The 57,185-nt window shown below is 67.1% G+C and carries 48 protein-coding genes, 1 tRNA gene, 1 rRNA gene, 2 pseudogenes and 2 riboswitches (1 of these 54 running past the window's edge); of the genes and pseudogenes, 31 read left to right on the forward strand and 21 right to left on the reverse strand.

Annotated elements, in window-relative coordinates; translation table 11 throughout:
- Positions 1-18 precede the first annotated feature (18 nt).
- A 5S ribosomal RNA gene (gene rrf / locus BLP88_RS00005) occupies positions 19-135 on the forward strand.
- Between the two features lie 115 nt (positions 136-250).
- On the opposite strand, the gene BLP88_RS00010 is transcribed toward rrf, so the two are convergent.
- Positions 251-1,276, reverse strand: coding sequence for a peptidoglycan-binding protein (locus tag BLP88_RS00010; RefSeq protein WP_074585963.1), 1,026 nt, complete (start codon positions 1,274-1,276; stop codon positions 251-253).
- Positions 1,277-1,486: 210 nt separating this feature from the next.
- On the opposite strand from BLP88_RS00010, the gene BLP88_RS00015 reads away from it, so the two are divergent.
- Both BLP88_RS00015 and BLP88_RS00020 read left to right on the forward strand, forming a co-directional pair.
- Entirely contained in the window at positions 1,487-1,972 is a 486-nt protein-coding gene (locus tag BLP88_RS00015; RefSeq protein ID WP_074585964.1) for an SRPBCC domain-containing protein, read from the forward strand.
- Positions 1,965-2,522, forward strand: coding sequence for a GNAT family N-acetyltransferase (locus BLP88_RS00020; RefSeq protein WP_245679713.1), 558 nt, complete (start codon positions 1,965-1,967; stop codon positions 2,520-2,522). The genes BLP88_RS00015 and BLP88_RS00020 overlap by 8 nt, the downstream gene beginning before the upstream one ends.
- Here BLP88_RS00020 and BLP88_RS00025 read toward each other — a convergent pair.
- Both BLP88_RS00025 and BLP88_RS00030 read right to left on the reverse strand, forming a co-directional pair.
- The gene (locus tag BLP88_RS00025; protein ID WP_281186743.1) at positions 2,519-3,562 is read right to left on the reverse strand and encodes a LacI family DNA-binding transcriptional regulator; all 1,044 of its coding nucleotides are present in this window, start codon (positions 3,560-3,562) and stop codon (positions 2,519-2,521) included. The genes BLP88_RS00020 and BLP88_RS00025 overlap by 4 nt on opposite strands.
- Before the next feature lie 32 nt (positions 3,563-3,594).
- Positions 3,595-5,337: a glycoside hydrolase family 13 protein gene (locus BLP88_RS00030; RefSeq protein ID WP_084110654.1), complete on the reverse strand. Its 1,743-nt coding sequence runs from the start codon at positions 5,335-5,337 to the stop codon at positions 3,595-3,597.
- A 252-nt stretch (positions 5,338-5,589) separates the two neighbouring features.
- Between BLP88_RS00030 and BLP88_RS00035 the strand changes: the two genes are divergently transcribed.
- From BLP88_RS00035 to BLP88_RS00060, 6 genes are all read left to right on the forward strand, one after another.
- Positions 5,590-6,888, forward strand: a complete 1,299-nt coding sequence (locus BLP88_RS00035) for a sugar ABC transporter substrate-binding protein (RefSeq protein WP_074585965.1) — start codon at positions 5,590-5,592, stop codon at positions 6,886-6,888.
- A 169-nt stretch (positions 6,889-7,057) separates the two neighbouring features.
- Positions 7,058-8,698 (forward strand): ABC transporter permease subunit, encoded by a 1,641-nt coding sequence (locus BLP88_RS00040; RefSeq protein ID WP_139163251.1) that lies wholly within the window; start codon positions 7,058-7,060, stop codon positions 8,696-8,698.
- A gap of 1 nt (position 8,699) precedes the next feature.
- Complete coding sequence (locus tag BLP88_RS00045) at positions 8,700-9,584, forward strand: sugar ABC transporter permease (RefSeq protein ID WP_074585966.1); 885 nt, start codon at positions 8,700-8,702, stop codon at positions 9,582-9,584.
- A gap of 14 nt (positions 9,585-9,598) precedes the next feature.
- Positions 9,599-11,476, forward strand: coding sequence for a glycoside hydrolase family 13 protein (locus tag BLP88_RS00050; protein ID WP_245679714.1), 1,878 nt, complete (start codon positions 9,599-9,601; stop codon positions 11,474-11,476).
- Positions 11,477-11,666: 190 nt separating this feature from the next.
- Complete coding sequence (locus BLP88_RS00055; RefSeq protein ID WP_074586551.1) at positions 11,667-13,025, forward strand: FAD-binding oxidoreductase; 1,359 nt, start codon at positions 11,667-11,669, stop codon at positions 13,023-13,025.
- Positions 13,026-13,145: 120 nt separating this feature from the next.
- A complete protein-coding gene (locus tag BLP88_RS00060; RefSeq protein ID WP_245679715.1) occupies positions 13,146-14,420 on the forward strand; it encodes an MFS transporter in 1,275 nt (424 codons plus the stop codon).
- 85 nt (positions 14,421-14,505) lie between these two features.
- Here the strand turns inward: BLP88_RS00060 and BLP88_RS00065 are convergent, their stop codons facing one another.
- The 6 genes from BLP88_RS00065 to BLP88_RS00090 form a co-directional block, all read right to left on the reverse strand.
- On the reverse strand, positions 14,506-15,741 hold the full coding sequence (locus BLP88_RS00065; RefSeq protein WP_074585967.1) for an amidohydrolase family protein: 1,236 nt from the start codon (positions 15,739-15,741) through the stop codon (positions 14,506-14,508).
- 24 nt (positions 15,742-15,765) lie between these two features.
- Positions 15,766-16,788, reverse strand: a complete 1,023-nt coding sequence (locus tag BLP88_RS00070; protein ID WP_074585968.1) for an ABC transporter ATP-binding protein — start codon at positions 16,786-16,788, stop codon at positions 15,766-15,768.
- 7 nt (positions 16,789-16,795) lie between these two features.
- The gene (locus tag BLP88_RS00075) at positions 16,796-17,893 is read right to left on the reverse strand and encodes an ABC transporter ATP-binding protein (RefSeq protein WP_084110655.1); all 1,098 of its coding nucleotides are present in this window, start codon (positions 17,891-17,893) and stop codon (positions 16,796-16,798) included.
- The gene (locus BLP88_RS00080; protein ID WP_074585969.1) at positions 17,890-18,891 is read right to left on the reverse strand and encodes an ABC transporter permease; all 1,002 of its coding nucleotides are present in this window, start codon (positions 18,889-18,891) and stop codon (positions 17,890-17,892) included. Before BLP88_RS00080 ends, BLP88_RS00075 begins: the two co-directional genes overlap by 4 nt.
- 63 nt (positions 18,892-18,954) lie before the next feature.
- Positions 18,955-20,679 carry an ABC transporter substrate-binding protein gene (locus BLP88_RS00085; protein ID WP_074585970.1) on the reverse strand — a complete coding sequence of 575 codons (1,725 nt, stop codon included), beginning with the start codon at positions 20,677-20,679 and terminating at the stop codon, positions 18,955-18,957.
- Positions 20,680-20,745: 66 nt separating this feature from the next.
- Complete coding sequence (locus BLP88_RS00090; RefSeq protein ID WP_074585971.1) at positions 20,746-21,762, reverse strand: ABC transporter permease; 1,017 nt, start codon at positions 21,760-21,762, stop codon at positions 20,746-20,748.
- A gap of 283 nt (positions 21,763-22,045) precedes the next feature.
- On the opposite strand from BLP88_RS00090, the gene BLP88_RS00095 reads away from it, so the two are divergent.
- Positions 22,046-22,798 (forward strand): GntR family transcriptional regulator, encoded by a 753-nt coding sequence (locus tag BLP88_RS00095; RefSeq protein WP_139163252.1) that lies wholly within the window; start codon positions 22,046-22,048, stop codon positions 22,796-22,798.
- Positions 22,799-22,857: 59 nt separating this feature from the next.
- Here BLP88_RS00095 and BLP88_RS00100 read toward each other — a convergent pair whose 3' ends face one another.
- The 4 genes from BLP88_RS00100 to BLP88_RS00115 form a co-directional block, all read right to left on the reverse strand.
- Positions 22,858-24,270: a DUF4032 domain-containing protein gene (locus BLP88_RS00100; RefSeq protein WP_074585972.1), complete on the reverse strand. Its 1,413-nt coding sequence runs from the start codon at positions 24,268-24,270 to the stop codon at positions 22,858-22,860.
- A gap of 86 nt (positions 24,271-24,356) precedes the next feature.
- On the reverse strand, positions 24,357-25,439 hold the full coding sequence (locus BLP88_RS00105) for an ABC transporter ATP-binding protein (RefSeq protein ID WP_074585973.1): 1,083 nt from the start codon (positions 25,437-25,439) through the stop codon (positions 24,357-24,359).
- Between the two features lie 200 nt (positions 25,440-25,639).
- Complete coding sequence (otsB, locus tag BLP88_RS00110; protein ID WP_074585974.1) at positions 25,640-26,458, reverse strand: trehalose-phosphatase; 819 nt, start codon at positions 26,456-26,458, stop codon at positions 25,640-25,642.
- A complete protein-coding gene (locus BLP88_RS00115; protein ID WP_074585975.1) occupies positions 26,448-27,938 on the reverse strand; it encodes an alpha,alpha-trehalose-phosphate synthase (UDP-forming) in 1,491 nt (496 codons plus the stop codon). The genes otsB and BLP88_RS00115 overlap by 11 nt, the downstream gene beginning before the upstream one ends.
- Before the next feature lie 176 nt (positions 27,939-28,114).
- Between BLP88_RS00115 and BLP88_RS00120 the strand changes: the two genes are divergently transcribed.
- The 3 genes and pseudogenes from BLP88_RS00120 to BLP88_RS00130 all read left to right on the forward strand — a co-directional run.
- Positions 28,115-28,999 (forward strand): DsbA family protein, encoded by an 885-nt coding sequence (locus tag BLP88_RS00120; protein ID WP_074586561.1) that lies wholly within the window; start codon positions 28,115-28,117, stop codon positions 28,997-28,999.
- A 143-nt stretch (positions 29,000-29,142) separates the two neighbouring features.
- Positions 29,143-29,219: transfer RNA gene (locus BLP88_RS00125), tRNA-Thr, on the forward strand.
- A 312-nt stretch (positions 29,220-29,531) separates the two neighbouring features.
- A pseudogene (locus tag BLP88_RS00130) lies at positions 29,532-29,833 on the forward strand (aldehyde dehydrogenase family protein); the annotation flags it as partial.
- Positions 29,834-30,021: 188 nt separating this feature from the next.
- On the opposite strand, the gene BLP88_RS00140 reads toward BLP88_RS00130, so the two are convergent.
- On the reverse strand, positions 30,022-30,792 hold the full coding sequence (locus BLP88_RS00140) for a PilZ domain-containing protein (protein WP_074585977.1): 771 nt from the start codon (positions 30,790-30,792) through the stop codon (positions 30,022-30,024).
- 352 nt (positions 30,793-31,144) lie between these two features.
- Between BLP88_RS00140 and BLP88_RS00145 the strand changes: the two genes are divergently transcribed.
- The 4 genes from BLP88_RS00145 to BLP88_RS00165 all read left to right on the forward strand — a co-directional run bounded on the left by BLP88_RS00145 (position 31,145) and on the right by BLP88_RS00165 (position 34,822).
- Entirely contained in the window at positions 31,145-31,333 is a 189-nt protein-coding gene (locus BLP88_RS00145) for a hypothetical protein (protein ID WP_074585978.1), read from the forward strand.
- 100 nt (positions 31,334-31,433) lie between these two features.
- The gene (locus BLP88_RS00150) at positions 31,434-31,790 is read left to right on the forward strand and encodes a hypothetical protein (protein WP_139163253.1); all 357 of its coding nucleotides are present in this window, start codon (positions 31,434-31,436) and stop codon (positions 31,788-31,790) included.
- A 403-nt stretch (positions 31,791-32,193) separates the two neighbouring features.
- Positions 32,194-33,636: an MFS transporter gene (locus BLP88_RS00160; protein WP_074585981.1), complete on the forward strand. Its 1,443-nt coding sequence runs from the start codon at positions 32,194-32,196 to the stop codon at positions 33,634-33,636.
- The gene (locus BLP88_RS00165; protein WP_074585982.1) at positions 33,626-34,822 is read left to right on the forward strand and encodes a metal-dependent hydrolase family protein; all 1,197 of its coding nucleotides are present in this window, start codon (positions 33,626-33,628) and stop codon (positions 34,820-34,822) included. Before BLP88_RS00160 ends, BLP88_RS00165 begins: the two co-directional genes overlap by 11 nt.
- On the opposite strand, the gene BLP88_RS00170 is transcribed toward BLP88_RS00165, so the two are convergent.
- Positions 34,791-35,276 carry a hypothetical protein gene (locus tag BLP88_RS00170; protein ID WP_074585983.1) on the reverse strand — a complete coding sequence of 162 codons (486 nt, stop codon included), beginning with the start codon at positions 35,274-35,276 and terminating at the stop codon, positions 34,791-34,793. The two genes, BLP88_RS00165 and BLP88_RS00170, sit on opposite strands and share 32 nt — an antisense overlap.
- 338 nt (positions 35,277-35,614) lie before the next feature.
- Here BLP88_RS00170 and BLP88_RS00175 point away from each other — a divergent pair, with 338 nt between their 5' ends.
- From BLP88_RS00175 to BLP88_RS00195, 5 genes are all read left to right on the forward strand, one after another.
- Positions 35,615-35,950 carry a hypothetical protein gene (locus BLP88_RS00175; RefSeq protein WP_139163254.1) on the forward strand — a complete coding sequence of 112 codons (336 nt, stop codon included), beginning with the start codon at positions 35,615-35,617 and terminating at the stop codon, positions 35,948-35,950.
- 227 nt (positions 35,951-36,177) lie between these two features.
- Positions 36,178-36,480 carry a DUF4193 domain-containing protein gene (locus BLP88_RS00180; protein WP_074585985.1) on the forward strand — a complete coding sequence of 101 codons (303 nt, stop codon included), beginning with the start codon at positions 36,178-36,180 and terminating at the stop codon, positions 36,478-36,480.
- Between the two features lie 166 nt (positions 36,481-36,646).
- The gene (locus tag BLP88_RS18860) at positions 36,647-37,609 is read left to right on the forward strand and encodes a hypothetical protein (protein WP_245679717.1); all 963 of its coding nucleotides are present in this window, start codon (positions 36,647-36,649) and stop codon (positions 37,607-37,609) included.
- 91 nt (positions 37,610-37,700) lie between these two features.
- Positions 37,701-38,837, forward strand: coding sequence for a hypothetical protein (locus BLP88_RS00190; protein WP_074585987.1), 1,137 nt, complete (start codon positions 37,701-37,703; stop codon positions 38,835-38,837).
- A gap of 339 nt (positions 38,838-39,176) precedes the next feature.
- The gene (locus BLP88_RS00195; RefSeq protein ID WP_074585988.1) at positions 39,177-39,722 is read left to right on the forward strand and encodes an AMIN-like domain-containing (lipo)protein; all 546 of its coding nucleotides are present in this window, start codon (positions 39,177-39,179) and stop codon (positions 39,720-39,722) included.
- A 136-nt stretch (positions 39,723-39,858) separates the two neighbouring features.
- Here the strand turns inward: BLP88_RS00195 and BLP88_RS00200 are convergent, their stop codons facing one another.
- From BLP88_RS00200 to trxB, 6 genes and pseudogenes are all read right to left on the reverse strand, one after another.
- Complete coding sequence (locus tag BLP88_RS00200) at positions 39,859-41,397, reverse strand: APC family permease (protein ID WP_074585989.1); 1,539 nt, start codon at positions 41,395-41,397, stop codon at positions 39,859-39,861.
- Positions 41,398-41,592: 195 nt separating this feature from the next.
- Positions 41,593-42,204: a TOBE domain-containing protein gene (locus BLP88_RS19285; RefSeq protein WP_425388841.1), complete on the reverse strand. Its 612-nt coding sequence runs from the start codon at positions 42,202-42,204 to the stop codon at positions 41,593-41,595.
- Positions 42,196-42,642 (reverse strand): annotated as a pseudogene (locus BLP88_RS19290) (ABC transporter ATP-binding protein); the annotation flags it as partial. The gene BLP88_RS19285 and the pseudogene BLP88_RS19290, both read right to left, overlap by 9 nt.
- Before the next feature lie 122 nt (positions 42,643-42,764).
- Positions 42,765-44,357, reverse strand: a complete 1,593-nt coding sequence (locus tag BLP88_RS00210; protein WP_084110657.1) for an ABC transporter permease — start codon at positions 44,355-44,357, stop codon at positions 42,765-42,767.
- Positions 44,358-44,361: 4 nt separating this feature from the next.
- A complete protein-coding gene (locus tag BLP88_RS00215; RefSeq protein ID WP_074585990.1) occupies positions 44,362-45,402 on the reverse strand; it encodes an iron ABC transporter substrate-binding protein in 1,041 nt (346 codons plus the stop codon).
- 166 nt (positions 45,403-45,568) lie between these two features.
- Positions 45,569-46,546, reverse strand: a complete 978-nt coding sequence (trxB, locus tag BLP88_RS00220) for a thioredoxin-disulfide reductase (protein WP_074585991.1) — start codon at positions 46,544-46,546, stop codon at positions 45,569-45,571.
- A gap of 59 nt (positions 46,547-46,605) precedes the next feature.
- Here trxB and BLP88_RS00225 point away from each other — a divergent pair, with 59 nt between their 5' ends.
- From BLP88_RS00225 to BLP88_RS00265, 9 genes are all read left to right on the forward strand, one after another.
- Complete coding sequence (locus tag BLP88_RS00225) at positions 46,606-47,148, forward strand: TetR/AcrR family transcriptional regulator (protein WP_074586567.1); 543 nt, start codon at positions 46,606-46,608, stop codon at positions 47,146-47,148.
- Between the two features lie 137 nt (positions 47,149-47,285).
- A riboswitch (glycine riboswitch) is annotated at positions 47,286-47,384 on the forward strand.
- 1 nt (position 47,385) lies between these two features.
- A riboswitch (glycine riboswitch) is annotated at positions 47,386-47,489 on the forward strand.
- A 52-nt stretch (positions 47,490-47,541) separates the two neighbouring features.
- On the forward strand, positions 47,542-50,397 hold the full coding sequence (gene gcvP / locus BLP88_RS00230; RefSeq protein ID WP_074585992.1) for an aminomethyl-transferring glycine dehydrogenase: 2,856 nt from the start codon (positions 47,542-47,544) through the stop codon (positions 50,395-50,397).
- A 25-nt stretch (positions 50,398-50,422) separates the two neighbouring features.
- The gene (gcvT, locus tag BLP88_RS00235) at positions 50,423-51,541 is read left to right on the forward strand and encodes a glycine cleavage system aminomethyltransferase GcvT (protein WP_074585993.1); all 1,119 of its coding nucleotides are present in this window, start codon (positions 50,423-50,425) and stop codon (positions 51,539-51,541) included.
- Positions 51,542-51,585: 44 nt separating this feature from the next.
- Positions 51,586-51,969 (forward strand): glycine cleavage system protein GcvH, encoded by a 384-nt coding sequence (gene gcvH, locus BLP88_RS00240; RefSeq protein WP_074585994.1) that lies wholly within the window; start codon positions 51,586-51,588, stop codon positions 51,967-51,969.
- Positions 51,966-53,288, forward strand: a complete 1,323-nt coding sequence (gene glyA / locus BLP88_RS00245; RefSeq protein ID WP_074585995.1) for a serine hydroxymethyltransferase — start codon at positions 51,966-51,968, stop codon at positions 53,286-53,288. The genes gcvH and glyA overlap by 4 nt, the downstream gene beginning before the upstream one ends.
- Positions 53,289-53,480: 192 nt before the next feature.
- On the forward strand, positions 53,481-54,896 hold the full coding sequence (locus tag BLP88_RS00250) for an L-serine ammonia-lyase (protein ID WP_074585996.1): 1,416 nt from the start codon (positions 53,481-53,483) through the stop codon (positions 54,894-54,896).
- 56 nt (positions 54,897-54,952) lie between these two features.
- Entirely contained in the window at positions 54,953-55,774 is an 822-nt protein-coding gene (locus tag BLP88_RS00255) for a DNA/RNA non-specific endonuclease (protein ID WP_074585997.1), read from the forward strand.
- Positions 55,775-55,852: 78 nt separating this feature from the next.
- The gene (locus tag BLP88_RS00260; RefSeq protein WP_175453456.1) at positions 55,853-56,935 is read left to right on the forward strand and encodes a lipid II:glycine glycyltransferase FemX; all 1,083 of its coding nucleotides are present in this window, start codon (positions 55,853-55,855) and stop codon (positions 56,933-56,935) included.
- A 65-nt stretch (positions 56,936-57,000) separates the two neighbouring features.
- On the forward strand, positions 57,001-57,185 hold the 5' end (the start) of the coding sequence (locus BLP88_RS00265; protein ID WP_074585998.1) for a threonine/serine exporter family protein. The gene runs 1,315 nt beyond the window's last position; the window shows 185 of its 1,500 coding nt (coding positions 1-185); its start codon is at positions 57,001-57,003; its stop codon lies off the right edge, out of view.

Genomic DNA, 57,185 nt, shown 5'->3' on the forward strand with positions numbered 1-57,185 from the left:
CGGAACGGGTAACAAGGTTACGGCGGTCATAGCGTGGGGGAAACGCCCGGTCCCATTCCGAACCCGGAAGCTAAGACCCACAGCGCCGATGGTACTGCACCCGGGAGGGTGTGGGAGAGTAGGACACCGCCGGACATAATTTGGAAGCTCAGGCCCTGACCATGCCGGTCAGGGCCTGAGCTGTTTTAACACACCTTTGCTCACGCGGCAGTGGCTGCGTCAGGCAACAAGCGGTCAGGCTAACGCGCCGTTAGGCAACGAGCGCAGCCCACGTGCGCGGACCCACCACGCCGTCGGCAACCAGCCCGCGCGAACGCTGGAACGAAACGATGGCCGTCTTGGTCTTGGGCCCGAACAGTCCGTCCTGCGCGGTCCGGAAACCCTTGACGCTGGCGCAATGCTGCAATCCGAAGACCGCCTGGCCCTTGCCGCCGTCCCTGCGCGTGACCTGCAGTGCGGTCCAGGTCTTTACGCCAACGACGCCATCGGCAGCCAAACCGCGGGACTTCTGGAATGCGACCACCTGGGCCTCGGTACCGGAACCGAAAACACCGTCGATCGTGAGCGGACGGCCGTGCTGCCGGAGCAGGCGTTGCAACGCGGTCACGTAATAGCCCTGCTTGCCTCGGCGGACCACCCGCCAGGTGGGCCCGCTGGGAGCCGGCGGGGGAGTGGAGGAACCTCCGCCAAGCTTGCGGGCCAAGGCAGCGACCGCCGGATCGCCGGGGCCCCTGACCAGTTCAAAGTGCATTTCGTCCTTGCGGTTGCTGTAGTCGCCGCCCCAGCGGACTACGCCGTCGCAGGCCGAAAGGATGGAACGGATCGCACGGACCTGGGCCGCGCTGAACGTGCCGGAGGCGCCAAGAAAGTGTTCCGGCGCGTTGACGTCGATGGCGGTGCCGCTTGCGTGGTTTGAATAGGAGGTGCTGCCGCTGATCTTCCGGAAGTTGTAGCCCCAGCACTCCCCCTTGCGGAGTGCCTCGACCTCGCTGTTGAAGCGCCGCGCAACGTAGCCGAGGATCGTGTGCGGTGCACCGCTGCGCACGCCCTGCGGGAATGTCACGGCTCCCACGGTCAGTGTGCTCAAGGGAAGGCTGGTGGAGGCCGGCCAGCCGTTCTGCGAGGTGGCCGCCGCAGCCGGCCCGGCGCCCAGCAGGCTTAATCCGCCCACTGCGGCCGCCACAGCGCCGCCGAGAACGAGCCTGCGGTTGACGGGGCTGCCCGGCGCGGCGGAGGTAGCGCCTGGAGTCCCGATACCTGCGTGGTCATTGCACATGTGTTTCTCCTGTTCAGTAGGAACCCGGTTTCGGCGGACTGTCCCGGTCCCGGATTTGCCGGCGAAGCCCGGCGGGTAGTTCGCCGCAAGTGGGGCTTCACTCTTGTTTGTGAGTCTGGCAGCGGCGCCGAGGTGTGCCAATGGTGAGCACTGCCCATCCCCGATTCCAGCCATCTTCACTGCGCTGCCTGCCCGGTAGAGTTGATGCCCATGGACAGCCTTTTCAGCCACCCGGAACCGGGACCGGACCGCCCTTCCTCCGACCTGGAACCCCTCGTCTTCACCGTTGTTGTTCCGGCGCCGGTGGCCCACGCCTTCATGGGGTTCACGGACCACCCGCACCTGTGGTGGCCGCTGGAGGAGCACAGCGTGTTCGGGGCCGGCTCGCACGTGGAGTTCGAAGAGAACCTGATCCTGGAAACCGCGGAGGATGGCCGGACCAGCGTGTGGGGCACAATTGACGACTGGCAGCCCCCGCTGTCTTTCCACGCCAGCTGGTACCCGGCAAGCACGGCGCTCTGGTCCACCGAACTGCGGCTGGCCTTCAGGGCCGTCGACGGCGGCACGGAAGTCCGTCTGGTCCACGAAGGCTGGGAGGGCGCGGAAGACCCGGTGGCAACCCGTGCGTCCTACGAGGAAGGCTGGCCCGGGGTGCTGGAACGCTATGTCCGCTTCATGGGTGGTGCCGGTGGCTAGGATCCGCCGCCTGGGACGGGATGACTGGGAACTGTTGCGGGCCGTCCGGCTCGAGATGCTCGCGGACAGCCCCCTGGCGTACCTGGAGACCCTCGCGGCCGCGCGGCGCCAGACAGACACGCAGTGGCAGGAACGGGCGGCCATGATGTCCGGTGGCACGAACATCACCCTGCTGGCCGACGGCGGCGCGGACGATCCACGGATCCGCGGCCTCATGCGGGTGGTGCTCAAGGAATCCCAGAATGTGGAGCAGCCGCGCAGGGCGATGCTCCTTAGTGTCTATGTAGCTCCGGAATACCGCGGCCTGGGGCTGGCCGAAGAACTGCTTGAGGAATCCTGCAGGGCGGCCCAGGCAGAGCTTGGCGCAGCCGTCCTGGAACTCGGCGTGCATGAGGACAACGAACGCGCAAAGGCCTTTTACCTCCGCCACGGCTTTGGGTACACCGGTGGGTCCCGGCCCTTCCCGCAGGATCGGACAAACGCGCACGGGACGAGGAAGCGGGAACTTTCGATGGAACGCGAGCTCTCCCCGGCCGGATCCCGCTGCTAGCGGGAATTAACCACTATCGAACCACTATGCGGCTGGGGCGGAACCGAGGTGCTCCTGCGGACCACGAACTCGGGTTCCACGATCTCACCCTGGGGTGCGTTGTCGCCGTCGAGCTGGCTCAACAGCATGTGGACGGCATCCGCTCCCTGCCGGCGCGGTGCCTGGTCAAAGGTCGTCAGTCCGAAGACTTCGCCGAGTTCGTGGCCGTCGATGCCGATCACCGAAAGGTCGTACGGCACGCGCAGGCCCAGCTCCTGAGCCGCGGTGATGACGCCGATCGCCATCTCGTCGGAGGCGGCGAAAACCGCCGTGGGACGCCCTGACGGCGCCGCCAGCAGTCGCTTGGCCACCGCGTGCGAGCCGGCAACCGTGAAGTCCGTGCGCACCAGCCAGTCCGGTCGGACTGAGATGCCGGCGTCGTTCATCGCGGTTTCGAAACCCACCCGCCTGTTGACGGGCAGCGCGAAGTCCCGCTCGAACTCGGGCGAGCCGCTCAGGTGCGCGATGTCCCGGTGTCCGAGCCCTATCAGGTGCTGCGTGGCACGGCGGGCGGTTTCGACGTCGTCGATGTGCAGGGTGGCGACGCCCTCGATCGGGCCGCCCAGGCCCACCACCGGGCGCTTCACCCGCAGCAGCTGCTCCACTTCCTCCGGCGAGAGTTCCAGCGAAACCGCCACCACGCCGTCGAGCCGCTGGCGGAGGAGGAAATCGTTCAGCACGCTCTGGCGCTGCCCCGGCCCCTCGCCGGTGGTGTACAGGGTGAGGTCGTAGCCGGCCTCCAGGAGGGCGCCCGAGGCGCCCTCCAGGACGCTTGAGAAGAACCAGCGCTGCACCGTGGGCAGCATGACGCCGATGTTGCGGGTCCGTCCGGACGCCAGGCTGGCAGCGTTGTAGGACGGGACGAAACCGAGTTCGGCGGCGGCGTCGAGGACCCGCTGCCGGCTGCGTTCGGAGACGTTCCCGCGCCCGCTGAGGGCGCGGGACACCGTGGCCATGGACACGCCCGCCGATTGCGCGACATCACGGATGCTCACGCTCACTGCGGTCTCCGTCCTCTACTGGTTCTCCGTGCTCAGGCCTGCGGTTCGAGGCTGAGCCATGCGGCCTCGCCCGGGGCGAGGACCCGCCCGTCCCTGCGCTGGCTGCTCAGCAGGATGTCGAGGTCCGGGAGTTCCAGATACTCGTCGCCGAGGTTCAGCATCACCAGAATAGTGCCATTGACGAACGCAAGGGCTCCGTGTCGGCACCATGACTCGGCCCAGGCAAGGGAGCCGGTGCCCAGGCCAAACTCCCGGCGCAGCTCCAGGGCGCGGCGGTAGACGGACAGGTGCGAAGCGGGGTCCGCGGCCTGGACATCCCGGGCAAGCTCGTCCCAGTCGCGGGGCTGGGGGAGCCAGCTCATCCCGTTGGGGCTGAAACCGTGCGCGGCCTCCCCGGCACGCCAGGGCAGCGGCACGCGGCAGCCGTCGCGGCCTACCCGGGCTCCGCCCGTACGGTGGAAGGTGGGGTCCTGGCGCCGTTCGGCCGGGATGGCCGTGTTGTCCGGGAGGCCGAGTTCCTCGCCCTGGTAAAGGTAGGAACTGCCGGGCAGGGCGAGCATGAAGAGGCTCGCGGCACGGGCGCGGCGCCGGCCCAGCGCGGTGTCCGGCTGCGGGTCATCGGGGCCGATGCCGTCACCCAGGCCCTGCCCGGGATCGGCCATGCCGAGGCGGCTGGCGTGCCGGACGACGTCGTGGTTGGACAGCACCCAGGTGGTGGGAGCGCCGACGGCGTCGAACGCCGCGAGCGAACGGCTCACCACTGCGCGCAGCGGCTCCGCCGCGAACGGCGAGGCAAGGAACGGGAAGTTGAAGGCCTGGTGCTGCTGCCCCGGGGCGACCCAGGCCGCCATGCGTTCGATCGGGTCCACGTTGGCTTCGGCGCAGAGGATGCGGTCATCGCCGTATTCGGCGAGGACCTCGCGCCAGCGGCTGTAGACGTCGTGCAGGGCCGGCTGCCCGAACATCGGCGCCTCGTGGCTGGGGAAACCGTCGGAGGAACCGCCGTCGGCCCGTCCGCCCCAGTCCGGAAGGCCGGGCGCCTTGACGAGGGCGTGGGCCACGTCCACCCGGAACCCGGCGACGCCGCGGTCCAGCCAGAAGCGCAGGACCCGTTCGAACTCGGTGGCAACCGCGGGGTTGTCCCAGTTGAAGTCCGGCTGGCTGGAGTCGAAGAGGTGCAGGTACCACTGGCCGGGGCTGCCGCCGGCCTCGGTGATGCGGGTCCAGGCGCTGCCACCGAAGTGGGACTGCCAGTTGTTGGGCGGCAGCTCGCCGCTGTCGCCGCGGCCGTCCCGGAAGATGAAGTACTCCCGCTCGGGGCTTCCCGGTGCCGCGGCCAGGGCGGCCTGGAACAGCCGGTGCTCGGACGAACAATGGTTCGGGACGAGGTCCACGATGACGCGCAGGCCCAGGTCCCGTGCACGCGCGCTCAGGTGGTCGAAGTCCTCAAGCGTTCCGAAGAGGGGGTCCACGGCGCAGTAGTCGGCGACGTCGTAGCCGCCGTCGCGCTGCGGGGAGGCGTAGAACGGGGAAAGCCAGACGGCGTCCGCGCCCAGTTCGGCAATGTGGTGCAGTTCGGCGGTGATGCCGGGGAGGTCGCCCACGCCGTCGCCGGATGCGTCGCGGAAGGACCGCGGGTAGATCTGGTAGATGACGGCCGAGCGCCACCAGGAGTCGTCGGAGTCCGCGGCATGAACGTGCGTGAGCGGGCCGAGCGCTGGGTGCTCTGCGGCGGTGGCGGCTGCTGGGGAAGCCGCAATTGAGATGGAAGACATGGTGCATTCTAGACAGCTCGAAGGCATTTTGCGGAAACGCTTGCACAAAGATTACGGCCGGTTTCTGGAAGCGCTTGCAATGCCGTCTTCTCACTGTGGGCTGGCCTACACGATGGCGACGGTTGGCAATCTCGAAAGTTCTGAGTAGAGTTTGGAAGCGTTTCCAGATGTGAGGCGGTTCACTTCCGCAAAGCAGCGACGATGGCCATCGGCCGCCCGGCGCCTCACCACAAACATCCAGAAGGGACACCAATGATGGTGCGTTTCACTGAGCAGCCTGGCCTGAGCCGCCGGACCTTCACCATTGGGGCCGCTGCGCTTGCGGCCGTTATGGGCCTGAGTGCCTGCGGGGGAGGGGCTCCGAGCAGCCCTGCTTCCACCGAAGCAAAGAAGGACCTCGCCGCCGCCGGCGCCACGACGATCACGATGTGGCTCGACGCCCAGCGCGCCCCGGCCCTGAAGGCCGTGGCCGAGAAGTTCAAGGCGGACACCGGCATCGAGGTGAAGCTGGTCATCAAGGACTTCGCGGCCGTGCGTGACGACTTCATCACCCAGGTGCCCACAGGCAAGGGTCCGGACCTGGTGGTGGGCCCGCACGACTGGCTGGGCAAGTTCGTCCAGAACGGCGTGATCGCCCCGCTGGAACTGGGCGACAAGAAGTCCCAGTTCCAGGACTCCGCGATCCGTGCCATGACGTACAACGGCTCCGTTTACGGTGTGCCGTACGCGATCGAGAACATCGGCCTGGTCCGCAACACCGCGATCGTGGACAGTGCCTCGGCAACATTCGACGAGGTCCTGGCCAAGGGGAAGGCTGCCGTTGCCGCGGGCAAGGCCAAGTACGCCTTCCTCGCAGGGCTCGATCCCAAGCAGGGAGACCCCTACCACCTGTACCCGCTGCAGACCTCCATGGGCGTGCCGGTGTTCGGCACCGACGCCGACGGCGAATACGACCCGAAGCAGCTGGCCCTGGGCGGTCCCGGCGGCGCAGAGTTCGCCGCCAAGCTCAAGGAATGGGGCGACACCGGCTCGAAGGTGCTGAACTCCAACATCACCGGCGACATCGCCAAGGAAAAGTTCCTCGCCGGCGAAAGCCCGTACTTCATCACGGGCCCGTGGAACGTGCCGGACATGAAGAAGAAGGGCATCAAGTTCGCCGTCGACCCGCTGCCCACCACCGGCAGCAAGCCCGCCCAGCCGTTCATCGGCGTCAACGGCTTCTTCGTCAGCGCCAAGAGCGCCAACGCCTTGGCAACCAACGAATTCGTGGTCAACTACCTGACCACCGAAGCCGTCCAGGACGCCATGTTCGCCACGGGCAGCCTGCCCCCGGCGCTGAAGTCCTCCTTCGACAAGGCCGCCTCCGACCCCGTGGTCAAGGCCTTCGGCGACATCGGCGCCCAGGGTGTTCCGATGCCGGCCATCCCGGAAATGTCCGCGGTGTGGGCCGACTGGGGCGCCACCGAACTGGCCCTCATCAAGGGCAAGGGCGATCCCGCCGCCGAGTGGGCCAAGATGGTCGCCAGCATCAAGGGCAAGATCGGCTCCTGACCCCGCCCCGGGGCCACCGCTGATCCGGGCGGCGCTCCCTGACACCGCAACCTGCTGAGCCGCAGGCCCAGCCATCCGCCCGTCCGGCGGGGGACTAACCCTGCCGGACGGGCGCGCCTTGGCGGCCTCCGCCGTCGCACGCCAGACACCCCCATTGAAGGAATCTTCCATGCCCTCCACTGCCAAGTCCGCCCTTGAGGCGATGCCCGACGGCGACACGCAGCAGCCCGCGCCCCAGCGCCCCCGGCGGGTCCCGCCGGTACGCCGCCGCGGCCCGGACTGCTGGAAGGGGACGCTCGCCAAGATCATCCTGCTTGGCCTGGTGGACGCGGTGGCCGTGTACGTGCTCACCGCGCTGTTCTTCAGCCAGTCCTGGGTGGTGCTGGCCATCGCGGCCTTGGTCACCGTTGCGATCAACTGGATCTACCTGCGGCCTGGCGGGCTGCCGGCCAAATACCTGGCCCCCGGCGTCCTGTTCCTGCTGGTGTTCCAGGTGTTCGTGGTGGTGTTCTCCGGCTACATCGCCTTCACCAACTACGGCGACGGGCACAACGGCAGCAAGGAGGATGCGATCTCCTCGATCCTGACCTCCTCGCAGAAGCGGGTGCCGGATTCGCCTGCATACCGCACGGCTGTCCTGGAAAAGGGCGGCAGCTACTACCTGCTGGTCACCAGCCCGGACGGCGAGGCGCAGATCGGCACCACGGAATCCAAGCTCGAGGACGCTGCCGGCGCAGTCAAGGACTCCACCGGCAAGGCCAAGGAACTGGCCGGGTACCGGACCCTGAACTTCCAGGAAATCGTGGCGCACCAGAAGGACGTGCTGGGCCTGGTGGTGCCGCTTTCGGACAATCCGGCCGCCGGCACCCTGCGGACCCAGGACGGCAGCAACGCCTACATATTCCGTTCGAACATGGCCTACGACAAGGCCGCCGACACCCTCACCGACACCGATACCGGAACCGTGTACAGGGACTCGGGGCAGGGCGACTTTGTCTCGGACACCGGCGGGAAACTCGCCACGGGCTGGAAGATCGACGTCGGCTTCAAGAATTTCGTGACGGCGTTCACCGATCCGGAACTGCGCGGGCCACTGCTCTCGGTGACGCTGTGGACCTTCACGTTCGCCGTCGTCTCGGTGTTGCTCTGCTTCGCCCTGGGACTGTTCCTGGCCATCACGTTCAACCGCAGCGACCTGCGCGGCAAGAAGGTGTACCGGATCATCATGATCCTGCCCTACGCCTTCCCTGCCTTCCTCTCCGGGCTGGTCTGGGCAGGCCTGCTCAACCCCGAGTTCGGCTTCATCAACAACGCCCTGCTGGGCGGCGCGGACATCGCCTGGCTTACCGACCCGGTCCTGGCCAAGATCAGTGTGCTGGTGGTCAACCTCTGGCTGGGCTTCCCCTACATGTTCCTGGTCTGCACCGGCGCCCTGCAGTCGCTGCCCGAGGACGTGGACGAGGCGGCCCGCATGGACGGGGCCAGCGCCTGGCGGATCTTCCGCTCCATCAAACTGCCGCTGCTGCTGGTCTCCGTGGCGCCGCTGCTGATTTCCTCGTTCGCCTTCAATTTCAACAACTTCAACGTCATCTACATGCTGACCGGCGGCGGTCCCCGCTTCGAGGACACCACCCGGGACATCGGCGCGACCGACATCCTCATCACCCTGGTTTACAAGAGCGCCTTCGGCGTGGGCACGGGCCGGGACTACGGCCTCGCCAGCGCCTTGGCGATCGTCATCTTCATCATCGTGGCCGCGATCTCGGCCATCAGCTTCAAGCAGACCAAGGCCCTCGAGGACGTGAACTGACATGAGCACTCTTGCTTCCGCACCCCGCCGCACCTTCCCGCGCTGGTTCCGCGACAAGGGCTGGCGCCACCTGGTGGGCCTGCTCACCAGCATCTTCGCCGTCTTCCCGCTGTTGTACGTGCTCTCCGCGGCCCTGAATTCCACCGGTACGCTCGCCGGTTCGGCCAGCCTCTTCGGCCAGCTCTCCGGGGACAACTTCGCCAAACTGTTCGGCAACGAGCAGCGCCCCTTCGGCCGCTGGTTCGTCAACACCATGGTGGTCGGCCTCATCACCTCGGCTGCGTCCGTGTTCCTCGGCGCCCTGGCCGCCTACGCCTTCTCCCGGATGCGCTTCACCGGCCGCCGGGTAGGCCTGCTCAGCCTGCTCCTGCTGCAGATGTTCCCGCAGCTGCTGGCCGTCGTCGCGATCTTCCTGCTGCTCAGCGGCATCGGTGAGATCATTCCGGCGCTGGGCCTGGGCAGCCAGCTCGGCCTGATCATGGTGTACCTGGGCGGTGCGCTCGGCGTGAACACCTACCTGATGTACGGCTTCTTCAACACCGTGCCGCAGTCCCTGGACGAAGCGGCCAAGCTGGACGGCGCAAGCCACGTGCAGATCTTCTTCGGCATCATCCTGCGCCTGGTCACGCCGATCCTGGCCGTCGTGGGCCTGCTGACGTTCATCGGCATCAGCAGCGAATTCGTGATCGCCAGCGTGGTGCTCACCGACCCCAACAGCCAGACCCTCGCGGTGGGCCTGTACTCCTTCGTGGCCAACCAGCGCACCGAGGACTGGGGGGTGTTCGCCGCCGGCGCCGTGCTGGCCGCGCTCCCGGTCATGGCGCTGTTCCTCTTCCTGCAGCGCTACATCGTTTCCGGCCTGTCCGCGGGTTCGGTGAAGGGATGAGGTTCGGGGAAGGGATGAGCATGCTCGGTTTCGAAGCCCACCACGACGGCTCCCCGCTCTACCTGCCGGACGGCCCGGTTCCGCTCGGCGGAACCACCCGGGTGCGGATCCGGACATGGGCGGGCTCCGCTGTCGGAAACGCGGGCGGAACGAGCGACGGCGGGCGGCCGGCCGCCGTCGAACGCGTCTGGCTGCGGACACTCGAGGACGGCGAGCCGCGCTTCGCGGAGGCCCGGCACCTCGGAGTGGAGGATGGCTGGGACTGGTGGGAGGCGGAGCTCCGCGCGGTCAACCCACTGGCCCGCTACCGCTTCCTGCTTCGGGAGGCCGACGGGCGGAGCTCCTGGCTCAACGCCGCCGGTCCGCACCCGCAGGACGTGCCCGACGCCCAGGACTTCCGGCTGTCCACCGCGCCAGCAGGCCCGGATTGGGCGGCCGGGGCCGTGATGTACCAGGTCTTCCCGGACCGTTTCGCGCGTTCCGCTGCGGCGGACACCCGGCCCGCCCCGGACTGGGCCGTACCCGCGGACTGGGACGCCGACGTCGAGTACAGGGGACCGGAGACCCCGCTGCAGTTTTTCGGCGGCGACCTCGACGGCGTGCGGGAACGGCTGGACCACCTGGCGGGGCTCGGCGTCGAGATCCTGTACCTCACTCCCTTCTTCCCTTCAGCGTCGAACCACCGCTACGACGCCGAGAGCTTCCGCCGCGTGGACCCGTTGCTGGGCGGCGATGAAGCCCTCATCCGGCTGGTGCAGGCCTGCCACGAGCGGGGTATCAGGGTGATCGGTGACCTCACCACAAACCACACCGGGGACACTCACGAATGGTTCCGCACGGCGCTCGCAGATCCGGGCGCCGCGGAACGTTCCTACTACTACTTCGGCGCGGACGGCGGCTACGAAAGCTGGTGGGGTGTGCCGAGCCTGCCCAAGCTCGACTGGGCCTCGGACGGACTGCGCCGGGACTTCGTGGAAGGACCGAAGTCCGTGGTGGCCCACTGGCTCAACGAGCCTTTCAGGCTGGACGGTTGGCGGGTGGACGTGGGCAACATGACCGGCCGGCTGGGGGCCGCGGACTGGAACCACGACGTCGGCGCCCTGGTGCGGCACACAGCCCTGGAAGCTTGCCCGGGCGCGCTGCTCGTTGCCGAATCCACCAACGACGCCGCCCCTGACTTCCAGGGCGACACCTACCACGGCTCCATGAGCTACGCCTCCTTCACCCGTCCGTTGTGGGCCTGGCTGACGGATGGGACCGCGGTGAACTTCTTCGGCTCGCCCCTGCCATGCCCGCCGCGGATCCCGGCCTCGCAGTTCGTGGCCGAATACCGCGCCTTCGCCGCCGCCTACCCTTGGACCGCGCGGCTGCACAGCCTCGTGGCGATCGACACCCACGACACCGCCCGCGCCGCCACCGCCATGATCCCCGGCGGACAGGCAGTGGCCGCGGTCCTTTCCTTCACCCTTCCCGGCATGCCCACGGTGTTCGCCGGCGACGAGTTCGGCCTGGAAGGCATGAACGGCGAACACTCGCGCACGCCCATGCCCTGGGACGAGCCCCACCGCGTGGTGCAGGACCTCCGCGGCCTGTACTCCGCGCTCAGCGCGCTCCGCGGGGAGCCTGTCCTCCGCACCGGCTCGCTGCGCTGGCTGCACGCCGGCGGCGACACCCTCGCCTTCGTGCGGGAACTGGACGGGACCGCCGCGCTGGTGGTCGCCGCCCGGGACGAGGCCGACGTCGTCCTGCCGCCCGGGCTGCTGCCTGCTGGACTTGCTGCGGGCACCGACGCCGCGCTCGCCGTCGGGCGGATTGCCTTGACCGCTGATGGCGACGGCGGCATCCGGTTGCGCGCGGCCGGTCCGGCGGCGGCGGTGTGGCTGCTGTCCTGAACCTACCGTCCTGAGCCAGCCGGGGTTTCCGGGTTAAGCTGGTTGGCACTGAAACACTGCGAAGACTGCCGGCTTGGCAAGTCCGCGGTGCGCATGTGAGGAAACACCCTTGTCACATCAGACGGCAGCAGCCGGGAATTCACAGGAAATCAACGCAGCGGCCAGCCCCAGTGAGGCGCCGGCCGGCTTCATGGAAGAACTCGCCGCAGGGCTGGCCGCGGCACAGCTCACCGCGGACGGCGGCACGCTGTCCACCTATTCGATCGACCAAGGCCCGGTAACTGACTGGCAGCTGCCGCTCGCCGTGGTCTGGGCCGAATCGGTGGAGGACGTGCAGCACATCGCGCGCACATGTACGAAGTACAGCGTGCCCATCGTTCCGCGGGGCGCCGGGACCGGGATCTCGGGCGGCGCGCACGCCATCAAGGGCTGCATCGTCCTCAGCCTCGAACGGATGAACCGCATCCTCGCGCTGAACCCTGAAGACGAGACCGCCGTCGTCGAACCCGGTGTCATCAACGCCGATCTCAACGACGCCGCGGCTGAGTACGGGCTAATGTACGCGCCGGACCCGGCGAGCTACCGGATCTCCACTATCGGCGGCAACGTGGCCACCAACGCGGGCGGGCTGCGCTGCGCGAAGTACGGCGTGACCCGGGATTCGGTGCTGGCGCTGGACGTGGTGCTGGCCGACGGCTCGCTCCTGCACACCGGGCACCAGACCTTCAAGGGTGTTGCCGGGTACGACCTGACCGCGTTGCTGGTTGGTTCGGAAGGTACCCTGGCGATTGTGGTGGGCGTGACCGTGCGCCTGCGGTACCTGCCGCGCGAGGTCCAGACGATCGCCGCCTTCTACCCGGACTTCCGCCGCGCGGCCGCCGGGGTGCTCGCCGTTGGCAAGGCCCGCGTGCAGCCGGCCATCATGGAACTTCTTGATTACGGCAGCCTGGAGCAGCTGGACGAGCTCAACGGGACCGATCTGCTGGCGCGGGGGAAGTCCCTGCTGCTGGTCCAGACCGACGGCTTCGCCGCGGTTGCGGAAGCCGACGTGATCCGGGAGGTCCTGGCGGCCGGGGGAGCGGTGGTGACCACGGAAGCCAGCGAGGAAGCCGAACGGCTCGTGGACATGCGGCGCAGCAGCCGCGGCACCGAGGTGGACGACGAATTCCGGGTGGGCGAGGACATTGCCGTGCCCCGCTCGAGGCTGGTGGATTTTGTCGCCGCGCTGGAGGACCTGGCCGCCCGGCACGAGGTGCGCCTGAAAGTGGTGGCGCACGCCGGCGACGGAAACCTGCACCCCACTTTCTGGGCGGACCGCGTGGACGAACTGACGGACGCGGGCACCATCCACCGGCTCAACGCCGCCCTGGACGAATCCATCGAAGTGGGCCTCCGCCTGGGCGGGACGATCACGGGTGAACACGGCGTGGGCCAGTACAAGCTGCGCTGGCTCGGCCTGGAGCTGCCCGAGCCCGTCCGAGCGTTGCAGCGGCAGATCAAGGGGATCTTCGACCCCGCGGGCATCATGAACCCGGGCAAGGCGATCTGACCCCACTGGTATCCCAACTGGCTCCATGGGGTCATGTTCGACAGGCCAGCACTGTGTGTTTACTTTGATTCACCCGCCCCCTACTCTTATTTGGTATACCAAATGAGAGTAGGGGGCACCGTGAGCGCACGGCGGCAGGGCAAGGGAACCGTGGCCAAGGGAACCATGGCGTGGTCCATCGTGGCCGTCATGGCGGCCCTGCTGATGGTGTCCGTCAACCTGAGGCCGGCCATCACCACCATGGCCGGCGTCATGGGCGGGCTCGAACACGGGTACGGCGTGGACGGGCATCTGCTGCCCGTCCTGGGCGCCCTGCCCGTACTCGCGTTCGGGGTCTCCGCGCCGCTTGGCCCGTGGCTGGCGAAGCGGCTCGGCACCGGATGGGCGGTGGCGGCCGCCCTGCTGGTCCTGGCTGCCATGCTGGCGGCCCGTGCCTTGGTTCCCGGGTTCATCTTCCCTGGCACGTTCCTGGCCGGTGCCGCGATCATGACGGCCAGTGTGCTGCTGCCACAAATCGTCAAGGAACATCACGGCACGGGCTGGTGGACCGGGCTGTGCACCATGGGCTTCGGCCTCGGTGCCGCGCTCGGCGCGGGACTCGTGCAGCCTTTGCAGGCGGCCCTGGGCGGCAGCCTCGCCGGGGCCCTGGCAGTTTGGGCGGTGCCTGCGGTGATCGGCGGCGTGGTGGTGGGGACGGCCGTCCGGCGTGGCCCGGTCCGGGAAGGTCTTGTCCCGCCCCCGCCGGGGACTGACACGGCGAGGGAACCGGCCCGCCGGCCCCTGCGAACGCAGCGCACCGCCTGGGCCGTTGCGGCGTTCTTCGGCCTGCAGGCCTTGCTCTACTTCGCCGTCACCTCCTGGCTGGCCGTGTTCCTGGAATCCAAGGGACTGGGCGCGGCCGAGGCCGCCGCGCTCCTTGCCTGGTTCAGCATTGCGGGCCTGCCCGCAGGGCTCCTCGTTCCGGTCCTTGCCGGCAGGCCGGCGGTGCTCAGGTTCATGGCACCGGGCCTCGGCATCCTGATCGCCGCCGCCTTGCTCGGTGTCCTCGCGGCCCCGGCCGGCATGCAATTCCCGTTGATCGGCCTCCTTGGTTTCGTCCAGAGCGCGCCTTTCGGCCTTGGCATGGCGCTGATCGTCATCCGCTCCTCCGGCCCGCGCACCGCCGGCCGGCTGTCCGCGATGAGCCAGGGGCTGGGCTTCGCGGTAGCCTCCCTGGGCCCGCTGGTCGCCGGCCTGCTGCATGAATGGAGCGGCGCTTGGGCGCCGAGCTTCCTCATGCTCGCAGGTGTCGCGCTGGCGGTGGCGGTGGCCGGGTACCTCGCCGTCAACGGACCGGAGGTCGACGCCGGTGAGGCCGTCGAGCGCGAAACGGAACCGGCCGCCGTCGGGCGTTAAACACACAGCGCGAACGTACAGCTGAGGCCCCAAAATCCGCGGATTTGGGGCCTCAAGTGTACGTTCGCGCTTAAGGAGGGGAGGGTTAGACGAGCTCGAGTTGCTCCGCCACCACCTGGCCGCGGTGCAGGACCGTGCGGTCCGTGCCGCGGTCCATCACGGCGGAGGCGACCGTCTCGCCGTCGACCAGCAGCAGCTCGGCCGGGTCCCCGACGTCGACGCCGGGACGGTGGGCCGTGCCCTTCAGGCGCGTTGCGTTCGGGTCCAGGATGCTGGCCCCGCCGATGCTCGCGATCGCGAGGCAGTGCTCGATCAGTTCGTCCTTGCGGAAGCCGTGGGTGAACGCGAGCTGCCAGGTGCGGTCCAGCATGTCCGTGTTGCCGTACGGGGACCAGTAATCGCGCTGGCCGTCCTGGCCGAGGCCCAGGCGGACGCCGGCCTCGGAGAGGAGCGGGATGGGCAGTTGGTCCGCTACGCCTGCCGAGCCCGGGGCGACGGAGGCCAGGGACACGTCGAGCTCGGCGAACTCGTCAATGAGGCGCCGCGTGGTGGCCTCGTTGACGCTGCCCAGTGAGTACGCGTGGGACATGGTCACCTTGCCCTGCATACCGAGGGCACGGGTGCGTTCGAGGATGAGGTCGGTGCTGAAGACGGCCAGGTGGCCGGGTTCGTGCAGGTGGATGTCGATCGGCACCTGGTACTTTTCGGCGAGGCCGAACACGATGTCCAGGTGCTTCACGGGATCGCGGTCCAGGGTGCAGGGATCGATGCCCCCCATGACCGTGGCGCCGGCCTTCAGGGATTCCTCGAGCAGTTCCGGAGTGCCCTCTTCGCGGAGCAGCCCGGCCTGCGGGAAGGCGATGATTTCGACGTCGGCCTGGTCCTTGAAGTGCTCCTTGGCGGCCAGGACGGCCTCGAAGCGTTCAAGTTTGCAGTCCACGTCCACCTGGGCGTAGGAGCGGACGCGGGTGGTGCCGCGGGCGATCATGCGGCCCAGGGTGTCCTGCACCCGCTCGGTCAGCGGAACTTCGGCGTTGCGCCAGTTCAGGCGGTCGTTCATCATCATGGCCCAGACGCCGGGGGCGCCGGTGTGCTCGCGGAACGGCAGGCCGATCCGGGTGGAGTCCAGGTGGACGTGCACATCGGAAAACGAGGGGACCAGCAGCCGGCCGCGGCCCTCGACGACGGTTGCGTCACCGGCCGGGCGGGCCGGGTCGTGCGGCTCGACGGCGGTGATCTTGCCGCCTGTGCTGTCCGAAACGATACTCACGTCGCTCAGGGCCTGTCCCCAGGGCCGGGCGGCACGGATCAAGGTTTTCACAATGATGCTCCTTTGTTGATGGGTCTATTGCACACCGGCGGCCAGCGGGCCCGCCAGAGCGGTGTGGTGGCAGGCCGGCGAACCGGCGACGGCGGGGGCAGGGACTACGTCGATGCAGAGCTGCCGCTGCTCCTCGCCGAGGGTTCCGAACAACGGGCAGCGGGTGCGGAAGACGCAGCCGCTGGGCGGATTGGCCGGGGAGGGCAGGTCGCCGCGGAGCCGGATCTTCTCCTGGGCCCGTGCCTGCCGCGGGTCCGGCAGCGGGACGGCCGAAAGCAGCGCCCGCGTGTAGGGGTGGCGCGGGCCGGCGAACAGTTCGTCGCGGGAGCCCTGCTCCACCATCTTGCCCAGGTACATCACGGCCACCTCGTCCGAAATGTGCCGGACCACGGACAGGTCGTGCGCGATGAAGATGTAGGAAACCCCGGTGTCCTGCTGGATCTCCTGCAGCAGGTTGACCACCTGGGCCTGCACCGAGACGTCCAGCGCAGAGACGGGTTCGTCGCAGACGATCACGGACGGGTTCAGTGAGATGGCCCGGGCGATGCCCACGCGCTGGCGCTGGCCGCCGGAGAATTCGTGCGGGAAGCGGTTGTAGTGCTCGGCCTTGAGGCCCACCTGCTCCAGCAGTTCCTTGACCCGGTTCTTCAGGCCGCCCGGCGGGGTGATTTTCTGCGCCACCATCGGGGCCGCGATGGCCGTGCCGATGCTCTGCCGGGGGTTCAGGGACGCGAAGGGATCCTGGAAGATCATCTGCACCTTGCGCCGGAAGTGGTAGAGGTCCTTGCCGCGCAGTTGGCTGATGTCCACGCCATCCACCATGATCCGCCCTGCGGTGGGGTCCATGAGCCGGGCGATCATCCGGCCCGTGGTCGACTTGCCACACCCGGACTCACCCACGAGCCCCAGAGTCTTGCCGCGTTCGAGGCTGAACGAGACGCCGTCGACGGCTTTGACGGTGCGTTTCCCGCCGGGGGCGAGGAGCCCGGACTTGATGGGGAAGTGTTTCTGGAGGTTCTCCACCTGGAGAATTGCATGCTGTTCCATGGTGGTCCTATCGGGAATTCCGGATGCTGAGGATCTGGGGGAGGCCCAGGTGGCAGCGGGTGCCGTGCCCGTCCTCGCTGGTGAACTGCGGCCGCTGCGATGCGCAGACGCCGTCGCCGGCGAGGGCCGCGTGCTCGCAGCGTGCGCTGAAGATGCAGCCCTGCGGCAGGGCCAGGAGCGACGGCGGCTGGCCGGGGATGGGGTTCAGGCGGCCGGACTTGGTGGTCAGCGTGGGCATGGATTTGAGCAGGCCCAGGGTGTACGGGTGCCGGGTGTCGTAGAAGATTTCGTCCACCGGCCCGGACTCGACGCACTGCCCGCCGTACATGACCAGGACGTTGTCGCACACCTCTGCTACAACCCCGAGGTCGTGGGTGATGAGGATGAGGGCCGAGTTGGTTTCCTGCTGGAGTTCGGACATGAGGTCCAGGATCTGGGCCTGCACCGTGACGTCGAGCGCGGTGGTGGGCTCGTCGGCGATCAGCAGTTCCGGCTCGCAGATCAGGGCCATGGCGATCATGGCGCGCTGGCGCATGCCGCCGGAGAAGTGGTGCGGATACTCGTCGAAGCGCATGTCCGGGCTGGGGATTCCCACCCGGCCCAGCATGTCGACGGCGGCCGCCCGGGCCTGCTTCTTCGTCGCCTTGTTGTGGACCAGGTACGCCTCGGCAATCTGGTGGCCCACGGTGTAGAAGGGGTGCAGTGCGGAGAGCGGATCCTGGAAGATCATGCCGATGTTGCGTCCGCGGAGCCGGCGCATGCCGGACTCGGGCAGGGTCACCAGGTCCCTGCCCTGGAAGATCGCCTCGCCCGTGACCTGGGCGGACGTGCCTTTGAGCAGGCCCATGAGGGCCTGGCTGGTGACGGACTTCCCCGAACCGGATTCGCCCACGATGCCAAGGGTCTGGCCGCGTTCGAGCGTGAAGTCCATGCCGTTCACCGCGGCGACCACGCCGTCGTCGGTGGGGAACTTCACGGAAAGGTTCCGCACCTCCAGGAAGGCGCCGGTTTTGGTGGCTTGGGGCGCGGTGGTGGGTTTCGGGGCAGAGTCTGGCTGGGGCGCAGAGGCGGCGACCGCCGTCGGGCTTGATTGGGACTGGGTCATTGGAGCCTCACTCGGGGGTCAATGGCTGCGTAGGCGAGGTCGACGACGACGTTCGCGACGATGACGAAGAAGGCGGCCAGCATGGTGATGGCCATGGTGACGGGAAGGTCGCCGGAAACGGCGGCGCGGACGGCGGTGAAGCCGAGGCCCGGAACGGAGAAGATCTGTTCGGTCAGCACCGCCCCGCCGAGCAGCAGGCCGATGTCCATGCCGAGCATGGTCACCACCGGGGTGATGCCGGCGCGGACGCCGTGCTTGAAGGTGACCGTCCTGGGTGCGAGACCCTTGGCGCGGGCGGTCCGGATGAAGTCCTCGCCGAAGGTCTCGATCATGTTGGTGCGGGTGACCCGGATGTAGGAGGCACTGAAGAGAACGGCGAGGGCGATCCACGGCAGCAGATAGTTCAGGACCCAGGCCCAGGGGCCCTGCGGTCCGAAAGGGCTGTTGATCTCGTTGGTGGTGAACGGCAGCAGGTGGAACTGGTTGACGAACACCAGCAGCAGGAACAGGCCGGTGACGGGGATGGGCAGCGAAACACCCACGGAGGCGGCGCCGACAATGAATTTGTCCGTCGCGGAGCCCTTGCGCAGGGCGGCCAGGAGCCCGAGCCCGACGCCGGAGAGGGTCCAGAGGACCAGGGCACCGATGGCCATGGAGACGGTGTAGGGAAGCGAACGGGCGATGATGTCCGAGACGTTCTCGTTGGTCTGGAACGACTTGCCGAGGCACGGCCACTGGCAGAGGGACTCCGCTCCGGGGGCGCCGATCAGGCGGGACGAGAACAGGCCGCGCATGTACTCGACGTACTGGACCAGGAAGGGCTGGTCCATGCCGAGGGCCACGCGGGCCTCCTGCACCCTTTCGGGAGTGCATTCCTGACCGCAGGCCGCGGAGGCCGGATCCGCGGGGCCGAACTGGAACAGGGTGAAGGTGATGAAGCTGACGGCAACCAGGAGCAGGAACAGGGAGCCTGTCCGGCGAAGGATGAAACGGATCATGGTGCTGGTTGCGGGCCGCCCGGGGTCTTCCGGGCGGCCCGCGTCTCCTTTGCGGTGAGGCGGTTAGTGTTCGACGCCGACGATCGAGAGGTCGATGCCGCCGAAGAAGTAACCCACCTGGGCGTTGCGGATGTTGGAGCCCACCACGCTGTTGGTGTGGCTGCGGATGAGCGGGATGATCGGGTAGGTTTTCAGGGCCTTGTTGAACTCCTCAGCCCACTTCTTGCCGAGTTCCTCGGAGGTGCCGGCCGTGTTGCGCAGTTCGTACATGGCCTTGGACACCTGCGGGTCGAAGTAGCGGGAGGTGTTGGAGAAGCCGTAGCTGGTGCCGTCGTTGTTCGGGCCCAGGATCGGGTCCGCCGAGGTGCGGACCGAGGACGGGTCCGCGCCGCCGCACCAACCGGAGCGGCCCATGTCCGGCAGCTGCTCGCTGGCCAGCACCGAGTAGTAGTTCGGGGCCGGGATCGGCACGAGCTGCACGTCGATGCCCAGGGCCTTGAGGTTCTGCTGGACCACGGTGCCGGTGTTCTTGTAGGAGTCGCGGTTGTTGGCGTACCCGTAGGTGAGGCTCTTCGGGTAGTCCTTGCCCTCGAGGAGCTTCTTGGCTTCCTCCAGCTTGGGCTTGCCCGCGGGGTCGATCTCCAGGCCCGGATCGGCGTAGCCGGTCATCTTCGAGTTCAGCGGGCTCTGCTCGAGCTCGCCGAAGCGGCGTCCGCCGTACTGGACCAGGATGGACTGGCGGTCCAGGGCAAGGGCGATCGCCTTGCGGACGTCGGGGTCCTTGAGCTTCTCGGTGTTCAGGCTCAGCACGTCGTTGCAGCCCAGGAGGCCGGACGCCACTCGGTCCTTCACCTGCGGGTCGGCGAGCTTGGCCGAGTCCGAGGTTTGCATGGCGCCGTTGGAATCAAGGGTGATCGCGTTTGGGTCCGAGTTGGCCAGCAGCTGCTGGCTGATGGTGCTCTGGGACGTGGACAGCGAGAAGCTGAAAGTGTCCGGGAGCGCGGTGCGGTTGGGGTCCGTGGCCGGGTCCCAGTGCGGGTTGCGGACCAGCTTGAGGGATTTGCCGCGGCTGTAGGACTGCACCATGTAGGGGCCGGAGGACACCGGATGGTTGGTGTAGTCCAGCTTGGTGTCCTTGTCCTTCGGGACAGGAGCGGTGTTCGAGCGGGAGGCAAGCGCCGGGAACTCGGCGAACGGCTTCTTCAGGTGGAAGACGACCGTGCGCGCATCGGGGGTTTCCACTGCCTTGAGCACAGCGGACGGATCCTTGTAGGGGCCCTTGTAGCCGCCGTCGTCGAGCGCTGCGTTGAGCTCCTGCGGGGCCTGGGTGTACACGTCCTGCGCGAAGGTGCGCTCCACGCCGTACTTGATGTCGGCCGAGGTGATCGGGCGGCCGTCCTCGAACTTGATGCCCTCCTTGAGGGTGTAGGTCCAGCTCAGGCCGTCCTTGGAGACCTTGCCGGTGTCGGTGGCGAGGTCGGGAACGACCTTGGGCGGCTGGCCGGCCGTTTCCTTGGCCATGGTCAGGGTCCGGTAGTACAGCTGGCCGACATTGGCCGTCTGGACGTAGTTGCTGTTTCCGGGATCCAGGGTCTGGAAGTCGGAGGACATCAGGACGTTGATGTTGCCGCCCTTAGTGCTGAATCCGGACTTCACGATCTGCGGCGCGGACTCGGTGACCGATTTCGCCGACGACGTGTTGCCCGGCTGGCTTTGGCCGGCCGCGCAGCCTGTGGCGGCGGTGGTGATCAGCACGGCAAGGGCAAGCGCCCTGCTGCGGTTCTTCATGGTTCTCCTCTTTGAGTGGGTATGACGGAGTTGGGTTGATGGAGCGGAGGGTGGATTGGGAGAGCGCTAGTGGCGGGAGGCCTTGGGATCCAGCGCGTCGCGCACGGCGTCGCCGAGCAGGTTGAAGGCCAAAACGGTGACGATGAGCATGACGCCGGGCACCGCCAGGAACCACGGATCGCTCAGGTACCAGTTGCCGGCCTGGGCCGCGTTGAGCATCTGGCCCCACGACGGCGTGGGGTCCTTCACGCCGACGCCCAGGAAGGACAGCGCGGCCTCGGCGGAGATGTTCGTGGGAATGAGCATGGTGGCGTAGACCAGCACCACGCCCATCACGTTGGGGATGATCTGGCGGAACAGGATGCTCAGGTGTGAGGAACCGAAGGACCGGGCCGCCTCGACGAATTCGCGTTCGCGCAGGCTGAGCACCTGGCCGCGCACGATCCGGGCCAGGTACGCCCAGCCGAAGAAGCCCAGGATGATCACCAGCGAGGCCATGGGCAGGAAGCTGCCCTGGCCGAGCGGGGTATCCCGGAGCCGGGACTGCAGGATGGGAGTCAGAGACAGGACCAGAAGCAGGTGCGGGAAGGCCAGGAACAGGTCCATGAGGCGGCTGATGATGGCATCGGTCTTGCCTCCGAAGTAGCCCGCGGCCGCGCCCAGGACGGTGCCCAGGACCACCGACACGGCTGTGGAGAGCAGCGCGATGGTCAGGGAGACCTGGCCGCCGAAGGCGAGCCGGGCGAACAGGTCGCGGCCCAAGCCCGGTTCCACGCCAAGCCAGTGGCTGGAGGAGGGGTACATGTAGCCCGGGAGCGGGAGGCCCGGGGTTTCGAAGTCGTCCAGGACTTCCGGGCTGGTGTTGGAGGTAAAGGGGTCATTGCCGGACAGGGCACTGAGGACCGGTGCGAGGATCGCGAACAGCATGATGGCCACCACGACGCACAGGCTGAGGAGGGCGATCTTGCTGCGGCGGATCCTCAGCCACGCGGTGGCCAGCAGTGAACGGGCCTCGGTGGTGCGGGCCCCGGCGGTGGCCGCGCCCGCGGTGCCGGGCTCGGCTGGGGACTGAAGCTGGGTCAACGGAAAAGCTCGTTTCGTGGTTCGAGGAGCGCGCTCCGGAACGTTTTGTATACCAAACTTAAGCTAGGTTAGACGGAGTGCGATGTAAATCACAAAAGGGCCGCTGTCTGGAATACCAAACACGTGATGAAATGTGACCGGCCGACGTGCCGCGAAGTCCGCGGCGTCATGCGCGGCGGAACAAGGAAGGATGCGCAATGTCGATGGTTGGACGTAATGGCGCCGGATGCCGCGGGAGGACAGCGGATCAGCCGTTTCAGCCCGTGTATGCTCGGGTGAAGTGATGGGCGGTATGACCCGCCAGGCTCCGGTATCCACCGCCGGAGCGGTGAGCTGGAAAGGACTGCTGCCGATGTCGACGCCCGCTGCTGGAACACTGAACGGCCGGGACGACGAAGCCCGGGCGGAACAGGTCTACCAACTGGTCCTTGAGGGGATCGTCGCCGGCGAGTACGCCCAGGGCACCCGGCTGCGCGAGCGTGAACTGTCCGAGCTCTACAGCGTCTCCCGGATCCCGGTGCGCGAGGCCATCCAGCGGCTGGAACAGGACGGCTTCGTGGAGACTTTCCCGCGTCGCGGCGCGGTGGTGCGCCAGCTGCGGCTCAGCGATGTCAACGACCTTTTCGACGTGCGCCTGTGCCTGGAAACCTTCGCCGCGCGGATGGCCGCCGTGCAGGTCGCCCAGGGCGCCCGGGGCGACAGCCTGCAGGAACTGCTCGACGCCGGCCGGGAGGCGATCGACGACGGCCGGACCGACGACGTCGTGCGGCTGAGCGCCGCGTTCCACGCCGAGATCGTGCGGCTTTCCGGCAACCGACTGCTGATCGAGTCTGTCAAACCGCTTTTCGGCAGGATGCGCTGGATCTTCGGACTGGCCCACAATCGCAGCAACGAACTCCAGCGCGAAGAGCACGTGGAGCTGTGCAAGGCGATCCTCGGCGGCCACGCGGAACTGGCCTACTCCCTGGCGTACTCGCACATCGAGCTGGGCCGTGAGCCCGTGCTCAGGGGCCTTGCGGGAACGCTGGAGCCCTAAGGACTTAAACCCGACGGCCGGGTTGCTGCCCGCAGGCGGCAACCCGGCCGTCGTCGTTGTCAGTCGTCCGCGTCCGGGTAGCCCTCCAGGTCGGCGTACCGCGACTCCTCGGTTTCGACTTCCAGGATCTTCAGCAGCTCGGTGTCCGGGTTGAGCATGATCGCGGCCTCGTCCCGGCGGTGGCGCAGCACGGTGTCCAGATAGGACTGCACGGTTTCGGCCAGCGGGATGTGGCGGTCCTGCTTCTGGCTCATGTACCAGCGGTGTTCCAGGACTTCGTGGACCACTTCCGCCGGTTCGAGCTTGCCGGCCAGCTCGCGCGGAATGGAGCGCACGATCGGCTCGAAAATCTGGCTCACCCACAGGTGGGCGCTGTATTCCTCGTCCATGTCCGGGTTGTTGTCCGCGCGGAACGAGTCCATGTCGTTAAGCAGGCGGCGGGCCTGGTTCTCCTGGGCGTCCAGCCCCGTCAGGCGGAGCAGGCGCCTTTGGTGGTGCCCGGCGTCGACCACCTTGGGCTGCAGCTGGATAGTGGAGCCGTCCGCCGTGGTCTTGATGGCGTATTCCTCGACGTCGAAGCCCAGTTCGTTGAGACGCCGGATGCGGGCGCCCACGCGCCAGCGCTCGCCGAGTTCGAACGATTCCTTCTCCGTGAGCTCCGCCCAGAGCCGCCGGTAGGAATCCATGATGAGTTCCGAGGTGGCCACGGGGTCCACCTTTTCCTCGATGAGGCCGCCTTCCAGCAGGTCCATCAGTTCGCCGGCGATGTTCACCCGGGCGATTTCGAGGTCGTACTCGCGCTGCCCGGTGGACAGGTCCGGGTAGAGTTCGCCGGTTTCGGCGTCCACCAGGTAGGCGGCGAAGGCTCCGGCGTCACGGCGGAAGAGGGTGTTGGAAAGCGAGACGTCGCCCCAGTAGAAGCCGATCAGGTGCAGGCGCACCAGGAGCAGGGCCTGCGCGTCGATCAGGCGGGTCAGGGTGTCCTTGCGCAGCATCTGCGAGAAGAGCGCTCGGTACGGCATGGAGAACTTCAGGTGCCGGGTGACCAGCACCGGGTTCAGTGGCTTGCCGTCGGCGGTGGTGCGGCCGGTGATCACGGCCACCGGCTCCACGCAGGGGACGTCCAACCGGGCGAGCTTGCGGAGCATGTGGTACTCGTGGCGTGCCACGTGCTCGGAGGTTTCCTTGATGGCGATGACCGAACCGCCCAGGTGCGCGAAACGCACGATGTGGCGGGAGATGCCGCGGGGCAGGGCCGCCAGCTGTTCGGCGGGCCAGTCTTCCAGCGCGATGTGCCAGGGAAGGTCCAGCAGTTCGGGATCCGCGGAGGCTGCCGTGATGTTCAGCGAGCCGATGACGCTCGCCGGGGGAGCGCTGTCCTTGGCGCTGGCGGCCTCGGTGCGGGGCAGCTTGCCGATCTGTCCGTAGTCGGTCGGTTCGTCATGCCACTGGGCTCCGCTTTGCTCGGTCATGGTGTCAATTCTTCCGTATGAAAGGTGCGGTTAACGACCGACGGCGGCCCATCCGTGTGGAGGAGCCGCCGCCGGTTATGCGGTTGCTAGTCGCCCAGGCGCAGGCCCGTCTTGGTGTCGAACAGGTGCACGTGGCCGCGCTGCGGACGGACGAAGATGGCCTCGCCCTTCATCGGGGGGCGGCGGCCGTCGACGCGGGCCACGATGTCGTGGTCCTTGCCGTCGAGCGTGGTGTGGCCGTAGACGTAGGCGTCGGCGCCGAGTTCTTCGACGACGTCGACCTCGACCTGGAGGCCTTCGCCGGCGCCGACGGTCTCGAGGTCTTCCGGACGGACACCCAGGGTGACGGTCTTGCCGGAGGCGTCCTCGAGGACATCGTGCTTGACGGGGTAGACGGCGCCACCGAACTGCACGCCGTCGCCGACAACCGGCAGTTCCAGCAGGTTCATGGCCGGGGAGCCGATGAAGCCGGCGACGAAGACGTTCTGCGGGCGGTCGTAGAGGTTGCGCGGGGTGTCGACCTGCTGCAGCAGACCGTCCTTGAGTACGGCCACGCGGTCGCCCATGGTCATGGCCTCGACCTGGTCGTGGGTCACGTAGACCGTGGTGACGCCGAGGCGGCGGGTCAGGGACGCGATCTGGGTGCGGGTCTGGACGCGGAGCTTGGCGTCCAGGTTGGACAGCGGTTCGTCCATGAGGAAGACCTGCGGGTTGCGGACGATTGCGCGGCCCATGGCGACACGCTGGCGCTGACCGCCGGAGAGGGCCTTCGGCTTGCGGTCCAGGTACTGCTCGAGGTCAAGGAGCTTGGCGGCTTCGCGGACACGTTCTGCGCGTTCTTCCTTGGAAACGCCGGCGATCTTGAGGGCGAAGCCCATGTTGTCCGCAACGCTCATGTGCGGGTAGAGGGCGTAGTTCTGGAAGACCATTGCGATGTCGCGGTCCTTCGGCGGAACGTCGGTGACGTCGCGGTCGCCGATGAGAATGCGGCCGGAGTTGACGTCCTCAAGGCCTGCGAGCATGCGCAGGGAGGTGGACTTACCGCAACCGGAGGGTCCGACGAGGACCAGGAATTCGCCATCGGCGATGTCGATGTTGAGCTTATCGACGGCGGGCTTGTCTGTGCCCGGGTACAGACGCGTAGCGTTGTCAAAAGTAACTGTAGCCACAGTTCTCATTTCCCTTCACCGGCAGGTACGTGCCGGACGATCCGTTGTGAATGGTTCTTTTTATTCAGTTGGACTCCCCGCCTTCCTGCGCCTGGGGCGCTCGGGGCGGGGAGCTCATGCGACGCCGCACGGTGTCTGTGCGCCGCGTCACATAGAGAGTATGCCAGAAATCATTCCGGGCGAAGCAGATGTTACGCCCGTCACATTTTCGGCTGGCCTGTGCTGACGTTCTCGCGCCGCTCCCGGAGCACGGCCTCCAAGAGCTCCGCCACCTGGACCGGCGCTTCGACCCGGAATTCGGCCTGCGTGAAGTCCAGCCCCACTTTGACCCCGACGTCCCCCGGGTGAAGCCTGGCCAAGGCGTCCTCGTCCGTGACGTCGTCGCCCGCGAAGAGCACCGCCGTGGCGCCGGTGGCCTGCCGCAGGAACGCCAGCGCCTCGCCCTTGGAGGCGTGGACCACCGAGGTTTCCAGGACCCGCTTGCCGTCCTTCAAATACACCCCGTGTTTGTCCTGCAGTGCGGTGCGCGCCGCCTCGACGGCGTCTTCCGCCACATCGTCGTCAGCTGTGCGGGTGTGGAGGACGACGCCGGCAGGCTTGTCCTCGAGCAAGGTCCCCGGGGCGATGGCCACGATTTCGGCCAGGATCCCGCGGACTTCCGCGAGCAGGGCCTCCTGGTCCGGCTCCAGCCGCAGCCCGGCGGAGCCGGGCCCCAGCCAGGCCTCCGCGCCATGGCTGCCGATCAGCAGGGTGGCGGCAGGAGGAGCGGCGACCGCCCGCAGGCTGGACAGGGCGCGCCCGGAGATAAGCGCCGTCGTCGTGCGGGGCAGGGCGGCGAGTTCGGCGAAAGCCGCAGCCGACCGGGGCAGGGGGCGTGCCTCCCCGGCGTGGTCCACGATCGGGGAGATGGTCCCGTCGAAGTCCATGGCCACGAGCAGCTGCTCGGTTTCGGCGATGGTGCGCACGGCCTCGAGGAGGCCGGCGGAGAGGCTCAGTGGCGGCTTGTTCTCAGCTGTCATCGCGGACCACCGTTTCTGCCAGGGCGGCGAGGAATTCGGAGGACCAGTGATCGACGTCGTGGTCCAGGATCTGTTTGCGCATGGCGCGCATCCGGCGCCGGGACTCGTTGGCCGGCAGCTCGACAGCCCGCATGATGGTGCTCTTCAGGCCGTCGATATCGTGCGGATTCACCAGCAGGGCTTGCTTGAGCTGGTCGGCCGCGCCGGTGAACTCGCTCAGGACCAGGGCGCCGGTGTGGCTGGTGCGGGCGGCGACGTATTCCTTGGCCACGAGATTCATGCCGTCCCGGAGCGCGGTCACCAGCATGACGTCCGCTGCGAGGTACAGGGCCACCATTTCCTCCACCGGGTAGCTGTGGTGGAGGTAGCGCACAGCGGTGTTCTGCATGGTGTCGTAGCTGCCGTTGATGTGGCCCACCGTGCCTTCGATCTCCTCACGGAGGATCCGGTACTGCTCCACGCGTTCGCGGCTGGGGCTGGCCACCTGGATGAGGGTGGCGTCCTGGACCTTCAGGCTGCCGTCCTGCAGCAGCTCCTCGAAAGCCTTGAGCCGGTGCCGGATGCCCTTGGTGTAGTCCAGGCGGTCCACGCCCAGCAGGATCGTGCGCGGGTTGCCGAGGTCGTGGCGGATCTGGCGGGCGCGTTCGATGATGTCCGGGCGTTCGGCGAGCTCGCTGATCTGGTCCACCGCGATGGAGATCGGGAAGGCCTGGGCGCGGGCGATGTGCGTGATGTTGCCGGCCGAGTTCCTGACGTGGATCTGCTGCTGCTTGACGCTGGCGCCGAGGAAGCGGCGGGCCGAGCGCATGAAGTTCGCGGCATCGCTGGGGCGCTGGAAGCCCACCAGGTCCGAGCCGAGCAGGCCCTCGATGATCGCCTGGCGCCAGGGAAGCTGGGCGAAGATTTCCGGCGGGGGAAAGGGGATGTGGTTGAAGAAGCCGATCTTCAGGTCCGGCCGTGCCCGGCGCAGCATCTGCGGGACCAGTTGCAGTTGGTAGTCCTGCACCCAGACGGTGGCGTTCTCACGGGCGGATTGCGCGACGGCGTCCGCGAACCTTTGGTTCACGCGGCGGTAGGAGTCCCACCAGGTCCGGTGGAACTCAGGGCGGGCGATCACGTCGTGGTAGAGCGGCCACAAGGTGGCATTGGAAAAGCCTTCGTAATACAGCTCAACGTCCTCGGCGCTGAGCTCCACAGGGACCAGGTCCATATCGTCATGGCTGAACGGTTCCAGCTGCTCATCCGGGGCGCCATGCCAACCTACCCACGCGCCGTCGCTCTTTGCCATCAGGGGCGCCAGGGCCGTCACCAGGCCGCCGGGCGAACGCCGCCAGCGCTCGCCGTCAATCTCCGCGTCGTCGGCGGAACACCGGTCCACGGGCAGCCGGTTGGAGACCACCATGAAGTCGTATTTGGCCCTTTCGGGCGAGGGTCTCGTCTTCGCCTTGGTCGTGAGTTTTTCGCTTGCCGGTTTCTGCATTGCTGCTCCCTGGGATTGCTTGTGACTCACATCCCACCCTACCGGCGGGAATCATCGCCCACATCCGCTCGTTCATTGAACGGGGGTGGGCGTCCTCAGCCGGACGGGTGACCTTCACCCGTAAACTGGCCCCAGTGCCATACCCCAGTACCAAGCCGACGATCAACGAGGAACTGATGAGCCCCGCAAACGAACCGCGCCTGTCCAAGGCAGAGCGCACCGCCCAGGCCCGGGAAAGGGCCCGAGAGATCCGCGAAGCGCAGCTGAAGAAGGACAAACGGAACAAGCTGCTCATTGGCTGGGGCATCGTGGTTGCCGTGGTGGTGATCATCGGCATCATCGCTGTGACGGTCATGCAGGGCATCCAGAACAACGCCCCGATTGCGGACAAGGGCCCGACGCCGGCCAACGGCAACGTCCACGGCGGCGTCACCCTGCTCAAGGGCACCGAAGTAGCCAAGTCCGAGGCCGCCAGCGTGGACCTAGCCTCCGTGCCGTCCGCACCGGCCACCAAGCCCGCCACCGTGGTGGCTCCCGGCGCTGAAGCGGAGGCCGGGAAGCCGGTCAAGGTAGTGGCATACATCGACTTCATCTGCCCCATCTGCAAGCAGTTCGAAACCGCGTACGGCGAGACCCTGACCAAGCTGCGGGACGAAGGCAAGATCACCCTGGAATACCGCCCTCTGGGCTTCCTGGACCGCCAGTCCACCACCAACTATTCCTCCCGCGCGGCCAACGCCGCGGCCTGCGTGGCCAATGTCTCGCCGGACAAGTATGCAGCCTTCTTCAACCTGCTGTTCGAACGCCAGCCTGCCGAAGGCAGTGCCGGCATCTCCGACGACGAACTCAAGAAAATGGCCACCGAAGTCGGCTCCGCCAGCATCGACTCCTGCGTGGAAAACAAGACCTACCGCCCCTACGTGAAGGTCATCACCCAGGAAACGCTGAACGTCGGCGTCACCGGCACGCCCACCGTCTTCATCGACGGCAAGCAGTGGAACGGCCAGACGACGCCGGACTTCCCCGGCGAATTGAACAAGGCCATCGCGGCGAAGAAGTAGTCAGTCCTTGCGTTGCCGCGGGCCGGCGCTGCTGGATTCAGCGCCCGGCCCGCGGCCGTATTTTGGGACGTAGCCCTCGCGATGGGCTACCCTTGTTGAGCGTTCTTTTTTGACGCATCGCCCCGGGCTCGTTCCCGGGGAACGCCTCCTTAGCTCAGTTGGCCAGAGCACCTGTCTTGTAAACAGGGGGTCGCCGGTTCGAATCCGGCAGGGGGCTCCACCATACCCCGTCTGCAGTTGCGAGATCGCAGCCGCAGGCGGGGTTTTCCCATGCCCAGGGCCGGGTTGTCACGCACGGCAAACTTTCGCCCCCGGGCAGGCGCCACAGCCCGCCAAAAACTGCGGCAGACCGCCGTCGGGCAGCCCGAAAAGCCGCATCGCGTGACGCTCCACAGAGGCGCCTTTCCCCGAGGCGTTCCCAAAGGCATCCAAAATCAGGTCTTGCGTGATCTGCGATCACGTACAGTGTGTGTGACGGGCCTTACCCCCGGGATGCTGAAAGCTCCACCTCGCCGGACCATGTGCGACCCGCAAGGCACCCGTTGTGGTGTATAACGACGCCGACCCTTGAGGCCGCCGCCAAGGGCGTCCGCAGTGCCGGGTTCTGGAACGGCGGCCAGGAGTGCGACGCGGCCTGCCGCGTGCTCGTCCACGAATCCGTCGCGGAGAAGTTCACCGACTGCTGGTCCGCGAGGTCAGCGAGATCTCGATCGGCACCCCCGGCTCGCCCGTTCGCTGTCCGTCCCGCGCCGGCTGGACTTCGGCACCGTCTGGGTCAACACGCACCTGGTGATCGCCAATGAGGTGCCCTGGGGTGGTTTCAACGGGTCGGGCTAAGGCCTCTACGCTGTCGGTGGCGCAGGGGCCTTGTGCCGCCCATTACTCATGTATGCAATGAAGCAGCTTCAGCTTACGCCCGCACAATCACGGCGGACAACGGGTGTTCCATCGGCGGCCCATCGCGGGTAGCATCTTGCCCGCCGCCTGGGAAACCCGGCCTGCGCTCGTGAAGCCCTGACCGGTCAGCCCGCGGTGCGTCCGTCCTTTGTTACTGGGACTGGGCGGGCGGAAGTGGTCCCCACCGACTTTGGGGGTGGGGACCACCCGTCCCGCCGCTCTATAAGGTGACGCCCACGCTCACATCCATTGCCGCCATGCCACGCGGGTTGCAACTTTGCAGGCTGTGGAGAGGCTGCAGCTTTAGCCCTTCTCCCGGGTTGCGATGGCGGGAACGCCTGCGGGGTATCCGGGAAGGGCATTGCCGGGGTGTGGAACAGCCAGAGGGCAAGCCGTCGGTAGGCGTTCCAGTTGTTGTCGCGGACCCGCAGAGATGCGGTGTACGTGGTCTTGGAGCTCTTCCAGACCCGGACAATGTCCAGGGGAACCGGGTCGGTACCGGGCAGCGCCAGGGATACGGCCCCGGCGTCGGGGAGGGCATCGGCTTCAACCTGGACGGCGGCGCCGCCCATGGAGATGTCCAGCAGCCGGCCGGAGACCCCGGTGAGGGTGACGGGGACATCGAGGCGGACCCGGTGTGCGCTCCGGCGTGAGGTGGCGAATTCGGCGGCCCGGATCCGCAGGGTTCCCAGGACCAGGACCACCCCCGCCAGGACGAGCCAGACGCCTGCGGCGACGGTGGAGCCGGGGCTGGTCCGCCAGGGCACCCAGCCGAGAACGCCGGCGGTGGCGTAGAGGATGATTGCGCCTACGATGATGATCAGCACGATCAGGATCCGCGGGGCCCTGCCGCGCAGGCGCAGTTCCGCGGCGCCTTTGGGCGTGACTCGGGCCAACCCAGAGGCCCAAGGCTGGGCGGGGTCGGCGCTGTGAGAGCCCTGTACCGAGCCGGGACTCTCTCCCCCAGCCGCCGCCGGCCCCGCTCCATCCTCGCCACCTTGCACTCCGGTAGCCCTCGCTGCGCGACTTGAACGGCCAAGTGACCATGGTGTGCGAACGGTCACAGAACGCCTCAGAAATCCCCTCGTTCCGGCCCGCCAAACCCTTGATCTTTGCCCTATCATGACCATACGGGGGAATGGTAAGTGTGCTTATGAAGGCCGCCGGGCGACAGCAGGCACCGATTGAATTGACGAGATTTCAGGCCGCAGCCCGGGGCGGACTTCATTGAACGACGGAGACTCAGCGATGGCCTATCTGGCAACCTTCGAGGAAATACTGCGGCGCACATACGTACTCTTGGGCGACGCCGAAAACGAGTTGCGTTCGGACTGGAGATCAGACAGCGGCCCGAACCGGGAACAGGCCAGGGCTTCGCGGGAAGTCCAGGAACTGATCTCCCAGGCGAAGGCCGCGCTGGCCAGAGCGGCCCAGTAAAGCGATCAGGAGGCTGGGGGCAGGCCGCAGATCCGGCACCGTCGTGCAGATCTGCTTGGGCAAGGACAACAATTTCATCAAACCGCGTCGGACCAATCCCATGAAAACCCCCCGCGCTTCCCTGGTGGAGGCACTCCCTCTGACGATCCTGACCTTCCAGGTCAACAACCCCTGTCTGAACCTGATGGGTGATTCCTGGTCCCTCACTTTGATGTGCCCCTGGATGATCCGCCCGCCAGACTCCCAGTTCGACTGGAGCTCGCCCGATCTGCAATCAAGGCTCCAGGAGCTGGTGGGACGCAAACTTGTCGACGCGCAAGCCGACGGTGAACAACTCATCGACCCCGTGTTCATCCTCGACGACGGGACGCGGATCGATCTGTTCGCCGGCGGAAATCCCCATCCGTGGACTCTGGAACTGCCAGGCGCCGTACTCATCGGCGTCAACTACGAGTAGATCGGGGACGGCCCTGGCTCCCACGGGCTGAGTTGCCCGCAGGTTCCTGGCTTGGACAGCGATTCAGGAAGCAGGCCGCGGAGGACGTGGCCGGCGGGCTCGGCCAGGTGATCGCCGATGCGGTTGCCGGGCGCGAGAACCCCGCACCGGTGCGGTTGCCGGGACTGCAGGATCTGGCCATCGGCCGCCTCCTCTATGACGCGGCGCTGGAGCGTGGCCGGGGCCCCAGGTCGATCCCTCGTCCTGAGTCTGAAACTCATTTGGTATGCCAAGTATGTAAAATGTCACCGTTTACTAGTGACATTGCACACAAAAAGTGGAATCCTGTATGCCAAGAGCGATGAATGGACGTCCTGCTCGCTTGGGCGGGACCGCCGTTCTTCCCCAACAGAAAGGCAATGCGATGGCAACCACGCGGTCACTCCTTGAACGCATGGACGGTATGCGGGTAGGCAAGCCGCACGTCCAGCTCGCGTTCATCGGAGGCCTTGGACTGCTGTTTGACGGCATGGACGGCTCGCTCGTCTCCTACATCATGCCGATCATCAAACCGCTCTGGCACCTGGATGGCGCCCAGGCCGGCCTCATCGGCAGCTCCCTGCTGATAGGCATCTTCATTGGCGCCATCGGGGCCGGCGCCCTCGGCGACAGGATCGGCCGCCGCAAGGTCATGATGTACGCACTCGCCCTCTACGCGAGCGCGACGATCGTTGCCGCGTTCTCCCAGGGCTGGGAATTCTTCTTCATCATGCGGGTGATCGCGGGCATCGGCATCGGCGCCGAGGCCGCCATCATTCCTACATTCATCGCCGAATTCATCCCGAAGAAGCGCCGGGGCTTCTTCGTCGGCGCGGTGGCCGGGTTCTTCGCCCTCGGTTACGTCAGCGCGGCCCTGATCGGCACCACGGTCGTCGCCGGCCTGCCCGAAGGGTGGCGGATCGGCCAGCTCATCACCGCCGTCCCCATCGTGATGCTCCTCTGGTGGCGGCGCGTGCTTCCAGAATCCCCGCGCTGGCTCCTCACCCGTGGCCGCGAGGCCGAGGCAGAGCGGATTGTCCAGGGCCTCGAGGAAGGGCGGCTCGTCCGCACCAGCGGCTCGGGCGTCATCGCCGTCAAAGCGGAGGCCCCGAAGGCGCCGCCCCTGTTTCAACAGGCCGAACTGTGGCGGCACGGCAATGCCCGCCGCACCGCGGTGATCTGGCTGCTCTGGATCTCGGTGACGTTCTCCTTCTATGGCTTCTTCGTCTGGATTCCCTCTCTCCTCGTGGCCAAGGGAATGACCATCACCGGCAGCTTTACGTACTCCCTGATCATCACGATCGCGCAGATCCCTGGCTACTACAGTGCCGCATTCCTCAATGAGCGGCTCAGCCGCCGCGTGACCATCGCGATTTACCTCAGCGGCGGTGCCGTGGCAGCCTTCCTGCTCTCGCAGGCGCCCAGCGAAGGCGCGGTCCTCGCCTTCGGTTCCCTCCTCTCCTTCTTCATGAACGGCTGCTACGCCGGCCTCTACGCCTACACCCCGGAGGTCTACGGGACCCGGCTGAGGGCCACCGGCATGGGCAGTGCTTCGGCCTTCGGCCGGATCGGCGGGATCACGGCCCCGATCCTGATCGGCGCCGCCTACCCGGTGCTCGGTTTCGGCGGCGTGTTCACCATGGTCATGGCGGTACTGGGCGGCGCGGCGTTGGTGGTCCTGGTCTTCGGGGTGTCCACCAGCGGCCGCTCCCTCGAAGAAATCGACGAGCGGGCATCCGGAAAGACGACGACGGCGGGCGGGGACGGTCCGCTCGACCCCGCCGGAGCGGCCGTACGGACGGCAGAGAGGAACACCCATGGCGGTTAGGACAGATCCGGGGCAGATCCGCACGGGGTCCGTCGTCCTCCGCAATGCACGGATCCTCGACGTGGAAAGCGGGGAACTGGGGGCGCCGCGGACCGTTGTGGCCCGCGACGGGAGGATCGCCGAAATTTCGGAGTCGACCCGGACGGTGCAGGACGCCGTCGAGATCGACCTCGGCGGACTGACGGTGCTGCCCGGCCTGATCGACGCCCACGCCCACGTCACCCAGGCCTCAGGCGACTTCAACGAAATCCTCTCCTGGACGCCGTCGTACCACGCGGCGCGCACCGCCCGGGTGATGCACGGGATGCTGTTGCGCGGCTTCACCCTCGTCCGCGACATGGGCGGGGCCGACACAGGGCTGTCCCGCGCCGTCGAGGAGCGGCTCGTCACCGGGCCCCGGCTGAAGGCCGGCGGGCCGATCTTCGCCCCCACCGGCGGGCATGTCCTGGCGAAGGTCTGCGACGGCGAGGTGGAACTCCGCCGGGCCCTGCGTGCGGAGTTCCGGGACGGGGCGGACCATGCCAAGCTCACGCTCTCGGGCGGAGTTGTCTCAAAGATGCGGCTCGAAGCGCTGGGCTTCTCGGACGCGGAGGTGGTTGCCGCCGTCGACGAGGCCCGATTGGCGCACCGGTACATCGCGGCGCATGTCTACACGGCGGAGGCGGTCTCGCGCGCGCTGCGGCTGGGCGTGCGGACGATCGAGCACGGAAACCTCCTGGACGATGAATGCATCGAGCTGTTCCTGGCCAAGGGCGCCTTCTACGTGCCGACCCTGGCCACTTACTGGGCCATCCTGTCCGGTGCCAGCGGGCATGGCCTGGACCCGGCCAAGAAGGCGGCCGTGGAGGACATCTTTGAGCGCGGCCTTGAATCGCTGGCCAAGGCCGCGGCCGCCGGCGTACGCATTGGCTACGGGACGGACCTGCACGGTGCGGGGCTGGACCACCAGCTTGAAGAGTTCCGCCTCCGGGCCAGGGTCCAGGCGCCGCTCGAGGTGCTTCGTTCGGCCACCCTCGTGGGCGCGGAAATCGTGGGGGAGAGCGGCCGGGCCGGCGTGGTGGCGGAGGGCGGTTACGCCGACCTGATCGCCGTGGACGGGGATCCGCTCGCGGACATTGGCGTGCTGGCGGACGGACGGTCCTTGCGGTTCATCCTCACCGACGGCGATCCCGTGCGGATTGCCTGACGCGACCCCAGCCGGGGGCCGGCCGCCGCGGGAAGCGGCTGCCGGCCTTTGCCATGAGCAGGGCGGTCAGCAATGCCGCCGCGACATGGAAGACCAGCATCACTTCCTGCACATGCCCGGCTGTCGACTGCGCCGCTCCCTGGACCAATGGCAGGCCCAGCACGTGTGAATGCTGCGATGACCCTTGGCCCGGGACTATCCCGGAGAAGAGCACGAAGGCCAGGTGGAGTGCCTGCTGGGTGACCCCGCACAGAAGGAGCAGCGCCCACACAGGCAGGCGCAACCGGGACAACAGCGAGGCGCACATGCTGAGCAGCGCCGCGAAAGCAAGCAGTGCCGGCGGCCAAGGGAGATCCCCGCCGGACGCCAGATGGGCCAGCAGCCCCGTCCCCGTGGCCACAGGGCCCAGCAGCCACGGCGTGTACCCGGCCGCCCGATTTTCCGTGGATTCCATGATCACTCCATGGTGCCCGGGTAGGCAGGCAATGGGAATGAGTATCCGGAACGAAAAGTAGCCGGGACGGGCCCTGAAAAACGAGTACAAACTACTCGGGCGCCCTGTCCCACGCGTCCCTATTGTTTCTAGCAGCACGCAAAGAGCGTGTAGGCATTCAGCGGGATGCCATCTGTCACGAGCTGGACGGTGGAGATGGTGCACAGTTGGGGCGCGTCATGTGCCAACGATCCGAGTGCGCGGATTTCATCTATTGAAAAAGGCCGGCCAGAACGCAGAGGTCGCGGGACTACAGGGACCCGGGACCGGAATTTCCAATGCTCATTGAGGAGTGAAGAATGAAGCGAATACTGGCCGCGGCTGCTGTTGCGGGCATGGTTTTCCTCGGCGGGGCCATGCCCGCCAGCGCTGCCCCTGCGGAAGGACAATTGTGTCCGGAGTGGGATTCAGGCCGGATCGACGTTACCGGAGACGTCACGTCGATCACCTTGACGGCACCGGCCGGCATGGTCATCACCGCAACCTGCGTCAAGGCAGGCTCGGCGAACCAGGGCCTCGGTGCGGAGATCACCTACTACGATCCCGGAGTCACCAGCGTGACCCTCACGCACACCTCCGGCAAGGGGCTGTCGCACTACTCAGTCATGTACGGTACGGGCGGTCCCTCCAGCTAGGCGGACACGACTGAGAGAAAAATGGAAGCTTCCGCGGGCCCTCCCGTGGAGGCTTCCATTTTTAACCCGGCTGCGCTAAAACGCGCCGCATCCGGCGCGGAACGGGTGCGGTGACGCCGAAAATGTTTTCTTGGACACACTATTCGTTGAAGCCATGTACTATGCCCTAAACTCCTTCACTGAGGTGCCGGAATGGCACTGTGCAGCAACGAAAGCGAACCACACTAATGGCTACCGATTACGACGCCCCACGCAAGACCGAAGAAGAGTCTCCCGCCGAATCGCTCGAGGCCCTTCAGGCGTCGCGCGGCTCCGGTGCCCAAACGGCTGTCATCGATGTTGACGAGAACGACACTGCCGAGGGTATCGACCTTCCGGGCGCCGACCTTTCCGGCGAAGAACTGACCGTTGTGGTTGTCCCGGAGCAGTCTGATGAATTCACTTGTTCGTCCTGTTTCCTGGTACGCCACCGCTCGCAGATCGCACTCGAGAAGAACGGTCTCAAGTACTGCTACGACTGCGAAGGCTAAGTCCCCGCGCATTTCCGGAAAGCCCCGTCTGCCGATCCCGTCGGCCTGGCGGGGCTTTCTTTTTTGCCGTCGCATCCTTTTAGCGACGGGGGCTTGAATTACCCGGGGGACGCTCCTACCCTCATCACACGATCGTTCGAGGTTACGCGCGCTGGGGGTGAACGCCATGGTGCAGAACATCGTGCCCGCGGCCTTGCTCCAGCGCGCCCTGCGGATCTTCTTCGCCTCGCTCTTTGGCGCCGTCGTGTGGGTCTTTGTGAGCGCAGCGGCGAGCTTCGCCGCCGACACGTCCCCGCTCGTTTCCGGGACGGCCGGCGCCGGGACGGTCGGCGCAGTGAAGGAAGTTGTGGTGCAGGACCTCGGCGCCGCTTCGAAGGAGGCCGTGCTCAACCAGGCCGTGCTCAACCAGGCCGTGCTCAACCAAACCGTGCTCAACCAAACCGTGCTCAACCAGGCCGTGGCGGAAGCCGGCACGACTGTTAAGGATGTGGTTGACAGCGCCGTGGCGCCCGCGGCGGCCCTGGCGGAAACTCCCCCGAGAACGCTCGAAACGGCCGCACAGAACCTGGCCGCCACCACAACGCCCACGGCCACATCGGCGGTGAGGTCCATTTCCAAGCCTGCCGCCGCAGTCGTCGAATCCGTGGTCCGGGACACCACCGCGGTGGTCAAACCGATCCTCAACGAAGTCCCGCTGCCGGCCGTCGTCGTAGACGTCGTGGTACCGCAGGTGGCCGCCGCCCCTCCTGCGGCTGCGGCTAACTCCTCGACCCCCGCCGAAACGGCCCCGCCAGCTGTGCAGAACCCCACCCCTGCGGCGTATTCTCCTCCCGGCACGGAACGGGCGGGCCAGCCCTTCGACGCCCCCGTGTTCCGGGCCGCCGGAACGCCGCCCGAAGCAACCCTGCAGAGTTCGGCCGGGCAACCCGTGGGCGGCCCATTGCCTGCGACGCCGCCTGCCGGTGCCGCGGGTGGGGCGAATTGTGCGGGCTCGAGCCCGCAGACGCCTGCCGCCGGCACCACTGATGCCTTCAGCATGCCGTACAACCCGGCCGGCGAACCCAAGACCCGGGCCAGCGCGCCCGATCCAAACGCGCTCAACCGAAATCCCGGTTTTTCTCCTGACTGAATGATCGCCCGGCGGTCCTGCGACCGCACAGCCATGCCTGCCTGAACCTGGCGGGCGATCATTCAAGCTCATTTCTCAGGAGAAGATTGACATGCAGAATTTCATACGCAGGGGCCTCTATGGTGCCCTGCTGGCCGGCGGGGTCATGCTCGCCGGAGCCGCCGCGGCCTCTGCCGCGGACACCAAGGGCCAGGACGGAAGCAGCACCCTGCTGGTAACTCTTGGCACAACCGCCCCGGAACAAGCCAATGGAACTGTGGGCGTCCAGCTCGGAACCCTTGGCACCGGGGCAACCTCGCCGTCGGCCAGCCAGCCCACCACCGCGGCGGTGTCGCTCGATGGCCGGGCAGCGCCTGCCGCCACACCGGCGGGCAGCGCACCCGTGACGCAGGCCGGCCCGGCTGATGTAGTGGTGTCGTTGGGGACGGTGGAAGCCGGGGCCGACGGTTCGACGACTGGTTCGACGACGGCGGGCATCGCACCGGTGACGCAGGCCGGCCCTGCTGACGTGGCTGTTTCCCTTGGCGCGGTGCGTGCCGGGACTGCTGCACCGCAGGCCCCGGCTGGTGGTTCCGGGAAGGCCGCAGGCACCGGAGCGCTTGGACCGGGACTTCTTGACTCTGGACTCCTTCGCAACCTTCGTGCCGTAACGGGTGAACCGGGCAACCCGGAAACCCGGAACACGGGACTCCTTCGCAACCTTGACGCCGGAACAGGGGCCCTCAACAAAGCAGGAATCCTGGACACGGGACTCCCCGGCGCCGCCGCCAGCACGGGCGGACAACAGAACGGTGGAGGCAATGTTCAAAGTGGCACCGACAGCGCGAACCAGGGCGTTCCGGCTGTGGTTCGATTCCTCAATGGTTTGCTGGGGGGTTTCAGCGCAGGGAGTGCTGATAACGGGACCACTGAGGGTGCCGGGGGAAAGCCGGGATCCGGCAGCGGAACTGCTCAGGGGGCTGACGTTGTAATCAACGTCCGGTCGAGCGGCCCCGGAGCCGCCGAGGGCGCCGCAGCCGGCGGCTTCGCGGCGACAACGGGCCTGGCCGCGGCAACTCCGCGCGGCACATGCACCGCGCTCGCGGCGGGAGCGGCTTCGTTTGCGCAGCCCCTGCTGGGTGGGTCCGGCCTCTTGGCGCTCATGATGAGCCTGCTGCTCGGATTCGTGTTGATCGTGCTGAGCAAGCGGGTGAAGCCGTTCGCGGGCTCCGCAAGGGCAGTCCGGTAGTCCAATCCACCAGGACGACCCGGTGAGGGGGCGGACCCCCGTGGCTGGGCGGGGGCCCGCACCTCATCGGGCCAAGACCGCAGGACCGGAATCCGAAGGAGGAAGAACGGGCGCTGCCCCGTGAAGGTGCCCGCCGGCGTCGTTATCGCGGATAACGAACGGGGCTGCGAAAGGCCCGCAGGAGCCCCAAAAACGGGCAAACAAGAGCCCCCGGATGACGCTCCGTAACCCGCCCGGAGGGCTTCTAACGGTTGTGCGCCGAAGCGGATACAAGCCGCTGTTCCGGGGTAAAACGCTCCTACCCTTGAGGTATCAATCACTCAAGGGAGGTGGCCCACAATGAAAAAGGTTTACACCTGGCTCGCAGCTCTGGTCATGGCTGCCGGTCTTGGTCTCATCGCTCCGGGGCCCGCTTCGGCGGCCTCGTATTGCGGCATCGTGTGGGGGTCGTTGGCCAAGACCAACGCCGCGATGTCCGGTGCACAAGTCACGAATGTCAGAACAGGTCAGCAGCCCTGCTACGACCGCCTGGTCATCGACCTCAACGGCAAGGTCGCCGGGTACACGGTCAAGTATGTTTCCCAGGTGGTCCAGGACGGTTCGGGGCTCCCCGTTCCGCTGAGGGGCGGCGCCTTCATCCAGGTCACGGTGAACGCTCCGGCGTACAACTCCAGCGGCCAGGCCACGTACAACCCCGCCAACAAGAAGGAACTGAGCAACGTCACCGGTTACCAGACCTTCCGGCAGGTGGCTTGGGCGGGCAGCTTCGAGGGGTACACCTCGCTGGGCCTGGGCGTCCGCGCGCGGCTTCCGTTCCGGGTCTTCACCCTGGCGGGACCGGACACGGGGTCGCGGCTGGTGGTGGACGTGGCGCACTACTGGTGAGCCGGCAAGCCGCTGACGGCATGCTAATCAGTTGACACAGTGAAGCCCTGGCCCGGAATTCCGGACCAGGGCTTCACTGTGAGCAGCCGCAACAGGCGGCGCGGCTCGTTCCGACGCTCCGCTCAGACGCCGGAAGCTATTCGGGAACCACCAGCGCGGGGGTGTCTTGGCGGATGGTCTCGCCCTTGAAGAAGCCGGGGCGCAGGCGGGCCTGGATGAGCATGCAGACCACGCCCAGGGCCAGGATGCCGACGCCGAGGATGAACACCAGGCCGACGCCGCCGATTTCCGAGCCGCTGCCGAATTCCGGGGCCCAGCTGTCCACGGCGGTCTGGAAGAACACCACGAACAGGCCGATGCCACCCAGGACCGGGCACAGTCCGCGGAGCACGAAGTTGCGCGCGCTGCTGAAGATGCTGTTGCGGAAATACCAGGCGCAGGCGATCGCGGTGAGGCCGTAGTAGAAGCAGATCATCAGGCCCAGGGCCAGGATGGTGTCGTTGAGGACGTTCTCGCTGACGATGTGCATGATCGCGTAGAAGCCCGCGGACAGGACGCCGGCAGCAATGGTCGCGAAGCCCGGCGTCGAGAACTTTTCGCTCATGTGGGCGAACGGCTTGGGCAGGGCACCGTAATGCGCCATGGCGAGCAGGCTGCGGGACGGGGCGGTCATGGTGGACTGCAGCGACGCCGCCGAGCTGGACAGCACGGCGAGCGACATCAGGATGGCCAGCGGGCCCATCACGGGGGAGGCCAACGCGGTGAAGATGTTCGCGTGGTTCTCTTCGTTGTTCAGGCCCACGCCGGAATCGCCGACGCCGGCGAACATCATGGTGGCGATGGTCACCACCAGGTAGATGCCCAGGACGGCAAGTGCGGTCAGGGTGCCGGCGAGGCCGGCCGTCTTCTTGCCGTTGGCGGTTTCCTCGTTGACGGTGAGGCAGACGTCCCAGCCCCAGTACACGAAGATCGACAGCGAGATACCGGCCGCGATCTGGCCGAAGCTTTCAACCTTGCTGACATCGAACCAGTCCCAGCTGAAGGCGATGGCGGTTTCCGAGGCGGACCAGTTGGCGAAGGCCATCACCGCGAACAGGCCGAGGGCCAGGACCTGGAAGCCCACCAGGCCGTACTGGACGATCTTGGTGGTGTGCAGGCCGCGGTAGCTGACCCACACGGACAGGGCCACGAACACCAGGCAGGTGACCACGTTGAGCAGCTTGTCCGAGGCGAGTTCTGCGATGTCCGGATTGCCGAGCAGCTGGGAGAGGAACAGGTAGAAGAAGTCCACCGCCACGCCGGCAAGGTTGGACAGCACGATGATGTTGGCGGCCAGCAGGCCCCAGCCGCCCATCCAGCCCACCCAGGGGCCGAAGGCCTTGGTGACCCAGGTGAAGGTGGTGCCACTGTCCGGGGAGTCTGCGTTGAGTTCGCGGTAGGCGAGGGACACCAGGATCATCGGGATGAAGCCGATGAGGAAGATGGCGGGCAGTTGCAGGCCGACAGTGGCGACGGTGGGGCCGAGGGCGCCGGTCAGCGTGTAGGCGGGGGCGATGGTGGAAATACCAAGGACGACGACGGCGAGGAGGCCGAGCTGCCCCGTCTTCAGTCCCTTGCCACTGATCTTATGCTCGGAGCCGGCAGCGTTGCCGTCCCGGTTGATTGTCTGGCTCATTGGGGGCCCTTTCTAGCTGGCCGGGCGTTGTCGGGGAGGACAGGGAGGTGCCGCACAGCCATTGAGAGAAGAATCACTAAATGAATAGCGTTCATTTAGTATGGACGCAGAGGAGCCCCAATGCAAGCTGGATCACTTTTTTGTTTGTTTGGTTTGGCTGGCGCGGAAGCCGGCGCCGGTCTTTCCCGCGTGGAATCAGGCCTGGGTGGGGTCCGCCGGGAAGGCCACGCCTTCGCCCACGACCCGCAGGCACAACTCAGTTCCAGGCTTGGTGATGGACGCGTTCCAGTGCCGGATGGTGATGACTTCCCCGCCGCCGGGGAAGCGGTGGTCTGCGCCGGCATCCGGCAGCGGCGCCAGGCGGATCCGGACGGTGGTTTCCGGGCCAAAATAGTCGGTGTCCACCACCACGCCGCGGATGGGGCCGTCGGGGGCGATCCGGATCTGTTCGGGCCGGAGCATGAGCTGCACGGCTCCCTGCACCGGCGGCCGGCGCACCGGGATACCGCCCAGGGCGCAGGTGGCCAGCGAACCTTCCATCCAGGCGTCCAGGATGACGGCGTCGCCGAGGAACTCCGCGGTGGCCCGGTCCGCAGGCCGGGTGTACACCACGAAGGGGTTGCCGATCTGGGCCAGCTTTCCGCCGCGCATGATCGCCACCTGGTCGGCGAAGGAGAGGGCCTCGGCCTGGTCGTGGGTGACCAGGATGGTGGTGACGCCGGCTTCGTTCAGGACGTTGGCAACGGCCCGGCGGGTGGCCACCCGGAGTCCGGCATCCAGCGCCGAGAACGGCTCGTCGAGCAGCATCAGTTCCGGTTTGCGGGCCAGGGCCCGCGCGAGGGCGATCCGCTGCTGCTGCCCGCCGGACAGCTGGTGCGGGCGCCGCTTCGCCATGGCGGGGTCGAGGGACACCATCTCCAGCAACTCGGCGACCCGACGGCGCACGGCGTTCCGGCCGCCGTCGAGCCCTGACTCCCTGAGCCCGGAACGGTCCAGGCCGAAAGCGATGTTCTGCCCCACCGTGAGGTGCGGGAACAGGGCGCCGTCCTGCGCCACATAGCCCACCTTGCGCTTGTGGGCCGGCTGCCAGGCGCCGTTACCGGCCACCTGCCGGCCATTGAGGCCGATCGATCCGGCGTCCGGGTGCTCGAAGCCGGCGATCAGGCGCAGGAGGGTGGTCTTGCCCGAGCCCGAGGGGCCGACGATCGCGGTGGTACCGCCCTTGGCGACCGAGAGATTGACTCCCTTCAGCACCGACTGGGCGCCGAAGTTCTTGGTGACATCCGTGATGTCCAGGTGCGGGTCCGTGGTTGAGGCAATGGCCGGCGCGATGCGCGGTGCCGGAAGACTGGATGGGGATTGTTCGGTCACTGTCCGGCCACTTTCTTGGACTGTTGGAAAAGCAGGTAGGTCATCGGTGCGGACAGCAGGATCATCAGCAGCGCGTAGGGAGCGGCACCGGGATAGTCGATCTCGCTGCTCTTGCTCCAGAACTCGGTGGCCAGCGTGCTGGTGCCGTTGGGGGACAGGAGCAGGGTTGCGGTCAGCTCGTTGACGATCGCGAGGAACACCAGCGCGGCGCCGCCGGCGGCGGCCGGGGCGCTCAGGCGCAGGGTGACCTTCAGGAAGGCCACCCACGGGGATTTGCCGAGCGAGCGGGCTGCTTCGTCGAGTTCCTTGGGCGCCTGCGCCAGCCCGGAGCGGAGGTTCACCAGGGAACGCGGAAGGAAGAGCAGGACGTAGGCGGCGATGAGGAGGCCGGCGGTCTGGTAAACCCCGGGTGCCAGCCGGATGCTGATGGTGACGAACGCCAGGCCCACCACGATCCCGGGCAGTGAACTGGTGATGTAGTTGGACAGTTCGAGTGACTTGCTGAACCATCCGGGGTGCCGGACCGCGAGGTAGGCCAGGGGGAACGCCACCACCGTGGTGGCCAGCGCCCCGGCCAGTCCGTAGCCGAGGGTCTGGAGGAGGGCCGGGATGAACTCGGCGGCATCCCAGATGTCGCTTCCGCCGAGCAGGACCCAGCGCAGCACCAGCCAGAACGGCAGGCCGAACGCCAGCACGGTCAGGGCCAGCAGGGCCAGCTGGGCCGGCAGCTGGAAAACGCCGAGCCCCAGGCGGACGGCCTTGGCCTGGGCGCCGGAGCCGATCCGCGCGTACCGGGCGGTCCCGCGGCTGCGCACCTCCAGCAGCAGCAGGGCCAGGCAGAACAGCACCAGCACGCTCGCCAGCATGTTGCCGGCGGTGCCGTTGAAGGTGGATTGGAACTGGGTCATGATCGCCGTGGTGAAGGTGTCGAAGCGGATCATCGCGAAGACGCCGTACTCGGCCAGCAGGTGCAGGGCGACCAGCAGGGCCCCGCCTGTCATGGCGATCCGCAGCTGCGGCAGGACCACGCGGAAAAACACGGCCCAAGGACCCAGCCCGAGGGAAGCCGCGGACTGCTCGATGGCCGGGTCCAGCCGCCCCAGCATCGCGGCCGCCGGGATGTAGACCAGCGGGAAGTAGGAAAGGGTGGCGATCAGCACCCCGGACCAGATGCCTTCCAGCGACGGCACCACCGAGACCCACGCGTAGCTGTTGACGAAGGCCGGGATCGCAAGCGGCGCGGCAAGCGCCACGGCCCACACGCGGTGGCCGCGCAGCACTGTCCGTTCCACGAGCCAGGCGCCGCCGACGCCCAGCACCAGGCAGAGCGGCACGGTGATCAGGATCAGCAGGATGGTGTTCCCCAGCAGTTCACCGACGCGGGGCCGGAAGATCAGCCCGACGGCGGTGTCCCAGCCGGTGGCGGCCGTCATGAACGCGACGTAGCCCAGCGGCAGGAGCGAGAAGAGGGCGATCAGGGCCGCGGTGACGGAAAGGGCAGGAACGCCGAAAGGCGGGCGAGGGCGCTTGCCCTTGCCCGCCGTCGTCGTGCTCCCCTGGGAAGCGGGAGCCGATGGAACAGTACTCACGGAATTAGAGGAGCCCCGCCTCGGTCATCATGTCGGTGACCTTCTTGGAGTTCAGCTTGGCCGGATCAACGGTGGGAACCTCGAGCTCCTTGATCGGGACCAGCTTGCTGTTGGCGTCAACGCCGGAGGCGATGGAGTACTCGAAGGAGGTGCCGTCGCGGAGGATTTCCTGGCCCTTCTTGCCGGTGATGAACTTCAGGAAGGCCTGGGCCTTTTCGGCGTTCTTCGAGGACTTCAGCACGCCGCCGCCGGAGATCGACAGGAACGCCCCGGGATCCTGGTTCTTGAAGTAGTACGGCGTGACGTTGTTGGAGTTCTCGCCCGTGTTGGCCTGGTCGCCGTAGTAGTAATAGTGGTAGATCAGAGCGGAGTCGATCTCGCCGGAGTTGACGGCCTTCATGGCCGTCCGGTTGCCCTTGTACTCCCGGGCGTTTTCCTTCATGCCCTTGAGCCATTCCTTGGTGACCGCCTCGCCCTTGAGCTCGAGGAGGGCCGAGACGATGGCCTGGAAGTCAGCGCCCGAGGTGGAGGCAGACCACTTGCCCTTCCACTCCGGCTTGGCCAGATCCAGCATGGACTTGGGCAGTTCGTCCTCGCTGATCTTGTTCTTGTCGTACACGAACAGCGTGGAGCGGGCGGCGATGCCGGTCCATTTGCCCGTGGAAGGGCGGAAGCCGGCGGGAACCTGGGCGAGGGTGGCCTTGTCGACGTCGGCGAAAAGCCCGGCGTTCTCCACCTGCGCCATGGCGGGGGAGTTCTCCGTCAGGAACACGTCGGCGGGGGACGCGGCGCCTTCCTGGATGATCTGGTTGGACATCTCGGTGTCCGAGCCCTGGCGCAGCGTGACGGTGATGCCCGTTTCCTTGGTGAACTCCTCGATCCATTCCTTGGTGAGGCTTTCGTGCTGCGCGTTGTAGACCGTGATGTCGGTGGGACCCGCAGGGCTGCTGTTTTCCGCGGAGGGAGTGGTACCGCCGCAGGCGGCCAGGCTGAGGGCGGCGGCCGCGGCAAGGGCGATGCCGGCCAGCGCGTTCTTGCGGATCATGGATGCTACTTTCTGCGAACAGGAGCCGGTGGGCTACGGGGCCAAGGTGGCTGCAGGAAATTAGGGTAGCCAAACCTTTGGACCCATCAAGCATGCCGCAAGTTCGCCGGAATCGCACATATTAAGCAAGACCGGTGTGACGTAAATGGCGGTTGGGCTGGCCGGCTCAGGAATGCGTGGGCTCTTCCACCAGTGCCGTGGCGATGCTGTCCGCGTCCTCCAGGGCCGCGAGGTAGCGTTCGGCGTCCAGGGCCGCGGCGCATCCGCTGCCCGCGGCGGTGATGGCCTGCCGGTAGCGGTGGTCAACGGCGTCCCCGCAGGCAAAGACGCCCCGCAGGTTGGTGACGGTGGTGGGCGAGTCCACCTTGATGTAGCCCTCGGCATCCAGCTCCACCTGGCCGGTGAGCAGCTCGGTGCGCGGGACGTGGCCGATCGCCACGAAAATGCCCGTGGCCGCGTGCTCCCTTTTCTCGCCGCTGCGGGTGTCGCCCAGGGTGACGCCGGTGACCTTGGCGTTGCCGTGGATCGCGGTGACGGCGGAGTTCCAGGCGAAGCTGATCTTCGGGTTGTCCTTGGCGCGCTGGGCCATGATCCGGGACGCGCGCAGTTCGCCGCGGCGCACGACGACGGTCACGGACTTCGCGAAGCGGGTCAGGAACGTGGCTTCCTCCATGGCGGAGTCGCCGCCGCCCACCACGATGATGTCCTGTTCCCGGAAGAAGAACCCGTCGCAGGTGGCGCACCAGGAGACCCCGTGGCCGCTGAGCCTCTTCTCTTCCGGCAGGCCAAGCTCCTTGTACGCCGAGCCGGTGGCGAGGATGACGGCAGGCGCTTCGTGGGTCTCCCCGGCGCCGGTGACCACACGCTTGAGGTGTCCCGTCAACTCAACGGACGTGGCGTCGTCGAACACTATCTTCGCGCCAAACTTCTCCGCCTGTTCCTGGAGCCCATCCATCAGCTCGGGGCCCTGGATCCCGCCCGGGAAGCCCGGGAAGTTCTCCACCTCGGTGGTGTTCATCAGCGCGCCGCCGGCGGTGACGGAACCGGCGATGACCAGCGGTTCCAGCCCGGCGCGGGCAGCATAGATGGCGGCGGTATAGCCGGCAGGGCCGGACCCGATGATGATCAGCTGTTCGGTGCTCATGGTGCCAGTGGAGCAAGAACCGGGCTTCCGATCAAGGGTTGTGGGGGATGATGGAGACCATGCCGCGTAAACCTGTTGCCCGGGACGCCGTCCTGGATGCCTTCGAAGCTGTCCTGATCGACGAAGGGGAGCGGGCCGCGACCCTGGACGCCGTGGCCAGGCGCGCCGGCGTGTCCAAGGGCGGTTTGCTCTACCACTTCCCGAACAAGGAAGCGATGATCGGCGCCCTCCTCGAACGCCTGGACCTCTTGGCCGAGACGGAGATCGACGCGATGAAGTCCGCTCCGGAAGGAGCCGCCGCCTACTTCATCAAGTCATCGCTCTGGGCCGACACACCCATGGACCGGGTGTTCGTTGCGGCGACCCGGCTGGCCGAAGTGGCCCACGAGGAGACCCGCCGCCGCTTCGCCGGCATCCAGCAGCAGTGGCTGGACGTGCTCGCCGAAGAGATCGGAACGGACCTGGCCAAGGCGGTCCGGTACATGGGCGACGGGCTCTACTTCAATGCGATGTTCGAAAGCGGCCACGGCGACGCCGCCGCCCGGCGGCAGGCCGACGTCGATGCCCTGCTCGCCGCCGTCGAGATCCTCCGCAAGGGCTGAGCAGGCCGAGGACGGCTGCCCCGTCACGGCGGACGCGGAATACATTTGCGAACAGGTCCGCTCCATAGGACAATTGAGCCTTGTGGCAACCATCACCGGCTGCTGCACGTAGCAAGACACATAAGTGAATACGCCTCTGATCTGCGGCGGGAGAGTCCTGCAGACATGTGATGCAGGCGCCGTAGGAGCAAATCCTCCCCAGGAATCTCTCAGGCCCCATGTACCGCCGCAGCAAGGCAACTCTGGAAAGCAGTCCGCTGTCCCCTCGGGACAAAGGGCTCACCGACGGTGCAAGCAGTCATTTCTGCGGAATCTCTCAGGTCCAAGACAGAGTGGGGAGGAACCCAATCACTGTGGCGTACCCAGCGCCCCCTTCGTCAATGGAGTTCCTTCGTGACTGTTAGTTCAGCATCAACCACTTTCGTGGATCGCCATATCGGCGCACGCCGCCAAGCCGATATCGACCACATGCTCAAGACCGTCGGTTATGACACCGTCGACTCGCTCGTGGACACCGCCGTTCCCAACGACATCCGCCAGGAATCCGCCCTCTCCCTCGGGAAAGCCCTGAGCGAGGTTGAGGTGCTGGCCGAGCTGCGCCGGCTCGCCGCCAAGAACAAGACCGCCGTGCAAATGATCGGCCAGGGCTACTACGACACCGTGACGCCTCCGGTGATCCGCCGCAACATCCTCGAAGCACCGGCCTGGTACACCGCCTACACCCCGTACCAGCCGGAAATCTCCCAGGGCCGCCTCGAAGCCCTGCTGAACTTCCAGACCATGGTGGAAGACCTCACCGGCCTGCCCATCGCCAACGCCTCACTCCTCGACGAAGCCACCGCCGTCGCCGAGGCCGTGCTGCTCATGCGCCGCGCCAACAAGAACAAGGCCGCAGCCGCCGGCAAGACCGTCGTGGATGCGGATGTCCTGCCGCAGACCATCGCGATCGTGCAGGGCCGCGCCGAGGCGCTCGGTTTCGAGGTCGAGGTCGCCGACCTTTCCCAGGGCCTGCCCGACGGCGACATCAACGGCATCGTCCTGCAGCAGCCCGGCGTGTCCGGCCGGGTCTGGGACCAGACCGCCGTCATCGCCGCCGCCAAGGAACGCGGTGCCCTCGTCACCGTCGCCGCCGACCTGCTGGCGCTGACCCTCATCACCCCTCCGGGTGAACAGGGCGCGGACATCGCCGTCGGCACCGCCCAGCGCTTCGGCGTCCCGCTGTTCTTCGGCGGCCCGCACGCCGCCTACATGGCAGTGCACAAGGGCCTCGAGCGCCAGCTTCCGGGCCGCATCGTGGGCGTGTCCAAGGACAACGCCGGCGTTCCGGCCTACCGCCTGGCCCTGCAGACCCGCGAGCAACACATCCGCCGCGAGAAGGCCACCTCCAACATCTGCACCGCACAGGCGCTGCTGGCCATCACCGCCTCGATGTACGCCGTCTACCACGGCCCCGACGGACTGAAGGCCATCGCCGAAACCGTGCACGCCAACGCCCGCTCCCTGGCCGCCACCCTGCAGGCCGCCGGCCGCGAACTGGTCAGCGAGTCCTTCTTCGACACCATCACCGTCAAGGTGCCGGGCAAGGCCGGGCAGGTCATCTCCGCCGCCGAAGCCCGCGGCATCAACCTCCGCCGCATCGACGCTGACACCGTGGGCGTCTCCGTGGATGAAACCACGACGCCGGAGGTGCTCTCCGCCGTCGCCGTCGCCTTCGGTGCCGGCCCGGTTGTTCCTGACGCGTCCGCGCTCGAGCTGCCCGCCGCCGTCGTGCGCAGCTCCGACTACCTGCAGCACCCGGTGTTCAACACCCACCGCTCGGAAACCCAGCTGCTGCGCTACATCCGCAAGCTCTCGGACCGCGACCTGGCGCTGGACCGCACCATGATCCCGCTGGGCTCCTGCACCATGAAGCTGAACGCCACCGCCGAAATGGAAGCCATCTCCTGGCCGGAATTCGCCTCGATCCACCCCTTCGCCCCGGAATCCCAGACCGCCGGCTGGCGTGAACTGATCGAAGGCCTGGAAGCGGACCTGTCCACCATCACCGGCTACGACCAGGTCTCCATCCAGCCCAACGCCGGCTCCCAGGGCGAACTCGCCGGCCTGCTGGCCATCCGCGGCTACCACCACTCCCGCGGCGACGAACAGCGCAACGTGTGCCTCATCCCGGCGTCGGCCCACGGCACCAACGCCGCGTCCGCCGTCCTGGCCGGCATGAAGGTCGTGGTGGTCGCCACCACCCCCGATGGCCTGATCGACCACGATGACCTGCAGGCCAAGATCGATGCCAACAAGGACGTGCTGTCCTGCATCATGATCACCTACCCGTCCACCCACGGCGTGTACGACGGCGACGTCCGCGAAGTCTGCGACGCCGTCCACGCGGCCGGCGGCCAGGTGTACGTCGACGGCGCGAACCTCAACGCCCTCGTCGGTCTGGCCCAGCCCGGCAAGTTCGGCGGCGACGTCTCGCACCTGAACCTGCACAAGACCTTCTGCATCCCGCACGGCGGCGGCGGCCCGGGCGTGGGCCCGGTGGCGGCCAAGGCGCACCTGGCTCCGTTCATGCCCGGCGACGCCACCAAGTCCGCGCACGAGGAAGGCCACGGCGTGGCGATCTCCGCCTCCCGCTACGGCTCCGCCGGCGTGCTGCCGATTTCCTGGGCCTACGTGAAGCTCATGGGCGGTGAAGGCCTCACCGAAGCCACCAAGTCCGCGCTGCTGGCCGCCAACTACGTGGCCGCCCGCCTCAACGAGTACTTCCCGGTCCTGTACACCGGCGAAGGCGGGCTCGTGGCCCACGAGTGCATCCTGGACCTGCGCGAACTCACCGCACGCACCGGCGTCACCGCCGAAGACGTGGCCAAGCGGCTCATCGACTTCGGCTTCCACGCACCCACGCTCGCGTTCCCGGTGGCTGGCACCCTGATGGTCGAACCCACCGAGTCCGAGGACCTGGGTGAGATCGACCGCTTCATCGAGGCCATGATCACCATCCGCGCCGAGATCGAGCAGGTCGCCAACGGCGACTTCACGGTGGAGGACTCGCCGCTGCGCAACGCACCGCACACCGCGGCCGCCGTCGTCGCTACGGACTGGAAGCGCGAATACCCGCGCGAGCAGGCCGTCTTCCCGGTCAAGTCGCTCAAGCAGGACAAATACTTCCCGCCGGTCGGACGCATCGACGGTGCCGCAGGCGACCGCAACCTGGTTTGCGCCTGCCCGCCCATCGAAGAGTTCGAGAACTAAGCCGGAAGCGCAAAAGGACATTCACATGAGCAAACACACTGCCCTTTACGGCACGCACGAGGCACTCGGGGCTTCCTTCACGGACTTCGGCGGCTGGCAGATGCCGCTGAAGTACACCTCCGAACTGGCCGAGCACCACGCCGTCCGCCAGGCCGCCGGCCTCTTCGACCTCTCCCACATGGGCGAGGTCTGGGTCACCGGCCCGGATGCCGGCGCGTTCCTGGACTACGCCCTGGTGGGCAAGCTGTCCGCCGTCGTGGACGGGAAAGCGAAGTACTCGCTGATCTGCAACCCCGACGGCGGCATCATCGACGACCTCATCACCTACCGGTTCGGTGCGGAGAAGTACCTCGTGGTCCCCAACGCGGGCAACGCACCGACCGTCGCGGCGGAACTGGCCAAGCGGGCGGAAGGTTTCGACGTCGTGGTGGAGGACGCTTCCGATGCCACCTCCCTGATCGCCGTGCAGGGCCCGAACGCCGAGGCGATCCTGCTCAAGCTCACGGGCGACTCCCAGCATGAGCTGGTCACCGGGCTGAAGTACTACGCCTTCAACGAGGTCACCGTGGCCGGCCACGACGTCATCGTGGCCCGCACCGGCTACACCGGCGAGGACGGCTTCGAGCTGTTCCTGCCCAACGAGGAAGCCGCCGCCCTGTGGGCCTCGATCACCGAGGCCGGCGCCGGGCTGGGCCTGATCCCGTGCGGCCTGGCGTGCCGCGACTCGCTGCGCCTGGAAGCCGGCATGCCGCTCTACGGCAACGAACTCTCCCTGGAAGGCAACCCCTTTGCCGCGGGCTTCGGCCAGGTGGTGGCCCTGTCCAAGGAAGGCGACTTCGTCGGCAAGGAGGCACTCGCTGCGCTCAAGGCCTCTGGGGCGGGCAGCACGTCCGGCCGGCGCCTGGTGGGCCTGAAGGGCCTGGGCCGGCGTGCCGCCCGCGGCCACTACCCGGTGTTGAAGGACGGTGCCGTGATCGGTGAGGTGACCTCCGGCCAGCCGTCGCCGACCCTCGGCTACCCGGTGGCGCTGGCGTATGTCGACGTCGAGCATTCCGCCATCGGAACCGCACTGGAAGCGGACCTGCGCGGCAAGGCAGAGCCCTTCGAAGTCGTCGCGCTGCCGTTCTACAAGCGCGCCAAGTAGACCCAATTTAGACCACCACGAGTTTCGAACATAAAGGAAAGAACATGGCAAAAGTTGTAGCTGGACTCCAGTACTCGGAGGAACACGAATGGGTTGCCCGCGAAGACGGCAACGTTGTGTCCGTGGGGATCTCCGCCGTGGCCACTGACGCCCTCGGCGACATCGTCTACGTCGACCTGCCCGAGGTCGGCTCCACCGTGACCGCCGGCGAAACCTGCGGCGAGGTCGAGTCCACCAAGTCCGTCTCGGACCTGTACTCCCCGGTGACCGGCGAGGTCACGGAACTGAACACCACCGCCGTCGACGACCCCGCCGTCATCAACAGCGACCCTTACGGCTCCGGCTGGCTCTTCAAGGTGGCCGCCGTGTCCGACGGCCCGCTGCTCTCCGCCGAAGAATACGCAGCCAAGAACGGAGGCGAACTGTGAGCGCCGCAGCAGGAACCACCGCTTTCGAGCAGGTCGTGTCCCCGTCCCTCGACGCCCTGCTGTCCGAGCTGGACCCGGAAATCGCCGCGAAGATCGACGACGAACTGGGCCGCCAGCGTGGTGGCCTGGAAATGATCGCCTCGGAGAACCACACCGCCGTGGCCGTGATGCAGGCGCAGGGCTCGGTCCTGACCAACAAGTACGCCGAAGGCTACCCGGGCAAGCGCTACTACGGCGGCTGCGAGCACGTGGATGTCATCGAGCAGCTCGCGATCGACCGCGTCAAGGCCCTTTTCGGCGCCGAATACGCCAACGTCCAGCCGCACTCCGGTGCGCAGGCCAATGCTTCCGTGATGCACGCCCTCATCAAGCCCGGCGACACCATCATGGGCCTGAACCTGGCCCACGGCGGCCACCTGACCCACGGCATGCGCATCAACTTCTCCGGCAAGCTGTACAACGTGGTGCCCTACGGCGTGCGCGAAGACACCCACACCGTGGACATGGCCGAGGTCGAGGCACTGGCCCTGGAGCACAAGCCGGCCCTGATCGTCGCCGGCTGGTCCGCCTACTCCCGCCAGCTGGACTTCGCCGAGTTCCGCCGGATCGCGGACCTGGTGGGCGCCTACCTGATGGTGGACATGGCGCACTTCGCCGGCCTCGTCGCGGCAGGCCTGCACCCGAGCCCGGTTCCGCACGCCCACGTCACCACCTCCACCACGCATAAGACCCTCGCCGGTCCGCGCGGCGGCATCATCCTGAGCAACGACGCCGAGATCGCCAAGAAGATCAACAGCGCCGTCTTCCCGGGTCAGCAGGGCGGCCCGCTGGAGCACGTGATCGCAGGCAAGGCCGTGGCCTTCAAGATCGCCGCGTCCGAGGAGTTCAAGGAGCGCCAGGCACGCGTGCTGGCCGGTTCCCGGATCCTGGCCGAGCGCCTGGTCCAGCCGGACGTCGTGGCCAAAGGCATCTCCGTGGTGTCCGGCGGCACCGACGTGCACCTGGTGCTCGTGGACCTGCGCAACTGTGAACTCGACGGCCAGCAGGCCGAGGACCGGCTCGCCGCGATCGACATCACCGTCAACCGCAACGCCGTGCCCTTCGACCCGCGCCCGCCGATGGTCACCTCCGGCCTGCGGATCGGCACGCCGGCACTGGCCACCCGCGGTTTCGGCGAAGTTGCCTTCCGCGAAGTGGCCGACATCATCGCCGAAGCGCTAATCGCCGAACCCGGCGCAGACCTCTCCGGCCTGCGCCATCGCGTCGAAGCCCTGGCCGAAGCGCACCCGCTCTACCCGGCTGTCGCCAACCTCGGCTGACAGCCAACCACCTTCCAAGCCAACAGCATGCCGTTCCACACGACGTGCTGTTGGCAACCGTTGGGGCCGGTATCCGGAAGCGTGCGTCCAAGGGAGCATCACGTCCGCGCAGCGGGCGTCTTTGCGACCGAGCACGCGGAGGATGCCGGTTCCAACGGAACCCGAGAAGTAACCATCTAGTTAGGAACCGACATGGCTGTTGGCGTCTTTGACCTCTTTACCGTGGGCCTTGGCCCTTCGAGCTCCCACACCGTGGGGCCGATGCGGGCTGCCGCGGTGTTCGCGGAGGAACTGAAGGAAAGCGGCACCCTTGCAAAGGCCGCCTCCCTGCGGGTGGACCTGTACGGCTCGCTCGCCGCGACCGGGCACGGCCACGGGACAATGACGGCCATCCTACTGGGCCTGGAGGGCTACTACCCCGAGGTGATCCTGCCGGAGGAGGTGGAGGAGCGCCTGGCCGCGATCGCCGAGACCGGCACACTGCACCTGGCCGGTTCCCAGGAACCCGACGGCGGCGTGGCCCTGCCGTACGGCGTATCCGACATGGTGCTGCGCCCGCTCACCGTGCTTCCCCGCCATACCAACGGCATGACCTTCACCGTCAGCGATGCCGACGGCGAGGTGCTGCACGCTGCCACGTTCTTTTCCGTGGGCGGCGGCTTCATCGTGCGCGAAGGGGAAGAGGACGCGGCGCAGAAGGAACTGGACGAGTCCAAGCAGGAACTCCCGCTCCCGTTTCGCACCGCCGCCGAACTCCTCGGCTTCTGCGCCTCCAAGGGGCTGGGCATTTCCGAAATCATGCTCCTCAACGAGCTCGCCTCCCGCTCCGAGGAGGAAATCCGTGAAGGCCTGCTGCACATCTGGTCCGTCATGGAAGGCTGCGTCCAAAAGTCCATCAAGCGCGAAGGCGTGCTTCCCGGCGGACTGAAGGTCCGCCGTCGGGCCCCCGACTGGCACGAGCGCCTCCTCAAGGAGGACAAGGACAACGACCCCAAGTACTGGCAGGAATGGGTCAACCTGATCGCCCTGGCCGTGAACGAGGAGAACGCCTCGGGCGGCCGGGTCGTCACAGCGCCCACCAACGGCGCCGCGGGTATCATCCCGGCCGTGCTCTACTACGCCCTGCACTTCGCCCCGGGCATGGACAAGGCCAGCCAGGAGGACCGCGACGATGTGGTCGTGAAGTTCCTGCTGGCGGCCGGCGCCGTTGGCGTGCTCTACAAGGAACAGGCCTCCATTTCCGGGGCAGAAGTGGGTTGCCAGGGCGAGGTCGGTTCGGCGTCGTCCATGGCTGCGGCCGGCCTGGCGGAGGTCATGGGCGGCACCCCGGCGCAGGTGGAAAACGCCGCCGAAATCGCCATGGAGCACAACCTGGGCCTTACGTGCGACCCCATCGGCGGCCTGGTGCAGATCCCGTGCATCGAACGCAACGCGATTGCCGCGGCGAAGGCCATCAACGCCGCCAAGATGGCCCTATGGGGCGATGGCTCGCACCGGGTCTCCCTGGATGAGGTCATCGTCACCATGCGGGAAACCGGCAAGGACATGAGCTCCAAGTACAAGGAAACCGCGATGGGCGGCCTGGCCGTCAACGTTGTGGAGTGCTGAGGCTGTTTGCTGTCTGACCCCTGTTTATCGTCAGGGGTGGGTGCCATGCTTTTCCCATGAGCTGGGGATATGACAGCGGGTTCCTGCGGGCCGGCCTTGAGCTGCCCGTCGCGTCGGTAGAGACGGTCCTTTTGGACTACACGCATTTTTCGGTGCGCTTGCGCCCTGACCGCAAACTGGCGGCCATTGTCGGGGTGAACATCAATGGCCGCGAACTGGATCCGCTGGCGCGCGAAGGGACGTGGCATTTCGATCCCCGGGTGCCCAAGGAGCAGCAGGCCGGGCCGGAGGTGTACAAGAACAACGCCTTCGACCGCGGGCACCTGGTGCGCCGGCTGGATCCGGTGTGGGGCGATGCCGTCACCGCCAAGAAGGCGAACCAGGACACCTTCGCGTTCACCAACGCGGCGCCGCAGATCGATGACTTCAACCAGGGCAAGGAGCTCTGGGTCGGCCTTGAGGACCACGTGCTGGGGCATGCCGACACTTTCGATGCCCGGCTGAGCGTCTTCACCGGTCCGGTCTTCCGGGACGACGATCCGCCGTACCGGGGTGTCCAGGTGCCCCGGAAGTTCTGGAAGATCGCCGCGTGGACCAACGACGCCGAGCTCGGTGCCGTGGGTTTTGTGGTGGACCAGACGTCCTTGCTCGACAAAGTGGAGCTGGAGAAGGCCACCCGGAGGCGACTGCTGGAGGACGAGCCGCCGCCGCTTGGCCCGTTCCGGACCTTCCAGGTGCCCATCCAGGACATCGCCGACCTGACGGGACTGCCCTTGGACGGGCTGGTCGACGCCGACCGCCTGGCCCGCGGGCAGCGCGCCCTGGGGGAGAAGCCCAAGGCCGTCTACCTGGAGAGCGCGGACCAGATCAGGCTGTAGGCGGGACGCCCGGCGGGCGGCGTCGTCGGGTGCCGATAGACTTGTGGCTGCGCTTCTCCTGCACGCGACTGATTGGACATGGCCCCCTTGCGAGAATTCACCGCCCGCTTTGCCACTGCCGAGGAAATTGCCAACTGGGACGCCTTGGTGACAGCCAACCCGAACGGCGGAAACCTCCTGCAGTCCGAGGCCTTCGCCGAGGTGAAGCAGCACTACGGTTGGAAGCCGCTGCACCTGGTCTACGAGGGCCCGGACTACACCAGCTACAACCTGGTCCTGGAAAAGTCCTTCCCGGTCCTGGGCAAGCTCTGGTACCTCATCAAGGGACCGGACGTTGCCGAGGTAGCGGACATCGCGGGCATCGTCCGGGCCAACGCCGAATTCGTCAAGCGCACCAAGGCCGGTGTGTTCGCGATCAAGATCGAACCGGACATCGTGCTCTCGGACGAAGCCCGCACGGCCATCGAGGCCACCGGACTGGTGAAGACCCCCAACCTGCAGCCGAACGACTCGACCGCCCTGCTGGACATTTCCCCGGACGAACAGCCCCTGCTGCGTACCCTCCACTCCCGCGGCCGCAACGCCGTGCGCCGGGCCATCCGCGAAGGCGTTGAGGTGCTCAACGTGGACCCCACGGAGGAGAACTTCCGCGCCATGTACGGGCTCATGACCAACACGGTGGAAGCCAAGTCCCAGGTGCGGGTCCGTGAATACGACTACTACAGCCGTTTCTGGACCAACTTCATCAAGCGCGACCAGGGCCGGCTGTTGTTCGTTTACGAAAACGGTGTCCCCTCCGTGGGAGCCTTCGTGATCAACTACGGCCGCAAAGGCACCTACAAGGACGGCGGTTCCCTGCAGAAGCGCAGCCAGTACGGTGACTCGCACCTGGTGCAGTGGACCGCCATCAATCAGGTCAAGGAATTGGGCTGCACCGAGTACGACTTCTGCGGCACGCCCCCGGCGGACAAGGTCAAGGACAGTTCCCATCCGTTCCACGGCCTCGGGCTGTTCAAGACCAGCTTCAGCAAAACGGTCACGGATTTCGTGGGCTGCTACGACCAGGTGCTCAACCCCCTGATGTACAAGCTCTGGACCGTGGCCGGCGAGCGGATCGCCCGCCAGCTCTACACGCGCCGCACGGGCCAGCAGTTCTACTAGAATCGCAGGAGCAGCACCTGCCGCTTGGCCCGTTGACGGCCGCCGTTTTTGGAGGAAGTACCCGCGTGACCGACCGCCCTGACCACCAGTCGGCTGCAGGCAACAGGCCCCAGACGGACGGGCTGCCCAAGACGCAGCCCATCCGCCCCTCCCAGGTGCAGCAGAACATCAACGCCAGGCGGATGCTCCGGCGCCTCGTGCAGGGCGAGAACCCGCCGACGGCGCCGCTGAACATCGTGGACCGGCTCGC

This window comes from Arthrobacter cupressi (assembly GCF_900099975.1).
In the GTDB taxonomy this organism is placed as follows: Bacteria; Actinomycetota; Actinomycetes; order Actinomycetales; family Micrococcaceae; genus Arthrobacter; species Arthrobacter cupressi.

Bases quoted from the DNA above. Each gene is read 5' to 3' on its own strand.
- BLP88_RS00010 (WP_074585963.1), bottom strand. From the start codon at position 1,276: ATGTGCAATGACCACGCAGGTATCGGGACTCCAGGCGCTACCTCCGCC.
- BLP88_RS00015 (WP_074585964.1), top strand. From the start codon at position 1,487: ATGGACAGCCTTTTCAGCCACCCGGAACCGGGACCGGACCGCCCTTCC.
- BLP88_RS00030 (WP_084110654.1), bottom strand. From the start codon at position 5,337: ATGTCTTCCATCTCAATTGCGGCTTCCCCAGCAGCCGCCACCGCCGCA.
- BLP88_RS00035 (WP_074585965.1), top strand. From the start codon at position 5,590: ATGATGGTGCGTTTCACTGAGCAGCCTGGCCTGAGCCGCCGGACCTTC.
- BLP88_RS00040 (WP_139163251.1), top strand. From the start codon at position 7,058: ATGCCCTCCACTGCCAAGTCCGCCCTTGAGGCGATGCCCGACGGCGAC.
- BLP88_RS00045 (WP_074585966.1), top strand. From the start codon at position 8,700: ATGAGCACTCTTGCTTCCGCACCCCGCCGCACCTTCCCGCGCTGGTTC.
- BLP88_RS00050 (WP_245679714.1), top strand. From the start codon at position 9,599: ATGAGCATGCTCGGTTTCGAAGCCCACCACGACGGCTCCCCGCTCTAC.
- BLP88_RS00055 (WP_074586551.1), top strand. From the start codon at position 11,667: ATGGAAGAACTCGCCGCAGGGCTGGCCGCGGCACAGCTCACCGCGGAC.
- BLP88_RS00070 (WP_074585968.1), bottom strand. From the start codon at position 16,788: ATGGAACAGCATGCAATTCTCCAGGTGGAGAACCTCCAGAAACACTTC.
- BLP88_RS00075 (WP_084110655.1), bottom strand. From the start codon at position 17,893: ATGACCCAGTCCCAATCAAGCCCGACGGCGGTCGCCGCCTCTGCGCCC.
- BLP88_RS00080 (WP_074585969.1), bottom strand. From the start codon at position 18,891: ATGATCCGTTTCATCCTTCGCCGGACAGGCTCCCTGTTCCTGCTCCTG.
- BLP88_RS00085 (WP_074585970.1), bottom strand. From the start codon at position 20,679: ATGAAGAACCGCAGCAGGGCGCTTGCCCTTGCCGTGCTGATCACCACC.
- BLP88_RS00095 (WP_139163252.1), top strand. From the start codon at position 22,046: ATGGGCGGTATGACCCGCCAGGCTCCGGTATCCACCGCCGGAGCGGTG.
- BLP88_RS00100 (WP_074585972.1), bottom strand. From the start codon at position 24,270: ATGACCGAGCAAAGCGGAGCCCAGTGGCATGACGAACCGACCGACTAC.
- otsB (WP_074585974.1), bottom strand. From the start codon at position 26,458: ATGACAGCTGAGAACAAGCCGCCACTGAGCCTCTCCGCCGGCCTCCTC.
- BLP88_RS00115 (WP_074585975.1), bottom strand. From the start codon at position 27,938: ATGCAGAAACCGGCAAGCGAAAAACTCACGACCAAGGCGAAGACGAGA.
- BLP88_RS00120 (WP_074586561.1), top strand. From the start codon at position 28,115: ATGAGCCCCGCAAACGAACCGCGCCTGTCCAAGGCAGAGCGCACCGCC.
- BLP88_RS00145 (WP_074585978.1), top strand. From the start codon at position 31,145: ATGGCCTATCTGGCAACCTTCGAGGAAATACTGCGGCGCACATACGTA.
- BLP88_RS00150 (WP_139163253.1), top strand. From the start codon at position 31,434: ATGAAAACCCCCCGCGCTTCCCTGGTGGAGGCACTCCCTCTGACGATC.
- BLP88_RS00160 (WP_074585981.1), top strand. From the start codon at position 32,194: ATGGCAACCACGCGGTCACTCCTTGAACGCATGGACGGTATGCGGGTA.
- BLP88_RS00165 (WP_074585982.1), top strand. From the start codon at position 33,626: ATGGCGGTTAGGACAGATCCGGGGCAGATCCGCACGGGGTCCGTCGTC.
- BLP88_RS00170 (WP_074585983.1), bottom strand. From the start codon at position 35,276: ATGGAATCCACGGAAAATCGGGCGGCCGGGTACACGCCGTGGCTGCTG.
- BLP88_RS00175 (WP_139163254.1), top strand. From the start codon at position 35,615: ATGAAGCGAATACTGGCCGCGGCTGCTGTTGCGGGCATGGTTTTCCTC.
- BLP88_RS00180 (WP_074585985.1), top strand. From the start codon at position 36,178: ATGGCTACCGATTACGACGCCCCACGCAAGACCGAAGAAGAGTCTCCC.
- BLP88_RS18860 (WP_245679717.1), top strand. From the start codon at position 36,647: ATGGTGCAGAACATCGTGCCCGCGGCCTTGCTCCAGCGCGCCCTGCGG.
- BLP88_RS00190 (WP_074585987.1), top strand. From the start codon at position 37,701: ATGCAGAATTTCATACGCAGGGGCCTCTATGGTGCCCTGCTGGCCGGC.
- BLP88_RS00195 (WP_074585988.1), top strand. From the start codon at position 39,177: ATGAAAAAGGTTTACACCTGGCTCGCAGCTCTGGTCATGGCTGCCGGT.
- BLP88_RS00200 (WP_074585989.1), bottom strand. From the start codon at position 41,397: ATGAGCCAGACAATCAACCGGGACGGCAACGCTGCCGGCTCCGAGCAT.
- BLP88_RS19285 (WP_425388841.1), bottom strand. From the start codon at position 42,204: ATGCTGCTCGACGAGCCGTTCTCGGCGCTGGATGCCGGACTCCGGGTG.
- BLP88_RS00215 (WP_074585990.1), bottom strand. From the start codon at position 45,402: ATGATCCGCAAGAACGCGCTGGCCGGCATCGCCCTTGCCGCGGCCGCC.
- trxB (WP_074585991.1), bottom strand. From the start codon at position 46,546: ATGAGCACCGAACAGCTGATCATCATCGGGTCCGGCCCTGCCGGCTAT.
- BLP88_RS00225 (WP_074586567.1), top strand. From the start codon at position 46,606: ATGCCGCGTAAACCTGTTGCCCGGGACGCCGTCCTGGATGCCTTCGAA.
- gcvT (WP_074585993.1), top strand. From the start codon at position 50,423: ATGAGCAAACACACTGCCCTTTACGGCACGCACGAGGCACTCGGGGCT.
- gcvH (WP_074585994.1), top strand. From the start codon at position 51,586: ATGGCAAAAGTTGTAGCTGGACTCCAGTACTCGGAGGAACACGAATGG.
- BLP88_RS00250 (WP_074585996.1), top strand. From the start codon at position 53,481: ATGGCTGTTGGCGTCTTTGACCTCTTTACCGTGGGCCTTGGCCCTTCG.
- BLP88_RS00255 (WP_074585997.1), top strand. From the start codon at position 54,953: ATGAGCTGGGGATATGACAGCGGGTTCCTGCGGGCCGGCCTTGAGCTG.
- BLP88_RS00260 (WP_175453456.1), top strand. From the start codon at position 55,853: ATGGCCCCCTTGCGAGAATTCACCGCCCGCTTTGCCACTGCCGAGGAA.